This window comes from Snodgrassella sp. CS2, assembly GCF_050310315.1.
GTDB lineage: Bacteria > Pseudomonadota > Gammaproteobacteria > Burkholderiales > Neisseriaceae > Snodgrassella > Snodgrassella alvi_E.
This window is the reverse complement of record NZ_JBNPBA010000005.1, coordinates 104,428-146,858: the sequence shown is the minus strand read 5'-3', so window position 1 is coordinate 146,858 and position 42,431 is coordinate 104,428. Positions and strand designations below refer to the sequence as shown.

Here is a 42,431-nt window from a genome sequence, read left to right as displayed (position 1 = left end):
CGGGGTCGTACTGGTAGGCGGTGTTGCCGTCGGGGGTGTGTTTGCCAATCAGTCGGCCGATGGCGTCGCGTGTGAAGCGGTGGGTGATTTCGGCAGGGCTGCCGGCAGCAAAGTGAACGGCGCTGACGTTATCCAGCTGATCGTAGGTCAGCTTTTGTTTACGTCCGTCTAGATCGGTCTGTTCGGTTAGGCGGTCGCCGGCGTCGTAGGTGAATTGGTAATGCTCGCCGTTTTCGTTGGTTAATGTAGTCAGCCGGCTATAGGTATCATAGTGAAAGCGGATGCTGCGTCCGGCGCTATCGGTGCGTCGGTGCACCAGTCCGCGCGGGTCCCGATGGTAGCGGGTGGTGTGGCCGGCGGGGTCGGTATAGGTCAGTAATTGTCCTGCTGCATTGACGCTGAAGTGTTCTTGGCGGCCATCGGGCAAGGTGGCGCTGATAAGGTCGCCGGCAGCGTTGTATTGGTAGCGGCTGCTGTTGCCGATGGCGTTGGTGATGTCGGTCAGGTTGCCATGGCGGTCATAGCCAAGCTGGGTCAGGGAACCGGAGCAGTCGGTGTGTTGGATAAGCTGGCCGTTCGGGTTCCAGCGCAGGTATTTGTGCCCACCTCTGGCATCGGTGATTCTGGTTATTTGGCCGTGCTGGTCGTATTGGTAGTGGGTACGTTGTTTTAAGGGGTCGATGACGGTCAGCAGGTTGCCGCGTTCATCATAGTAGTAGCGCCAGGTGCTGCCGTCGGGGTCGACGCTGATGGTGGGTAAGGCCCAGTGGGGTAACCACTGGGTCTGGGTGGTGCGTCCCAGTGGGTCGGTTTCGGCGGTTTCGCGTCCTTGTTCGTCATAGCTGTAGTGCCATTGTCCACCCTGGGCGTCGGTGACGCTGATGAGTTGTTGGTTGTCGTTCCATTCAAATGCGGTGGTGTGACCAAGGGGGTCGATGTAGCGGGTGATCTGGTAGACTTCGTTCCAGTAATGCTGGCTGATGCGTCCCAGGCTGTCTTTGACGGTGGTGAGGCGTTGCTCAATATCGTAGTGAAAGTGATAGTCTTCCTGTCGCTGGCCATCTGCTTCGGTCCAGTGATGGGTGACGCGCCAGGCGGTTTCGGCGGCATCGGCAAAGTGAGTCCACTGGTAGTGGCAGTGCAGGCCGGTGGGCAGGCGGTGGTAGATGAGGCGTCGGCCGGTGTCGTAGGCGAAGGTGCGGGTGTGCCGCTGTTCGGCATCGATGACGTGTCGGAGGTCGCCCTGTGCGGTGTACTGGTATTGTGCCAGTACCCGGCTGTGGCCATTGGCCAGTTGTTGTTTGATGGTGGTGACGCGTTGTGGGTGCTGAGGATGCTGATAGTGCAGGGAGAGGCAGGTGCTGCGGTCGTTGTCGGTGATTTCGATGATGCGGCTGTGGCTGTCGCGGTAAAGAAGGAGGCGGTTGTCGTTGCGATCCTGAAGTGCGGTGAGGTGGAGGCGGTGAGGGTTGTTGGGGTCGGGCTCGAAGAGGCGGTAGAGGCCGTCGTCGTCTTCGATAACCCAGCGGTTGTGCCGGCCACGGCGGATGGTAAGGTTTTCGTTGATGCCGCGTATGCCTTCGCCGGGTTGCAGGGGGTCGATTTCGAGACGGCGGCCTTGTTCGTTGATATAGACGGCGGCACAGGAACCATCGGGCTGGGGGGAGATTTCGATTTCGACTTCGAAGCTGACGCTCCATCCGGCGCCGAACATGTTGTGGGTACGGGTGTCGACGCTGCTGTAGAAGCGTTGCCATTGGAGGGGCAGATGGGCAGGGAGGGTGAAGTCGAGCTCTTCGGTGTCGAAGAGGAGTTTGGCGCCGGTGGGGAGGTGGACGGGGTGGCCGCGGGTTACCGCTTGTGCTATTTTGGCAGAGGCTAAGCTGGTGCCTGCATTACCGGCGATGGCCAGGACAAGACATTTGATTTTGGAACAGATTTTGCGGGGACGTCTTAAGGCTGAAACCACACCAATAAGCTGGGCAACCGGATGTTTGCCGCTTCTGATTTCACGCACGACGATGGGTTCGCCGCCGATGCGTACGTTGTTGGATACTTTGACGCCGCCGGCATGGTCGTCGGTGACTTTGGCTTCGCAGGTGCTGCGGTCGTTGCTGCGTACGGCCGGCTGGCTGTTGATGTAGACTTTGCGGGAACCTTCGGCCAGATATTCATCTGTGCCGAACGGATGCGGATGTTTGCGGCAAAGTATTTTGTCGTCATCTCTGGGTTCTGCTCTGGGATCGGGTGAGGCGACTGTTGGCCGAATAAATTCCTGGGCGATTTCTCCGGCTGCGATAAGTATACCTGCTATATCGGCGAAGCTTTCGGGCTGCTGTGGTTCTTCGCTGCTGTCACTTAGTTCAATGCTTTGATCTATGGCACCTGCGGCGCGGGCGGAAGCTTTGCTGTTGGTGCGGGTATTGGGCGATCCGGTTTTGATTTTGCCATCTTCGGAGGGCGGAAAAAGGCTACTGACCCAGTTGGAGAGGTTGGATACGACAGTATCACCACCAGAAATGGCCATGAGTACGCCGACAAGGACACTTAGGAGTAGTCCGCCGGTGGTGATGGTGCCAAAAATGGCAAAACCTACGGCGGCGGTGATGGCTGCGTAGCATGCTATTTCAACAGCCGCACCAACGATGTCTGCGAGCATGGAGGTGTGTAATAGGATGTCCCCTTCGCGGGCGGCCCAATACGCATTGCCCATTCGTTAAACCCCTTGATGAAAATATAGATGTGTATTGCTGTGTTTGTTTTTTGAGTTCGATGCTTTGTTTGTTGTTTACAATAAACTGTAAAATGCACTGTTAAATTAACGTTTAATTACATTTTATCATGTTTGATATTATGTATAAATAAGAATGGTGTTGGTCATGGATAAGATTACTTCTGATAGCCGGCAATTCAGTATTCGCACTTTTGCTAATTTGTTTGGATTAACTCCGGCGACTGTGCGGTATTATGAGAGTTTGGGGTTGATTTCTCCTCAGCGAGGTACGAATAAACGTCGGTATTTTACGCAGAGGGATGTTGAGTGGATGCGGTTTGTGCTGCATTTGAAGAATACGGGTATGAGTATGGCGCAGTTGCAGCAGTATGTGTTTTTGCGCAGTCAAGGAGATGAAACGATTTCAGAGCGCTTGGAATTGTTATTGCAGACACGTGCGGCGTTTATGCAGCAGCAGGCTGAGCTGGAGCAACATGTACGGATTTTAAATGATAAGATTGACTGGTATCAGCAACGTAAGCGAGGTGCTCTGGGGGAGCAGGTAAGCTTTGCAGAATATTTAAGCAATATTGGCCATCATCTTTGAATATTTGTTTGAATGAGGATGACGGGTAAAAAGCTGATTGTTGACAGGATGTATTGGAGTTTTATAGATAAAATTCCAAAATTTTAAATGGTTATAATAATGACTGATATTGTTTACCGTAATGATGTTAAGCCGTCACTGGCTGAAGCTACTGTGCTCTATAGTCACTGTACGTTGGGCGGGCGGCGGCCGATTGGTGATGAGGAGCGTTTTCAGTTGATGCTGGATAATGCTAATCTGATTATTACAGCTTGGGACAAGGATAGGCTGGTGGGGATTGCTCGTTGCTTAACCGATTTTGTTTATGTGACTTATCTGGCTGATCTGGCGGTGGACGAACGATATCAGAAGCAGGGAATCGGTAAGCAATTGATTCGTGAAGTTCAGCAGCATACGCGTGCTGATGCGCAGGTAGTGTTGATTGCAGCGCCACAGGCAGTTGATTACTATGGGCATATTGGGTTTTCTGCTCATCCTTCGGCATGGACGTTGAATAAGCAGTTGAAATAATGTAAATACGTTTCCTGTGCTGTGGTCTGTGGGTGACGGCAGATAGTTTAGCTGGCGGGAATGGTTCTCTGAAATGTTTTATTTTTGATGCTGGCTATCAGTTTTGTTACCGTATGGGTATGCAAAGAGAGTGAAGAGTAGTTTTAGATTAATCTGGATGGTTTGAGTTTATTTTTAGTTTTTTGTCAGGTGCTATTTTTTTGTACTGCTAATTGATGAAATTAGGGTAATTCTGAGGTGTGGCTGTTTATTTGGAGTTGGGTTTGCTGCAATTGGTCTGATTTTCATGATGGCAGGATAGGAATGAGCTGGCCAAGTCTGCGCAGCAGCCGCAGCAGGTAGCGACACCAAGTTGTGCTTGTAAGTCAGTCAGGCTGCTTGCACCGGCAGCGACAGTTTCTTTTATCTGGCGATCAGTGATGGCATTGCACAGACAAACATACATAGTTTTTTCCTTTGAGTGTGACTTCTTTTTGTGGATAAAGATGATAGTGGATTTCATTATTATTATCAAGTAATGTGTGGCAATGAATTATTAATTCTGAATTTATTTGGACAGGTAAAATAAAGCCGACTTTTAGAGTCGGCTTTATTTTGGTTCACTGGAATCATCAGTTGTCGTGCGTATCCAGTGTATCTATTTCGGTATTGCTGTTTTCTTCTGCTTCGGCAATCCGCTCGAGGCTAACCAGTTTTTCGCCTTCATCGAGGTTGATGAGTTTGACGCCGGCAGCAGCACGGCCGGTAGCGCGTATCTGATCTACTTTGGTACGGATGAGTACGCCACCGCTGGTAATGAGCATCAGATCGTCGCTGTCGGCTACGAGGGTGGCGGCAACCATGTCGCCATTTCGTTCGCCGGTATCGATGGCAATTACGCCCTGAGTACCACGGCCAGAGCGGCGGTAGTCGTCTACAATGGTGCGCTTACCATAACCATTGGCAGTGGCGGTGAGTACCAGTTTGTTGCCATCTTCTTCGGCATCGTAGGCCAATAAGCTGATCACCTGATTGTTTTCGGCCAGTTTCATGCCGCGTACACCGCGAGCGCTACGCCCCATTGGGCGGACGTTGTCTTCGCTGAAACGTACGGCTTTACCACCGTTGGAAAACAGCATGATATCGTGTTTGCCGGCAGTTTTAACGGCACCGATAAGGTGGTCGCCTTCGTCGAGTCCGAGGGCAATGATGCCGGCGGTACGCGGACGGGAGAAATCGATAAGCGGGGTTTTTTTAACGATACCCTGTTCGGTACACATGAAAACGTATTCGTTTTCGCTGAATTCACGTACCGGCAGTATGGTGTTGATTTTTTCGCCTTCTTCAAGCTGAATTACGTTGTTAACCGGACGTCCGCGGCTGTTGCGGCCGCCTTCAGGCAGTTTGTACACCTTTATCCAGTGGCATTTGCCTAGGCTGGTAAAGCACAGCAGGTAATCATGGGTATTGGCAACAAACAGGGTTTCGATGAAGTCTTCATCTTTGGTGGCAGTGGCCTGTTTGCCACGGCCGCCGCGTCGTTGTGCCTGATAATCGTCTGCCTGCTGAGTTTTGATGTAGCCGCCGTGGGTGAGGGTAACCACCATGTCGCGCTGCGGTATCAGGTCTTCATCAGCGATGTCGCCACCGAAAGCGTTGATTTCGCTGCGGCGCTCGTCTCCAAACTGTTGCTGAATGGCGGTCAGTTCGTCATGAATGATTTGGTTGATACGTGCTGGCTTGGCCAGAATGTCAAGCAAATCTAGTATGTTATCGAGTACACTTCTGTATTCTTCAACAATTTTATCCTGTTCTAGTCCGGTAAGGCGTTGCAGACGCAAATCCAGAATGGCTTGTGCCTGTGCATCCGACAGGAAGTAATCATTGCCAATTAATCCGGTATTGTTGGGTGCATCCTCTGGTTTCACCAGCTGCACATCGATGTCGCTGCGAGCCAGCATGTCGGCTACGAGGCCGGAACGCCACGGACGTGAGGTTAAGGCTGCTTTGGCTTCAGGTGGTGTGGCAGAAGCTTTAATGAGGGCGATGATTTCGTCAACATTAGATAAAGCAACGGCCTGTCCCTCAAGGATATGTCCACGTTCGCGAGCTTTGCGCAGGGCAAACAGGGTACGACGAGTAACGACTTCGCGACGGTGACGCAGGAATTCGCTCAGTATCTGTTTGAGATTGAGCAGTCGTGGCTGGCCGTCTACGAGCGCTACCATGTTGATGCCGAAACTGTCTTGTAGCTGAGTTAATTTGTACAGCTGGTTAAGAACGACTTCGGCGTTTTCGTTGCGTTTCAGCTCAATTACCACGCGCATGCCGGATTTATCGGATTCATCGCGCAAATCAGAGATGCCTTCAAGCACTTTGTTGTGTACGAGTTCGCCGATTTTTTCAACTAATCTGGCTTTATTGACCTGATAGGGGATTTCATCAATGATGATGGCTTCACGGTCGTCGTGCTTACCAATGGGCTCGATGTGGGTTTTACCGCGCATGATGACGCGGCCACGGCCGGTACGGTAGCCCTCACGTACGCCGGAAAGGCCGTAGATGATGCCGCCGGTAGGAAAATCCGGTGCGGGAATCAGGTCGATCAGTTCGTCAACGCTGAGGTTTTCGTTGGCCAGCAAGGCTTTGGCGCCGCCGATTACTTCGTTGATGTTGTGAGGCGGGATGTTGGTGGCCATGCCAACGGCGATGCCCGATGAACCGTTCACCAATAAGGCTGGAATCCGGGTAGGCAGTACAGCCGGCTCGTTTTCACTGCCGTCGTAGTTTGGAATAAAATCGACGGTTTCCTGATCGATATCAGCCAGTAATTCGTGCGCAATTTTTGCCATGCGGATTTCGGTGTAACGCATGGCAGCGGCACTGTCGCCATCCACAGAACCGAAATTACCTTGTCCATCCACCAGCATGTAACGCATAGAGAAATCTTGTGCCATGCGGACGATGGTGTCGTAAACAGCGGTATCACCGTGCGGGTGGTATTTACCGATAACATCGCCGACGATACGTGCTGATTTTTTGTAGGCACGGTTCCAGTCGTTGTTGAGTTCGTGCATAGCGTAAAGAACGCGGCGGTGAACCGGTTTGAGGCCATCGCGTACATCGGGAAGGGCTCGTCCTACAATTACGCTCATGGCGTAATCGAGATAGGAACGGCGCATTTCTTCTTCTAGAGATACTGCTATGGTTTCTTTGGCAAAAAGTGCATCTGACATAATGGCTTTATTACTATAGAGAGCATTGTTTATTTTACCATAGCGGCTAATGGTTTCTGACTATTTTTCTTTTTGGAGTTGTTTTGCTGTAAAAAACCTTGTTGTTAAAGGGTTTAAAGATATGCCCACAATATTTGTGGATAAATCTGTGGAAAATGAAAGTCTGGCTTGCATAATTGCCTATAAATCAAGACTTGCATGGGCTTGCCTAAAAAATAAGCCTAAAATAAATTTCTTTTAAAATCATATATTTAAAAAAAATGTTTGTAAAAATTAAAGCAGTTCAGATTTTTTACAGACTTTAGCATGACTGGTTTAATTCATGTGGATAAAATCGTTTTGTCAAGCCTGTTTTTATCTTGACAGATGGGAAATTGGCGATTTTCTGCTATGGATCCGGACTTTGGGTAAGGATTTTTTAATGTGTAGTAAGAATCAATCTGCAAATACGCTTTCGGATGATTTGGTTGCTGAGGCGTGGGTATTTGTCCGAGTAATTGATAATTTTGGTGATGTGGGCGTGGGCTGGCGTTTAAGCTGTCTGCTGGCAGAGTATTTCTGTCTACGCGTACGTCTGTGGATTGATGATGTGAAAGCTCTGAATAAGCTGGTACCGGAGCGGGAAGGGTATTTGCCCCATGTAATGGTAGAAGTCTGGCAGGATAAGCAGCTGATGCAGCGACAGCTGGCTGAGGCTATTGATCCGGTATTGGTAATAGAAACTTTTGGTTGTACGTTACCTGACGCAGTGCGGGCACGAATGAGCCGGTGTCAGCCTTTGTGGCTAAACTGGGAATATCTGACGGCTGAAGACTGGGCGTTGGATTTGCATGCTATGCCGTCCTTACAGGCTGACGGACTGAAAAAGTACTTTTGGTTTATGGGTATGGATGCAGCCAGTGGCGGCCTGCTGCGTGAAAAAGATTATCTGACAAAACGTGCTGTATTTAGGCAGCAGCCACAGTTACAGCAGGCATTCCGACAACAGTATGGTTTGCCTGAGCAGCATAAAGGCCAGTTGTGGCTGGTATTTGCCTATGCTTCAGTGTGCTGGCCACAATGGTTGAACATGTGGCAGCAGGGTGGTACGCCGGTGACGTTGTGGCTGGCTGGTGGGCAGGTGGTGGAAAGTTTGCGTGCGGTTTCGATTGTGCCGACAGATGCCTTGCGTGAAGATGGTGCCATATATGAGTTGGATAATGTCACAATGGTGCGTATTCCGTTTGTACCACAGGCGGCGTTTGATCAGCTACTGTGGCTGGCTGATGCGGCAATTGTGCGGGGAGAAGACAGTTTTGTGCGTGCTTTATGGGCCGGTTTACCTTTTTTCTGGCATATTTATCGGCAGAACGAGAATGCGCATGTGCAAAAACTGCATGCTTTCTGGGCAAAGGCTACGACAGGATGGCCAGTAGAGCTGCAAAGGGCGTTTATGGCTTTGTCGGATGATTTAAATGGAGCTGGCAAGCTGGATGAGTTAAGCCGTGTGGTGGCGTGGCAGAATTTGTGTGGCAATTGGCAAAGTTGGGTAAAAGCGGCAGCCGCGTGGTCTGAAATGCTGCATGCGCAGGACAATGCGCTTGAAAAACTAGCCAGATTCTGCCATCTTCCGCTAAAATGATGTACTTATTATTTGCTGAACATTTTTGGAAGTTAGATTAAAGATGAAAACCGCACAAGAATTGCGCCCGGGTAATGTATTTATGGTGGGCAATGATCCAATGGTGGTGCAGAAGTCCGAATACAATAAATCCGGTCGTAATGCTGCCGTGGTGAAAATGAAACTGAAAAATTTGCTGACTGGTGCTGCTACGGAAACGGTTTATAAAGCCGATGAGAAGTTTGATGTAGTGGTACTGGATCGTAAGCAGTGTACTTATAGCTATTTTGCTGACCCGATGTATGTGTTTATGGATGATGAATTCAATCAGTATGAAGTGGAAGCTGAAAACATCGGTGATGCCATCAAGTTTATTGTGGATGGCATGGAAGAAAAATGTGAAGTGACTTTCTATGACGGCCGTGCTATTTCAGTGGAGCTGCCAACTATTATCGTGCGTGAAGTGGAATACACGGAGCCTGCGGTAAAAGGTGATACTTCTGGTAAAGTGATGAAGAATGCCCGTTTGGTAGGTGGAGCTGAGATTCAGGTAGCTGCTTATATTGAAAATGGCGATAAGGTGGAAATCGATTCGCGTACTTTTGAATTCCGCAAACGCGCCTAACTGATTTTCTGGCTGGCAGGCTGTCTGGAGAAATTCAGGCAGCCTGTTTTATTGTTTACTGCGCGGTAACAGGCTGCTTGATGGCTGTGATGGTTTGCTGTCTTTTATTGTTTGTATTGTTTAAGTTTGTAGGTGAAAGATGTTGTTTGAACTGAATCTGCATGGACGTGGTGAATTGTGGGCTGAATGCCGCAGGTTGTTGCGTCTGGCGTTGCCGATTCTTGTGGCACAGGCAGCGCAGGTGGGTGTGGGAGTAGTGGATACGGTGATGGCTGGCCATGCCAGTGCCAATGATCTAGCTGGGGTGGCTCTGGGTTCGAATGTGTTCATTACGCTTTATATTACATTTCTGGGGGTGATGACGGCTTTGCAGCCGATTCTGGCACAGTTGTATGGCGCCGGTAAAACCACAGAAATCGGTGAGCAGGGTCGGCAAGGACTGTGGTTCGGTTTGTTTCTGGGCATATTGGGCATGTTGCTGCTGTGGGTGCTGATTAAGCCGATGCAGCACTGGCTGAATATGGGCACGTATGTGGATGGTGTATTTGGTCAGTTTGTGTTCTTTATTGCCTTGGGTATGCCGGCAGCGATGATTCATCGAGCTTTTTATGCATTTGCCTCTTCTTTAAACCGACCAAAACCGATTATGGTGGTGAGCTTGATTGCGCTGTTGCTGAATATTCCACTGAATTATATTTTTGTTTATGGCAAGTATGGAATGCCGGAGTTGGGAGGGGCAGGCTGTGGTCTGGCTTCGGCTATTTGTTTTTGGTTTAATGCTATTGTGCTGGGCATTTATGTGGTTCGTCAGCGGTATTTTGCACCGTTTGCGCTGTTTGCTCGATTTGAACGTCCGCGCTGGCGTGTACAGGCTTCGCTATTGCGATTGGGTATTCCGATTGGGATGTCGTTTTTCCTTGAAGTGAGCCTGTTTACATTTATCAGCTTGCTGATTGCGCGTTTTGGTGTGACTCAGGTGGCGGCTCAGCAGGTGGTAATCAGTATTACGTCGCTGATTTATATGTTGCCGCAAAGTGTTGGTATTGCGCTGGCGGTGTGTGTGGGACAGGCAGTAGGTGCGCGCAAATGGCAACGCGCCCGTTTTGTTTCTGGTGTGGGTCTGAGTATGGGACTGCTGGGTGCGTGCTTTACCGGTGTGCTGCTGTTATTGTTTCGGCACTTCTGGGTGGGTTTGTACACAGCTGATCAGGAGGTCGTATTGCTGGGCGGCACACTGCTGATTTTTGCGGCCGTTTTTCAGTTATCCGATGCTACGCAGACGATTGCTTCGTACGCGCTGCGCGGCTATAAGCTGACCAAGATTCCGATGCTGATTCATGCATTTAGTTTTTGGGGTTTGGGTCTGGGTTTTGGATGTCTGTTTGGCTTGTATTTCGGTATGGCTTTGTATGGTTTCTGGCTGGCTTTGGTGCTAGCGCTAACCGGTGCGGCGGTGGCTCTGGTATGGTATTTGCACCGGCAGAGTGAGCGATTTGCGCTGATGCAGGCGGAAAAGGAATCATGATGGATGTGACAGAATATGCTGATTTACAGCCGCTGCATACTTTTGCGTTGCCGGTACGTGCACGCTGGTTGGTGTCGCTGACTGATATTGAACAGTTGCCGAAAATCATGGCTTTACCCCAATTTGAACCCGAGCGCGTGCTATGGCTGGGCGGTGGGAGTAATATTCTATTCTGTGCTGATTATCCGGGGCTAGTGGTGCGTGTAGCCAATCGTGGTATTGAACTGGTGGCGGATGATGGAGACCGTGTGGTGGTTGAAGCAGCCGCGGGTGAAAACTGGCATGATTTTGTACAATATACGCTGGCTCAGGGTTGGTGCGGACTGGAGAATCTAAGCCTGATACCCGGTACGGTGGGGGCAGCACCGGTACAGAATATTGGCGCCTATGGTGTTGAGGTGCAGTCGTGTATTGACGCGGTGCAGGTTTACGACTTTAAAACGAATGAGCTGTGCTGGCTTGACTGTGATGAGTGCGGTTTTGCTTATCGCGACAGTATTTTTAAACATGCTGAGGGACGTTATCTGATTGTGGCGGTGCGGTTTGTGCTATCGCATGTGTTTAAAGCGCAGCTGCGTTATGGTGATTTGGCACAGGTGGCGTCAGAACTGGCACAGGGACAAGCTTTGACCGCCAGTATAGTGGCACAGGCTGTGTGCCATATCCGCAAGCAAAAGCTGCCTGACCCGCAGGTGCTTGGGAGTGCCGGCAGTTTCTTTAAAAATCCAGTTGTGCCAGCTACACTGGCTTCTAGCCTTTTGAAACAATATCCGTCCTTACCGCATTACCCGCAGCCGGACGGACAAGTGAAACTGGCAGCTGGCTGGCTGATAGACCAGTGTGGCCTGAAAGGATTTCAGTTGGGTGGTGCTGCGGTACACGAGCGGCAGGCGCTGGTTCTGGTAAATAAAGATCATGCCTCTGCCGCTGATGTGGTAGCGCTGTCTGAATATGTGCAGAATTGTGTGGCACAGCGTTTTCAGGTGCGGCTGGAGCCTGAGCCCATATGGCAGCCTCAGTAACGGCGCTCAGTAGTCTGATAAAAATGCCGTTAGTATGATTTGTGCAGTAAGAGACAGCATAATCTGAAAGAAATGAATATGGTGAAAGAATCACGCCCCAATACTTATAATCGTATTATTGATGCTAGTCTGAAGCTGTTTAATGAGGAGGGTGAACGCAACATCAGTACGAATCATATTGCTTCTTATTTGGGCATCAGCCCGGGCAATTTGTATTATCATTTTCGCAATAAAGATGAAATCATTATGCAGCTCTTTAAGCGCTATAGTGAGGAGTTGCTGTGCTATCTGCAGCAGGTGGAGACGCCGCAGGATACGAATGCCATTAAGAATTATATGTTTGGTGTGTATGATGTAATGTGGCGATACCGTTTTTTATTTAGTGATTTGAATGCAATGCTGTCGCGAAGTGCTGAACTTCTGGGTGAGCACAATAATTTTACCCGTGTAAGGGTGTCGCCGCTGCTGCAAAATTTGTTGCAGCAGCTGACAGATACCGGCTTTATTCAGACCGATGAAATTGCTCGTAAGGAAATGGCTGTAAATATCTGGCTAATTACAAAATATTGGTGTGATTATGACAGTGCGCTGTATGAACGTAAGCTAACTGAGGACTCTAAATACCGCGGTACCCATCAGACGTTGACTTTGCTGCGTCCGTATGTAGCGCCGGCCTATCGGGAAGAATTTAACCGGATGATGGCTGATTTGCGCAATCACATATAAGATAAAATCAACCCCATTCAGAAGAATGGGGTTGATTTTTTTATATTATCCGAACCTTAGTTTTAATGTTTTATTTGCTGTGGCTAGTGAAATTTTTCAGAAGCATGAAACGGTTTCTGTTATTGGGGTTAGGAAGAGGTGATCGGGCGGCTGTCTCCCATTTTGATGCTTTCAAAACAATCGGGTAATAATCCATGCCGAACTCTGGCTGCGGCCAGTAGTTGCGGTGGTTCATCCAAAGGTTCATCGGCCAGCTCGAAAGCGCCCCAGTGCATGCCTATGGCCTGACGGCAACGCAGAATATTAAATATGGCTACAGCTTGTTCGGGATCAATGTGCTGATTATGCATAAACCAGCGTGGTGCATAGGCTCCGATCTGGATAGCTGCCATGTCTGTGGAGGTAAAGTGCTCGGCAATCTGGCGGAACATGATTTCACTGAAACCGGTGTCGCCACTGAAATAAGTATTGCTGCCTTCAGGTGTTTGCATCATCCAGCCACACCATAAAGTGTGATTGCGGTCTAACAGGCTGCGCTGGCTCCAGTGATGTGCCGGTACGGCGTGAAAGCAGATATTATGAATGTTTGTTTGTTCCCACCAGTCTAGTTCTGTTACGTTGTTAATGCCCAATTGCTGTAGTTTTCGTTTTAGTCCTAAGGGGACGACTGCGTTGATATTGGGAAAACGTGCGGCCAGTTTACGAATACTGGCTGTGTCTAGGTGGTCGTAATGGTTGTGAGAAATGGCAATGACATCTATATGGGGTAGCTCGGCAATGCTTGCAGCTGGCTGTGTACGGCGTTTTGGTCCTGCAAAGGATACAGGCGATACCCGTTGCGAGAACACTGGGTCGGTAATAATCATGCATTGATTCAGACGTATGAGCAATGTGGCATGACTAATCCACCATAGGCGATTACCGGAGAGGGTGAAATCTGGTGACTGCGTCCACTCACGGGCAAAATGTGCATAACCTTGCTGAGGTGGCTTGGGCAGATGGTGGATGTGTCTTTCTAAGCTCCAGCGATAGACGTCAAGCTGTTTGATGGTTGTTGGTTCTAAATTACAGAATCCGTAAGGTGTATGATGCGATTTCTTTGGATTGTAGTAGGGGTTTTTTCTTTTAAATAGCATTATTTGCCTTCTTTCTGCCAGTCCAACACTGTTTGTACCATAATGCCCCTATTACAGGTAGAACTTAAATCAGTGCTTGCTCTGCTGGTGCTACAAGCACTGAAATAAATCGCGGCTTTAGGTGGTGAAAGTTATTGAGTGGCCAGTATTCTGTTCATTTCATAAAAATCACCACTCATCTGTGACCATAGTTTTTGGCGTGTTTGATTAAATTGTTCTTCGCGAGCAAGCAGTTTACCTTCGGTATATGCGGTATATTTTTTGGGTACGTTTCCATCAAACCAGTAATAAGTCTGTGATGAAGTTGTTTTTGCACGGTAGTTGCGATTTAGGGCGTACAGACCTCTGGTGTGTACTTCAGCCATCATTTCTGCTTCATTTACAGTTTTGACACTATATTTTTTGAAATAGAAATCTTTATACACATCTTGATTAACCATATTACCGTGTTCATCTGCCACCTGTTTTGATCCTACACGCAGATTTTCATGGAGGTTTTGGGTTTCAATATTTTCTTTATACTGTTGAAACTGGCCGCGGTTCATGCTTACATCAATCACTAAATTGGCGGCACTGGCATTATCGACAAAATTAACATAATTTTTTTGTAATGCGGAACGTATGTTATCAGCGAGATAGTTGTTGCCGCGGACGAAAATGTGTATTTGTCCTTTTTGCGCATACATACTTGCCAGTTTGGTGGAATTTTTATAGGTATTACCATATGGGCTGTATACCTCGCTGGCAGCACGGTATAAGGTAGCAGCTTCGCGATATTCACTCAGACGCTTTGCGCGGCGAATTATGGTTTGTGCCTGCTGGTAATGTTTTTCTGCTTCAATGGTGCGCCATTTTTTTTCATAAATGTCTGCTTGTTTGGCGCTGTCTTTATAATTGCCTAAAGGCAGATATACTTCATGTGCTTTGCGGAAGTTTGCGGCTGCCTGTTTATAATTGCGTTCACGTATATCAGCCTGTGCGTCTGTGTAAAATTCCTGTGCCGCAGTTTTATAATACATATTTTGATTATCTTCAGCACGTTTAAAAATATCTTGATAATTGAAATACTCATAGCCCTGCCGATATAATTTTGCTTTGCGCAGATAATCATCACTGTAGGCAGGTACAATTTCGTTGGCCTGCTGATAAAACTGTTTAGCCAGTGATTCTTTTATTCCATTTATTGTGTACAGGCTGAGATATTTTTCTATATATGGACTATAGCTTTTATCTTCGAGCTCGGTTTTTAGTGTCAGTAGTAGCTGATAATTTTTAATCCGTTTATTATAATCAGATGGTGTAGCTTGCTGGATATTTTTCTGAGCCATGGCAATCAGTTCTGCTACTGTTGTTTGTAAGTACTGAATGTCTTTATCTTTCCATGGTTTATTTTTCTGTTGCAGCTTTTTGCTTTTTGCATTGAAGTTATTAGCCAGAATTTTTACTCCCCCGATATAATCACCGGATTTGAATTTATCTTCCGGTTTTACAGATACTACACAGCTTGCCAATATCAGACACAGAAAAGCCAATAGTATTTTTCTCATTTATTTCTTTCCTCGGCTACGTAAACAAAAAAAAGATACGATATAAAATCAGCATATTAACATTATCAATACTGAAGCGTAAGGAATTATAAGTCTACCGATTATGCAAATTTGAAATGATACTGATATGCTTTTATTCTATTTATCTGGCTATTGCTGTGTAATGAATGGAAAGCTCTAAGCACCCTGACTTTTTTCAACGCTTATTTGGAGAAAAAATATTTTATTAATAGTTCTGAATAGCTTTGGATAATTGAACAGGAATGATGTAAGAAAACCTGAACTGGCTTTTAGCAATTCAGGTTTTCTTTTGACCAGTTAGCCAGATTCGATGCCTTGATTTTCAGAAGTTTTGTTGCTGGCTGTTGTTTCCGTTTAGTTTCGTGGCGTATATGCGTAGACGGTGCTGTTTTGCCAAGCGCCTATATAGTAGCGATTCTGATGATAAGCTAATGCCACAGCTCCTGGTATTGAGTTAACTAAGGTGTTTACAGTTTTTGTTTTAACGTCTACTGTACGCACCATGTCAGCCCCGTTGTCAATCACAGCAACGACGTTTGGAGAAACAGTAACAATGCCTACGCCTGGACGGTTGAATTCTTGACCCAATTCTGTCTGGCTGCCATCTGGTGAGATTAGGGTGAGGCGACCGCTATACTGGGAAACAACTAAGCTGTTATCCGGTAATTGGGTGACGCCCACTGGTGTGGTTAAACCCCGGGCAATGATTTCTTTGCGGCCGCTGTTTAAATCCAGTGATACGATTTCTCCAGTGGAACGGTTGGTAACCAACAATTTGCCAGTGTTGGAAAAAGCAATACCTGTAGGGGTATGGTAGCCATCTGAAATTTTTTCAGCTTTACCGTTGGCATTGATTTTTAAAATGTAATCTCCATCGTAGGATGATACATAGATATTATCTTGTGCATCAATAACAATACCAGCTGGTGCTTCAATATTGGCATAAACGGTCTCACGTTTGCCGTTGGTGTTTATTTTAGTGATTGAGTTACCTGACCAGTTTGTAACGTACATTGCGCCTTTAGTGTCGAAGGCAATTCCTGTGGGGGCATTGAAAGAAGAGCTAATGGTCGTTAATCCTTCAGTGGTGCGTGCGCTGGTTTGCTCGGTTGTTAATCTGGCCATATTATTCCTTCCGTATAAATATAGTGTGCATAATGTAAGAAAAACAAAAGCCATTGCATAGAAAAATTTTTTTTTCAACATGTGTACCCTAGTGTGAGCTGAATGAATAGTGGATGGGCAGTATTTTATTAAAGTGCGTAAAGATTCGGCTGTTATCAGTGTTTTCCATCAGGCAGTTGATCATTGCTTTTCAGTCTGAAGTGCACCATTCTGTTTTTGTCTGACGGTAGAGTCTTTTTTGATTATTTAGTTTTTAATGTCTCCTATGGTTCATGTGAATAAATAATTTAAAGATGCGATTGCTGAATTAAGCGTACTTAAAAATTAGGAAATACAGAAATACGAAATTAGCGATATGAAATAAATATCAGGATTGGAAGCGCATTGTGCCGGAAGAGCATATATAAAAGTTCGACTGGTTAACACAGTATTAGGCATGGCTATGTTGGCAGTTTGTGCAGTTTGCTTGGTTCTAAAGTGCTGTTGTCGCGATAGTTGTGTTACTGCTGCCATGCCTGATAAATCAAGTGTTATTATGCTTATGATGTATATTCGGCTGACTTATGTTTTTTCATGCAAAAATTGATGTATCTCGGTATGCAGTGCAGCGAAGTAAATTATAATCGTTAGCGATAAAATAAATGCGGCGTTTGCTGCTGGTGTTAGTTCAACGAAAGGGATTTTTATGTCGCAATTTTTGCTGGTGCCTACTGGATCACAGGCTGGTTTGACCTGTGTGGGTCTGGGTGTGGCGCAGATATTTTTACAAGCCGGACAGGTGCCGCTGTACTATAAACCAGTAACCGCAAGTACAGCTGCGGATAATACCGGTGCACTGGTGCAGGCGGTATTGCAGCAAACTTTGCCTGAACCACAGTCGCTGAATGCTTTGGATGAGCGGGTATATCAGGGACAAGCAGATGATGCTGTGGAAGAGTTTGTTGCTGCTTTTCATCAGCTGGCTGAGGCAAAACATGATGTGGTGGTGATTGAAGGTGCGGTTCCGGAAGCGGGTCGCACTTATCTGCCGGCACAAAATGTGAAAATTGCGGCAGCGCTGAACGCACGGGTAATTCTTGTGGCAGCGATTGCAAATCGTACTCCTGCTTTGGTTGCAGCGCAGTTGTTGCTGGCTGCGCATGATTATGCGCATGGCCACACAGAAATCAGTGGCTTTATTCTGACTGCTGATGCCGAGCATGCTCCTGCAGCTGGGTTTGCTGCCGAGGTACAGTCTGAACTGACCGCACATGGCTGCAAAATTGATTGTCTGGGTGTGGTAACTGCTCTTCCGGCTGAAATTGATGTGGCTCAGGCTAAGGATGTAGCCAGTGCAGTGGCTGCGCAATTGAATGCTCAGCTACTGAGTGCAGCACAGGCTAAACCATTGACAGAGCATCTTGCGCCGGCAGCATTTCGCTTTCAGATGATGGCGCGTGCCCGTGCGGCCAATAAACGTATTGTGCTGCCGGAGGGCAGTGAACCGCGCACGGTTGCCGCAGCGGCCATTTGTGAAAATAAAGGAATTGCGCGCTGTGTGTTGCTGGCTAAAAAAGAAGAAGTGGAAGCAGTAGCACGGGAAAAAAATATTCAATTACCGGCTTCACTGGAAATCATTGATCCAGACACAATCCGTGAACGCTATGTTGCACCGATGGTAGAACTGAGAAAAAGCAAAGGTCTGACACCTGAACAGGCCACTGAGCAATTGCAGGATACGGTAGTGTTGGGCACGATGATGCTGGCAACCGGTGATGTGGATGGTCTGGTGTCTGGCGCAGTACATACTACGGCCAATACCATTCGTCCGGCTCTGCAATTAATCAAAACAGCTCCGGGTGCCAGTCTGGTATCCAGCGTATTCTTTATGCTGATGCCGGATCAGGTGCTGGTATATGGTGACTGTGCTGTTAATCCGAATCCTACTGCCGAGCAGCTGGCAGATATTGCCATTCAGTCTGCCGATTCTGCTAAAGCATTTGGTATTGAGCCTAAAGTGGCGATGATTTCTTATTCTACCGGTTCATCCGGCAGTGGTGCTGATGTGGAGACGGTGACAGCAGCTACTAAGTTGGCACAGCAAAAACGTCCTGATCTGCATATTGATGGGCCATTGCAATATGATGCGGCCAGTGTGCCTAGTGTGGGCAGACAGAAGGCGCCGGACAGCAAGGTTGCTGGGCAGGCTACTGTGTTTGTATTCCCGGACTTAAATACCGGTAATACTACTTATAAGGCTGTGCAACGCAGTGCGCATGTGCTGAGTGTGGGGCCGATGTTGCAGGGTCTGAATAAACCGGTAAACGATTTGTCGCGTGGTGCACTAATTGAAGATATTGTGTATACCATTGCTTTAACGGCTATTCAGGCAGTACAGATGGGCTAACCCATATTATTCTTCGGCAGATTATTACTGCTGATAGACAGGCAGATGATATGACAATCATCTGCCTGTTTTGTATTTTATGGCAATAAAATTAATTATTTTATTTTTTATAAGCAATTTAAAATTAAATATTGATAATAAATGGGATGATTATTGTCTTTTGATACGATAACTTTACGAACTATTGCCAAATCAGTGTTAATAAATTACAGTCTGTAACTGGACATAACGTCTGATAAAATAGCCAAGAATACAAAGGGATAATCTTAAATTAGAGGTATTATGCAGTAATATACTCGCCTGCAGCTTTTTTGCAGGCGGTTTATTTTTTTAAGGCTTTAAACACTACTGCGATATTGGCTGGCTTTTTAAAGCATAAGCTTTATCTTTCTTTTTTATGTTTTGTTGTTTCCAACTCTGGATTGAGTTGGTCGGGTGAGATAACGATGAAAGTTACCGCATTCACTAAGCTGGTACCGGAATGGATCAGCGTATCTTTTTATGTTTTATTTCTGTAAAATAATTCTCAAATTAAAGTAATGTTTTTACAATAATATTTAACTTGATATTTTGTGTGATTGAAACAGCTTGGCGTTTAACCAGTGCCTGCGATGCTCTTTAATTTATTCTGCTAACGATGGACGAAATAAATCAGATTTGAGTAGGTTTTGGCTATTGGTCTGTGTTGAAGATAGGTTTTGTCAATCTGGACTAGTTGCAGTGATATCAGGATAAGATTATTTTTTTAACGTTAGTTTGATATGCGGTTTGTGCGGTTTGATTTCTTTTGCTGATGGCTGGTTAGAAGCGATAATTTGTTTGCGTTGTGTTTCAGACAGCAAGCCGGACCAATCACCCTCAAGATACCATTGTGCACCGAAATCCTCGCACGGATGCGGAATGCGGATACTACCATTGCCGCATTGTAAATCATCGGCACGACAGTATTTATCACAGCCCCAGCAGATTCGTTCGGGGTGTTTAGGATGCAGAGGGAAAACCTTGGCCATAGTAAAGTCTATTGTTGGGGAATATCTGCGGTTATACCCGCTGAAGCCGGTTTGTTCAAGCGGAGGAGGACTGGGTGCTGTGTAATGTTTTGTCGGGAAAATATTTTTACCAAAACAAAATATGCTTGATTCAGGAACAGATTAAGATTCGGTTTAATATGACAGGTGCGCAATGAAACAATATGATGTTGCCGTTTTGGGCGGTGGGTTGCTGGGACGTCTGACTGCGTGGTTACTGGCAGAGCAGGGCTCTAAAGTGGTGCTGTTCAATGCCGGTAATCGAAATGGAGAAGGCAGCGCTGCATTTGCTGCAGCAGCGATGCTGGCGCCTACAGCTGAAGCTGTGGAAGCCACGCCGCTGGTGGTTCAGTTGGGATATTCCAGTTTGCCAATCTGGCGTAAGTGGGTGGATATATTTCCAACTCCGGTATTCATGCAGCAGAATGGATCATTAATTGTCTGGCATCCACAGGATCGAGAGCTGGCTCAGCAGTTTACACGAGATTTGCAACGGGCTCATCAGGATAGCAGCCGCTGTCAGCATTGGCACAGTCAGCAAATTGATGAACAAGAACCGCAGCTGGCTGGCCGTTTTCAGCAAGGACTGTTTTTACCAACAGAAGGCCAGTTGGATAATCGTCAGACACTGCTGGCACTGGCAGATATGCTTGAGCGCCGGCAGGTAACCTGTTATTGGGAACGCGAAAGTGAGCCGGCTGAATGTGCAAAATTGGCTGAATGGACGCTGGATTGTCGCGGTTTTGGCGGTAAAAAAAGCTGGAACAATCAGGCAAATAGCCGTCTGCGCGGTATTCGGGGAGAAGTGCTGCGTATTCATGCTCCAGATGTGACACTTCACCGGCCAGTACGGGTGCTACATCCGCGTTATCCTATTTATATTGCGCCGAAACAGAATCATTTGTTTGTGATTGGTGCTACCCAGATTGAAAGTGAAGATGATAGTCCGCTAAGTGTGCGTAGCGGATTGGAGCTCATGTCTGCTTTGCATTGCGTTCATCCGGCTTTTGGTGAAGGACGGATTCTGGAAAGTCTGGCGCAGCTACGGCCAACGCTCAATCATGAAAATCCAGAAATACGCTATGATATAGATAATCGATTGGTGGCTGTTAATGGTTTGTTTAGGCATGGATTTATGATTTCACCTACTGTCAGTCTGGCTACTGTGCGGGTTATTCAGGCGTTGATGCAACAGCAGCCACTTCCAGATGCAGACGCGCGCTATCACATAGATGCTGTGCCGGTAAGCCAGAATGGAGAATCAATAGAATGAAATTATGCGTTAATGATGAGGTAATAGAGTTTGATGGCCGCACGCTAGGGGAACTGGTTGTGCATATTAATCCTGAAACACCTTTTGCAGTGGCCGTAAACACTGCTTTTGTTGCCCGTAAGGAATATGGTGGCTATGTCTTGCAGGAGCAGGATAAAGTGGACATTGTGAGTCCGGTAGTGGGCGGTTAGTACGGTAGCAAAATGGTTGTAAGCAAACCCTGTATGCATACAGGGTTTTTTGTTGCTCGTCTTTGCCCGTGCTGGCTAAAGCTGAAGTGGGTAATTTGTTCACTTTTAAATAAAGCAGTAAATTTCAGGCTAAATATTCCATAAAAGTAATCGTATTTTATTTGTCGGTAATATCAATATGCTGAATAATCTTTAATGCCAGTATAATAATTGATTTTGTCATATATACTGTTTTGGAGAACGCAGAAGGGTAAATTTGCTTGATTTTGCCTTTAATCTACATTTACACTTGCGCCCCTGTTTTACATGAATAATACAAATCAATAGTTGTTGTTAACATATCAAAAGGGCGTTAATTATGTCTAATCTGTTTGCTCGTACCGAACCGGCCAGCCGCAGTTTTGGGGTGGCTTTTTTTGCCGGTATTATGGGGGGGCTGATTTCGGCTTTTGTGAAATCTGGTACCGAAGGTATCATGCCACCGCGCACACCAGACCGTGTGCCGCCTCCGATTCAGATGATTCAGGATATGGGCATTGATATTCACAATATGGTTTACACTTATTCCGACCAAGTAGTGAACTGGGGTGGCAGTCTGATACACATCCTGTTTTCTATTGTCTGGGCTGTCATTTACTGCATGGCAGCAGAAATTTTTCCTAAAGTAAAATTATGGCAGGGTATGGCCTTTGGTATTGGGGTAACTATTTTGTTCCACGGTATTATGCTGCCAGTCATGAATTTGTCGCCTGCTCCGTGGAATCTGCCTTTTGATGAGCTCTTTTCTGAGCTGATTGGTACCTTGCTGTGGATGTGGACTATTGAAATTTTTCGCCGCGATTTGCGTAACCGTCTGACTAAAAAACCAGACCCAGAATTTCAGTAGACTAGAGTAATGATGGCCGGATGCTGAATTTCTTGATATTCCGGCTATCAGCAGAGATAGTTTTTTGTTTTTGCCCATGTTTATCCACATAATGAAGTGTCAGTGTGACGCTTGATACTGGATAAGTGTCATGGGCATTTTTATATTTGTGTCTGACCTCTGCTCTGTTGTGCGGTTTATTTCTAAGCTTGATTATTTTATGCGTAATGAATTATGAAAATAAGATAAATACTCAATCGATTGCCTGCTTTTTCATTTTGTACTAACTGATTTTTCCTATTAATTGAAATCAGATGCAAAGATATTGTTCTGGTTATAAAATCTAGTCTTTCTTCTTCTGGACAGTGCTTGGCGGCTGTTTGGACAATATTCGATATTACTGTTTTGCGGAAAGAGAGCTGATGGCTTTACAACTATATAATGAGCAGTTTGAAAGTCGTTTGCTGCTGGGAACCGCTGCTTATCCTAATCCGGAAATACTGCGGGCAGCAGTTAGAAAATCTCAGCCGGCAATGATAACAGTGGCTTTGCGCCGGCAGGGTGCTACTTCGGCAGAGCATGGTCAGGGTCTGTGGGGATTACTACAGGAACTAGATTTGCCTATTTTGCCTAATACAGCCGGCTGCCTGAGTGTGCAAGAGGCAGTAACAACAGCACAGATGGCACGCGAAGTTTTTGCCACAGACTGGATTAAGCTGGAACTGATTGGCGATGACCATACTTTACAGCCGGACGTGTTTCAGTTGGTACAGGCGGCAGATATCCTGATTAAAGATGGGTTTAAGGTACTGCCCTATTGTACGGAAGATCTGATAGCTTGCCGCCGTTTACTTGATGCCGGCTGTCAGGCTTTGATGCCCTGGGCAGCACCGATTGGCACCGGACTGGGACCCGTGCATGAATATGCCCTGCATGTGCTGCGTGAACATTTACCTGATACTCCATTACTTGTGGATGCGGGGCTGGGATTGCCTTCACATGCGGCCGCTGTAATGGAATGGGGTTTTGATGGGGTGCTGCTGAATACTGCCGTTTCACGCAGTGGTGCTCCGGTGTTGATGGCAGAAGCTTTCGCTCAGGCGGTAAAAGCCGGCAGACTGGCTTATGAAGCGACACCGGTTATACCGCGGCATAGTGCACAGGCTTCTACGCCACAACTAGGTCAACCTTTCTGGCATTATCCTGACTATAACGATTAAAAATAAAGTGTGTACGCACGTTATTTTTATTATTCTGTCCTGTTTTGGTGTAGTGGCTGCATTAAAACAGGACAGATTTTTTGTCGTTAATGGTTGTGCTTTGAATCGGTATAGGAAATGCGTTTTTTCAATTGCTGCCGATACAGAGGCAGGAACAGGGTTAGCAGGATAAACCAGACCGGAGTGGCTACCAGTCCGGTAAGCGTATCTTTGTCCTGACTAAACAAATACAGCACAAACGCAAAAAATATCAGACACACATAACACATCGGAATGCCAAACGGCATTTTATAAACGGAGCGCGCATGTGCTTCTGGGAAAAGGCGACGATAGCGTAAATAGGCAATTAGGATTACTGCCCAGACAAAGATGAAGCAGATGCTGGAAACAGTGGTCACAATGGTAAATACTTTCATGACATCACCTTCGGCATAAAGCAGAAAGACGCCGATCAGCAATAGTGCACAAGAATATAACAAACCGTTTTGCGGTACGCCGGAGGCTGACAAACGGGCAAATACCTTCGGACCTACCCCGTTGCGAGATAGGCCGTACAACATGCGGCCAGTGGAGTACATACCGCTGTTGGCTGAAGAAAGCGCGGAAGTCAGTACAACAAAATTAATAATTGTGGCGGCCGCGCTGATGCCAATGAGCGTAAACATGTTAACAAACGGGCTGCGGTCTGGTGCCACCATACTCCATGGTGTGACGGTCATGATGATAGTCAGAGCCAATACGTAGAAAACAATTACACGTACCGGTATTTTATTGATGGCTGCCGGTAGTGTAGTGGTGGGATCGTCAGTTTCGGCTGAAGCAGTACCAACAAGCTCTATACCAACAAAGGCAAATATTGCAATTTGAAAGGCAGCAAAGAAACCAGACCACCCGTGAGGCATCCAGCCTCCGTACGACCACAGATTGCTGATTCTGGCTTGAATACCGTTGGAACTGACAAAACTGGTTATGAGCAGATAGCCGCCACAGCCAATTAAAGCAAGAATGGCCAAAATTTTAATCAGCGCAAACCAAAATTCCAGCTCGCCAAAAAGCTTCACTGATAGCAGATTGAGCGTTAGCAGAATGATGATGCAGATAATACCGGGTAGCCACAGGGGTACCTCCGGCCACCAGAATTGGGTGTAGCCGGTAATAGCGACAATATCGGCCATGCCAATCACCACCCAGCAAAACCAGTAAGACCACCCAACATAATATCCAACAGTAGGGTTGAGAATATCCGTTGTGAAATCAACAAAAGATTTGTATTGCAGGTTATGCAAGAGTAATTCACCCATGGCCCGCATGACAAAAAACAGAAATGTACCGATGATGATATAGGTAAACAGTACGGAAGGGCCGGCCAGACTGATGGTGCGGCCGGAACCCATAAACAAGCCGGTGCCGATTGCTCCGCCGATGGCAATCAATTGTAAATGTCTGTTTTTCAGAGTCCGTTTTAATTCGGGCGGCCGGTTCATGTTTTATCCTCTATAAACTTGAAAACAGGAAGTAAACTCATGGTGTGATTTTGACGGATGAATGTAGAGTAACGGGTTATCTTAAGCGGATGTATTTTCATCACTAACAGGCTGTATCACAGCCGTAGCAGTACGTTATTTGTAGGATACAGCACCCAATGATTGGGTAGCGTAGACAGCCTGATGTCCATTACTGTATCACAGTTTTTTACAGTTGCTGGCAATATATCAATGTAGTGGTTGTATATGGAAAGATGTTGTATTAATGTTGTGGTTTCAAGGTATATTGTATGCGTTTCAGGTTAACTTTAAAAATAATAATTAAACTAATTTTAGGGAGAAATACTCCATGCGCGCGATCCTGACTGGATTGGTGGTAGGCTACGGCTTTATGGTGATGTTTATCAGTACGGCTATAAAGGGTGTCTACCAAATTAATTTTACCGGTCTGGTGCATCATTATGGTGTTGGTATTGAGGCAATGGCTCTGGCTGGCGGTTTCTTTGGTTTGGCGCAAGGGGTGTTTTCAGCAATGGTCGGAAAGCTGTGTGACCGTTGTGGTGCCAGCTATGTACTGTTGTCCGGCATGTTGTCTGCTGCGTGTGCATTTTTGTTGTTTTCTTCTGATAATAGTTTTTTGACTTTTTTGCTCGGTTTTCTGCTGTTCGCCGCATATGCAATGGCGGCTTTGACTTTTGTACCAGTCAGTATTCTGATTGATATGTATGTGATGCCAGAACGGCGTCAGCTAGCCTATGTGCTGGCCACAAATGGTATAGCCGTAGGGCTGATGGTTCTCTCGCCGATTTGGATTTATCTGGAAGGCTATCTTTCATGGCCCATGCTGTGCTCAGTGCTGGCTGCAATATTTGCCTCTCTGGCTGTTATACCAGCATTGCTAAACTGCCTCGGACGGACTCCGGTGAAAATACCAGTAGCGTTACGTGCTGTAACAGCTCCTTTAACCCCGCCAAATGCACAGGCTGTCAAACAAACCACGCTTGCGTCTCTGCCGCGCTACTGGTATTTCGACCGCAGATTCTTACTGGCTGCACTTGCTTTTTCAGGCTGTGGTACGTCAATGATTTTTATAGATGTGCATTATGTGCCCGCCATTCAGGAAATATTGCAGCATCGTACCGCTGCTAATCTGCTGACCGGTTTTTCGCTTAGTCTGCTTGGTTTGTCTGAGGCACTGGGAAGTTTGCTGATTGGCTATATAGTGTCGAAAAAAGTATCGCTGCCATTGCTCTTGGGTATGTTGTTTCTACTGCGCTGTGCCACACTGATGGCGTTGGTATTGTGGCCTGAACCAGTGATGGTGCCGTTGTTCGGTATATTTTTTGGCATTACCTATATGGGTACCGTGATTATTATCTCGCGTCTGGCCGGTACTATTTTTGGATACCGCTATAAAGGATTTATTTTTGGTGCCTTCTTCCTAATTCATCAGCTAAGTGGTTTGCTTACAGCATGGCTGGGCAGTTTGCTGCGGGTTTATTGTGGTAGCTATTTTCCGGTTATCTGTTTTGTTGCGGTATGGCTGGCCTTATCAGCAGGAGCGTCTTTACTTCTATCGATTATGAAAAATAATCCAGATGCCGGTACAGGCTCTGGGAATGATAGTCGGTTTCAAGTTAAATACGAATAATAGTTCCTGTCTGGAATGAGACGGTCTTGATTGTGGCCTTGTTAGCCGTAAAATAGACACAACAGATTTAAATAGTAAGAGTGTAGACAATGAGTGAAAATAAAGTGGTTCATTACCTGAAAGATTATCAGGCTCCCGATTTTGCAGTGGCAGAAATTGATTTGACCTTTACGATAGAGGAAGCTTATACCCTTGTGCGCAATCGCATGATGATTGTTCCGCATGAGGTAGGTAGACCATGTGTGCTGGATGGCAGTGCTGAATTATTGCAAATTGTGCTGAATGGAAAATGTCTTTCTCCGCATGAATATGCGATAGCCGATGAAAAACTGACAATACATATGGTACCGGATACTCAGTTTGAGCTTGAAATTACCACTAGATTGTATCCGGCGCAGAATAAAACGCTGATGGGGTTGTATGAATCTGGCGATAATCTGTATACCCAGAATGAGCCGGAGGGTTTCCGTAAGATTACTTATTATTTTGACCGGCCGGATGTGATGAGTCAGTTTACCACTACCATTATCGGTGATAAGCGGCGCTATCCGGTAATGTTGTCTAACGGTAATCTGATTGACAGTGGTGAATTGGATAACGACCGGCACTGGGTTTGCTGGCGTGATCCGTTTGCTAAACCCAGCTATCTCTTTGCTCTGGTGGCCGGACAATTGGCGGTGTTGGAAGGTAATTTTACCACTCGCAGCGGGAAAGAAGTGGCGCTGAAATTTTATACCCGTCCGGAAGATCGGGAAAAAGCAGGTTTTGCGCTTGAATCTTTGAAACACGCCATGCAATGGGACGAGGACCGCTTTAATCTGGAATATGATTTAAATATATTTATGGTCGTGGCTGTGAGCGATTTCAATATGGGTGCCATGGAAAACAAAGGCCTGAATATATTTAATACTAAATATGTGCTGGCTAGCAGTGATACGGCTACCGATGCTGATTTTGAAGCCATTGAAGGGGTAATCGGTCATGAATACTTTCATAACTGGACCGGTAATCGTGTCACCTGTCGCGACTGGTTCCAGCTCTCTCTGAAAGAAGGGCTGACTGTTTTCCGCGATCAGGAATTCTCTGCTGACCGCGCTAGCAGAGCGGTGCGTCGTATTCACAATGTTAGGGTATTGCGCAGTATGCAGTTTGCTGAGGATGCCGGCCCAATGGCGCATCCGGTACGGCCGGCTTCGTATGAGGAAATGAACAATTTTTATACGCTCACAGTATATGAAAAAGGCGCTGAAGTAGTACGCATGTATCATACTTTGCTGGGCGAAGAAGGTTTTCAGAAAGGTATGCAGCTTTATTTTCAGCGGCATGACGGTCAGGCCGTGACTTGTGATGATTTTCGTGCGGCGATGGCGGATGCCAATGGTGTGAATTTAGACCAGTTTGCATTATGGTACAGTCAAGCTGGCACACCGCAGATTAAAGCGCATGGCGACTATGATGCACACAATCAAACTTTCAGCCTGCATCTGCAGCAATTCATTCCGCCTACTCCGGATATGGCCGATAAACAGCCGATGGTGATTCCGGTAAAAATCGGCTTGCTAGACAAAAATGGCGCATCTGTCGCTTTTAAAATGGCCGGTACCGCAGATAAAACTGAGGAAACGGTTCTGGTATTCAATCAAACAGAACAAACGTTTGTATTCCATGATGTAGCGAAGGAAGTCGTACCTTCATTGCTGCGCGGATTCAGTGCACCGGTACGACTAGACTATCCTTACAGCGATGCCGATTTGATGTTGCTGCTGGCACATGACAGCGATTCTTTTGCGCGCTGGGAAGCGGCACAAACTTTGTATCGTCGTGCATTTGCTTCCAATCTGGATGCACTGGCTTCTGGCCAGCCGCTTCCACAACATGCCGAACTGGCACAAGCGCTAACTTCAGCTTTGAATGCTGATATTGACCCAGCGTATAAAGCGGTTTTGCTGCAGGTACCGACAGAAGCAGAACTATGGGAAGATGTGTCTTCAATTAACCCTGAGCAATATGTATGTGCGCGTCAGGCTTTGTTGCAGAGTCTGTCCAGCAGTATGCAGGATACGCTGACACACTGGCGTGAATGGGCGGATGAACAGGAGCGTACCAGCCGGCATCAGGCACCGCAGGAGTATCATCCTGATCTGGCTGGTGTTCGTAGTTTGCGTAATACATTACTGCAATGGGGTGTATTGGCCACTGCAGATTTGCTACACAACATAGTAAACGAATTCAGCCAGCGTGCTACCAATATGACTCATGAATATGGAATGCTTGCGGCCATAAATCATTTGTCTGATGATAAACGCAATGACTTGCTGAATCAGTTTGGCCGGCGGCATGCGCAAGACGATCTGGTAATGGATAAGTATTTTATTCTTATCGGTAGTAGTCAGCGTCCAGACACATTGCAGCAGGTTGAAAAGGCTTTGCAGCATCCGGCTTTCAGTTTGGAAAATCCGAATAAAGTGCGCTCATTATTAGGCAGTTTCAGTCGTAATATCCCTCATTTCCATGCTGCTGACGGTAGCGGCTACCGTTTCTTGGCGGATTATATTCTGCGTATTGATGAATTTAATCCGCAAGTGGCTTCACGGCTGGTGCAGGCATTTAATCTGTATGACCGGCTAGAGACTCAGCGCAAAACGTTGATGGCTGAACAATTGCAGCGCATTCAGAAACATGAGGGTTTATCTAAAGACAGCCGTGAGATTGTAGATAAAATTTTGCATAGCTGAAATTTGTAAATTTATTTTGCTGCTGTATATTTATTCAGAGCACTACTGCTGAACAGTAGTGCTCTTTATTATTGGGCTATAAACAACTGAACCATAAATGACGCTGGATTTGAGTGTAAGGCATCAGCTTTCCAGTAGCTGTTTGCCCAGATAGTCGTTGTCTCTGGCCATGCCAGGCAGGACAAAGTAAAAGCCTCCACCAAAAGGTTTGATATACCGCTCGAGGGGTTCTCCGTTCAGGCGGTTTTGGGTATCGATAAAGCCTTTTTTCAGGTCGTTCTGATAGGCTACGAAAATCAGTCCCATGTCTAGTTGGCCGCTGGGTAAAACGCCAAGGGAATAGCTGAAGCTGCGTCGGCGCAGTTTGGCTACGTGCCGCTCGGGAATACGTGGTTCGGCACGACGCATATGTGAATCAAATAAGATACGGTCGCCATGCGGGTCTCGTTTCATTTGCGGATCATCCATCTCATGCTTCATGCCGATAGGGGCACCGCTGGATTTGTAGCGGCCAAAATCGTTTTCCTGATCTTCTAGCGGTGTTCTATCCCAAAATTCCAGATTGAAGCGAATCAGGCGGATGGCCTGATAACTACCACCCAGACACCATGCTGGTTCGTGATTATTAGCAGTGACCCATACCAGCTCGTCCATCAGTTTGCTGTCGGTAATGGCTGCATTGCCGGTGCCGTCTTTAAAGCCAAACAGATTGATGGCGGTGCTGTGATGGTCAATATCCCTTGCCGGTAAAAATCCGTCCATTTTCCAAAGTGGTACCATGTATCGATTACAGTGATGGATGATGTCGCGCAGAGCATAGATGACACTTTCACGGCTGTTGGCGCAGAACTGGATTGATAAATCACCGCCACACCAAGATTTCTCCAGCCGGTCGTTGGGGAATCGTGGCATGGGAATCAGTTTTCTTGGTTTCTGCTGAGCCAGACCGAAGCGTTGATCGAATAGGCTGGCGCCAACGGCAACAGTGATAGTGAGGGAATCGGGTGCGATATTGTGTCCAAGCAGACCGGACTCGGGCGGAGGAAGCTGGTCTGTTTTGTCTGCTCTTAAGCTCTGAGGACGAGTAAGAAAGGCAATGCGCTGAGAAATAAGCTGGAGTAATTGTTGTAGCTGAGTTTTGTCTCGTGCGGTAACGTTAAAAGCGACAAAAATAGCCTCTTTGGTATCTGGTGTAATCACACCGGCCTGATGTCTGCCCCAATAGTCTACGGCTTGATTGTAATCGTGGCTACAGGTTCCAGCAGCGCTAGCTGTGTTGCTGATACCTAATCCTGTCATTCCTAAGCTGCCGGCCAGCAACATTTTCATGCCATGGCGACGGGCAGGACTAGCCGGATTGTCTTTTGCTGTGGTAGCTGTTTCAGATTGGTGAGTTAAGGTATTTTTGTTCATAACTGATATCAATGAGGATATTTGTAGTAAACCTTTACGCCCAGCTGCGCACGTAATTGTGCCAGCCTGCTGCTTTGGAGACTGAGCAGAGAATAGAGGCGGTCGTGGTCTGTTTGGCTCAGCTGACTGAAGCTCTGAAACTGATTATTGGGTAATTGATAGTGCTGTAGGACGGCAAAAATCTGCTGATATCCACTATCAAGTGACATGCGTTGTTGTGTTGAAATAAAGGGAGTCAGATATTGAACGATTTGTGCTGAGCCAGTTACATTGGCCTGAATATCGGCCAGATCGCTGTGACTGTATTGATTTTCTTTACCGGCCAGCTTGGTTTGCAAAATCATTTCTAGAAAATCGGCTGAGGACTGGACAATTTTGGCGATATCCAGTTCATCGGCAGCTACGCGTTTTTGTAGGTCGATGATTTCGTATTGCAGATTGGCAGCTTCAGCCTGTGCCTGTTGCACGTCTTTAAGCACAAATAAATCATATTCCAGACGATGAAAACCGCTAAAAGCAGGGTCGTTAATGCCTTGCAGATAATAGTCGGCACGCGAGTTGATGTTTTCATCGGCATTGCCAAATAATCTAACAATAATTCGGATCTGTTCGTAACTTTGGTGTGCGCGGACATAATCCAGCTGAGCCTGTGCCAATTGTTTGTTACGGCAGGCTGCGACGATGGCGTCAAGGTATTGCTGGGTAGTTTTCAGCTGTGTAACGACCTGTTGCTGATAAGCCTGAATGGCTGCATGATATTTTTGCGGGGTGGGAATGTCGCCTTTGGCTGCGACAGCATTGCTATCGTCGATAATGGGGGCTAATAATCCATGTGCCTGAGAAAGAGACGGCAGTAACAAGGCACACAGATAAAGAGTGTGAAACAGACGCCGTGTCATTTGGTTTTTTTCCTTAAGAACAAAAGAGCCATTATTAGCCAGAATAAACCAAAGGTGATCACGCTGATCCACATAGGCTGCGAACGATATGCAAACAGTGATGATGCAAAGCTACCGAAAAGGCCGCTATCGTCAATGACATGAGAGGTATCCCAAGCCGGATTGATGAGAAAATCAGGGATGGATACGTCGTGTTCGAGTAACATATTGGTCCCGTCTTCAACAGCTTTCAATAATAGTGAAATGGAGAGAAATAACAGCACAACACCGGTGATGGTAAAGAATTTTTTCCATTGGATGAAACGGCTGGTGAGGATAAATACATAAAAGGTAAATGCGGATACAATGATGCCGATTAGTACGGCCATGAAGAAGCCGGTGTAATTGTGGCTATTGAGCTGCATAATCTGACCGGATAGAAAAACGACTATTTCACTGCCTTCACGGGCAATAGCGATGGCAATGATGAAGAGTGCTCCCCACCATGAGTTGCGTGCTACCTGCTGTGCCATTTCTTGTTCGAGTGTGGATTTCATACTTTTGGCATGGCGGTTCATCCAGTACACCATTTGTACAATTAGTATGCTGGCTATTGCGGACATGGCCATCATAAACAGGGTCTGATGGTCATCGCTGAGCTCTTTGAAGACGCCATTAATAATTAAAGCGAGTATGACTGATATCAGTACACCAAGCCCTATGCCGCCAAACAGATAGCGCATGCCGTTACTTCTGTCGGGGTTGCGGTTAATCCATGAATAAATAATGCCGACTACGAGCAGTGCTTCGAAACATTCGCGCCAGACAACAAAGATGACTTGTCCCATTATATATCCTGTTGTTATTTTACGATTAGCTGCCCTTTGGGCTTATTCAGATGAAAGTCGTCGAAAAAGATATAGGTGCCGGGTTTTTTAGGCGATATGACTACTACTGAAGAGGCGCCGGGTGCCAGTACTTTTTCTTTAACTAGCTGGGTGCTTTCAAATTCCACCGGTCCTTTGCCAATGTTGGTGACCTTGATGCGGATTATTTTATTGGCCGGTGCATTGAGGGTGAGAGGCATCATGTCGCCATCTTTCATTTTTAATTCCAGTGTGACTTTGTCTTCAGCGCTGGCTAAACAGGAAAGCATGAGGCAGACTGAACTGAGCACAATAAGAAAAATTTTTTTCATGATGTTTGCGCTTGTGGCTATGGTGTGCTGATGAAAAGCAGGAAAGGATTATTCTGCCGGTTAGGATCAGAATAACCCCGTCTGTACAACTTAATTCATTAATAGCTGCCTTTGCGGCCTACACCGGTGTAATCAAAATCCCAGCTAACTTCAAATGGTTTGAACCATGGTGCTACGCCGGTTTCTTTATCAATATGACGTGCCATTTGATTGGCAGTAGGGGGGGAGATGCGGTAGGTAACACGGTATTTACCATGACCATCCAGTTTGATGTTGTCGCCATAATGTGGACCGTCATTGGCCACCATAGACATAAATTTACCTGAATGTTCGAATTTGCCTTTGTTCAGCTTGGTGACGGCATACTCTACATTTAGGTTGGGAATCCAGTCTCCTTCAGCAAAGCCATTGGGGTTGCCTTCTGTGGCATGAATGTCGGCTTCCATGTGGACATCGGATTTGCTGGCCGGCAGATGCATATTGCTGTGATCCATTCCATCAGTATCCATGGTGATGGGGGGTAGGTAGACACCGGAAATTTCCATTCCATTTTTGATAATGGGTTTACCCATCGGATATTCTTGAGCAAAGGCAGCCATGGACACTAGGGCTGCGCTGGCAATCGCAATTTTTTGTAACAGCATGTCTGGTTTTCCTATTTATAGTCATGCTGAATCGGTATGAAACAGCATGACTAGATTAAATTGATAAGTATTATCAATATACTCTTTTTACGAATGTTAGAAAACCATTAAATTGTGTTTTTTTGCGCTGGTTTAGTGTTATTTATTGCTATGCTGAAATGTCTGATTTTTGATGGTTTTTTATTAGACTGGGCTGGTTTCTGTATATTGCTGAATAACTCTCTATATGATGATTTGATTGATAAATGAATGATTTGTGCTGAATCATTTATCTGTCGGAGCTTTCAGCAGTCTCTGTTTAACCGGCGTTGGTGTGAAATTGTGATTTTGTGGTGAAATGGTATAAATAATTATTGTTGCAGTGTACACAAGCTATTGATATATAAGTTAAGTAATGTTAAATTATCGCTTCGGCCGGATAGGGTGCCGGTGAAGGATTTGCCGGTAGCGTCTATAGATCATATTTGTGGTTTAACTTTCGGAGATATGTTCTGGCTGAAATCTGTGCAGTCTGATGTGGCTGCCTATGGTGTGGTCACCATAGGCAGGATGTGACTAGGATTTTTGTAATACTTGCCAGATTTGTTGCGCGATGGGTTCGATGCCGTTCCACAGCAAAGGATTCCAATTGCGCTGTTTGCAAAATGAAAACACCATGGTTTCGGCACTGAGGATACTTTTACAGGGCCTGAAAACCAGCAATCCGCTGTCCTGCCAGTCTGAATCGGCTCTGACGATATAGGGCGACAGGATATAGGCGGTATATTCGGCTGCTTCATCTGGTTCATTGAGCCATGGACTGCCGATTGGTGTGGTTTGTTGTAGATAGTAAAGGGCATAGGGATGCTGCAATTGTATGTTGTCGTGCAGTGCAGTGGACAGTGTGTTCTTGTCTGGTGCAAGAAGTTTCATTGTCTGTCTCCCTGTGCATGTTTTATGTCAAATACATTATTTGTATTTGTCATGTAATATATCTGTGTGTTTTGACGATATCTGATTGTGTGGTGTGTTTGCGCAAACAGGTGATGTGGCAGATTGTGATGGGGGAGATTCGCTTTGTAGATGTTCATATTATTGCCTTTCTCTTTGGTCCAGAAGCCGCAAATGTGCTGTCAAACACAGATGGCGGCAGACAAATGGCAGGGTTGACAGACCGACAAAGAGAACCGGCAGGCGCGAAGCCTCCCTGCCACTGTCCACCATGAATGAGGAGGAGGCAATGGATATTTACAGACAAAAAAGCTACTCCGTGGGTGAGTAGCAGGATGTCTGCCTCTTTGATCAGCCTGTCAAAGCTGGTTGCGCTATTGAACGCAACGTCTTTATCTTGCCGTTAAAGCTTGGTACTGTCAAATATTGCCGTGTACCAGATGTTCCGGTTGTTTGCTGTGTGTTTTCAATCGGGGTAAAAGAGGAGTTTTTACCGTTTTTCTTTTGTCTCCTTGGTAACCATAATGATCCCCTTTAAGGTTTTTTGATTTGCCGGCATGTTGGGCTGAATACCGTTCTTTAAACGGTATGTACAAAGAGTAAACTGACTGATTTACTGTTATATGATGAGTATACCCCTTAATTTTTTTTCTGAAGGTGCCTAAACAAGCTTTGATAGTTGCGGGCTATAAATTCGACGGAAATGCGACATTACTGATGAGTATTGTTGTATTTGAGGAGTGTTGCTGTGCAGACAGACTGTATGAAATTAGTTGTGCAATTTATGACAATATTTTATTTAAAGTGTTGTTTATTGGTTGCAAAAGGGTATTCGTAAATCTAAATAAAAGTTGTAGATTAGGGTTGTGATTTATACGGGGACACGATATTTAACTATTATTGATTATTTATATGAAAAAAGGGTAATCATCTAGAGTAGCAGGTTGGTTAGTTTAATTACCTGATTAAGTTACCCATGATTTATGTTGAAATGATAGTAATGTCTGAATTGGTTGCTGAGTAAAGTCAGTGCTTTTTCAGACTTTTTTTGTTTGATCATTCTTTATGATGTCTGCTTGAAATGTAAGCTTGTCGGCTACTTTAAAGTTTATATGGATGGTGCTGAGGTTATCAATATAATTTATGAGTTTTGGTATAGTAGATATCTATCTTTTTGTCATGATTAGAACCAATTCGGTTATTTAGGTTTTGTGTTGCTGTCAATATGATGATATTACTTGTTGGACTCCAGGTTTGATGAGATGGAAATAACTGAAGGCTTTTTTACTTGTAGATAATTGGGTTTTATCAAAATGTTGAGTGAATAACAGTGAAGTGTATGTTATTTATTGATTAGAATTTTTTGTATAAAAAATCGGGCATACATTAGTATGCCCGAGACTTATGCTGATAATTCAGCTGTTACCATTTATAGCCAACACCAGCGTTGAAACCAGTTTCATGGCCGGTGGTGGATACGCCTGCACCCCATGAGAATTTACCGGTGTTATTGGTGGCTTTGTAGTTGATGCCGACAGCAGTATAGCCATGGTATGAACCCATACCTACGCCTACGGTCTGTTCACCTGCATTAAGCTGTGGCAGATATGCGCCAGACAAGGCCATGGCCAGTGCGGTACCAGAGTAAGCGCGACGTTCAACATGCTGAACACGATCGTTGACATAGCTCAGATTACGGTTGATGTTTTCCATCTGGGAATTGACACCTTTAAGCTGAGCAACGTTGACTGCATCGGTGTCTGCTGTACCGGCAGCAACGCCAGTAATCTGGCGGTAAACGCCTTTAGATGCATCTCCCACGGACACTGCTGCTTCGGTGCTGGTGGTAGCCATAATGGCTCTAGCCTGCTGTCCGGTAGCCGTTACGGGTATATAACCGCTAATGCCGCCGGCTGTGCTGGCTACTGAGTTGGCTCCCAGTGCGATACCGCCCGCCTGTGTGACACTGGCATGGTTGCCGATGGCCACGCCGCCAGCTGTGCCAGCTGATGCTTGTGCCCCAATGGCTATGGCGTCATTACCACTAGCTGTGGCTGCGCCGCCGATGGCAACTGAGTTGGTGCCACTGGCTGAAGCGACGCTCAGGGTGGAGTTAACTTTGGCGTATTTGCTGCCTCCGTTGTACAGATTGGTTAAGGCATCACCGACATTATTGGCAGTTATTGTGCTGCCATCTGCGGCTGTGGTGCTGTAGCTTGGCGCATTGAAGCCGCCGTTACCGGCACGTGTAACCGGACTGTAGCTGGCATTGCCTCCCAAGCTGGCAGCCACGGCAGTCAGTGCATCTGCTGTTGAAGTAGACAATTTTTCGGTGTCTGCAATCGCTTTGTTGGCTTTATTGGCAGCTTCCGCGATGGCTGCATTATTGCCGCTGCCGCCCTGATTGGTTAGCTTCTGGTCAAATGCTGTCGAAAGGGACTGAATATCGTCCTTAAAGTCATTTCGCATCTTCCACAACTGGCTGCCATTAACGGCGTCTTTGGAGTCCTTATTCTCATCACCAACTGCTACATTGGTAATTTTCTGACCGCTAGACGAGCCACGACCTGCATCGTATACGGTACCATTCCATTGTAATGCGTTTTTCTGCAATGTTTCCAGTGCAGTGGATAATCCAGCCGGTACGTTGCCTGTAGCAATAGTTAGCTGATCCTGAAGGCTGGAGAGGCTAGTTGATGTGCTTGTAGACAGGGAGTATAACTGCCGTCCATTTACTGCCTGATTTGAGTCGGCAGATATGGTGCCATCTGCAACGTTGCTGATGGTTTTTTCATTTCCGGCTCGGGTCAATGAATAGAGGCTATTGATCTCGTCATCGTACATTACGGCGTGTTTTTTTACATATTCCAGTTCAGATTTGGTATTAGAGAGATCTGAACTTACAGATGCAATTTGTTTGGATGCTGTGGCCATATTTTCCTGAGTGGTGGAAATTAAGCCCTGAACGGTCTGCATTTTTTTGTTGACTTCATCCAGATTCAATTTGTTCTGACTGGCAATATTTTCCACAGAGGAAGATACTGAACTCAGAATAGAGGTTGACAGGCTGAATAGCTGTCCGCCGTTGACGGCATCTGTTGAGTTTTGGTTAACATCACCTGAAGCCACTTGGAGAATTTTCTGTGCAGTACCGGAGCCATGGCTGGCATCGTAACCTGAACCATTCCACATTAAGGCGTCTTTTTGCAAAGTACTGAGGCTGTTGGATGTGGTGCTCAATCCTGTAGCCAGACTTGAGATGCTATTGCTGATATTGGTGAGGTCAGTGCTGTTTCCAGATGCAATGCTGGACAGGCTTTCACTGAAAGAAGATGAAAGCGAGAATAGCTGGCTACCGTTGACAGCATCAGTAGAATCTTTGCCGACTCCTCCGGCTGCTACATTGGTAATCCTTTGGGCACTGTCTGAACCATGGCTGGCATCGTAAGCATTACCTTTCCATTGCAAGGCATCTTTCTGCAATGAATTGATGTTGTTTGCTGCGGTAGACAGACTATCGGCCAGTGTCGAGGTGGATTTGAATACATTATCAATGCGTAAATTGGTTGTACTCAGACCGGTGGAGAAGGTATTAGATAAGGTATTAGACAGATTATCCATTCCACTGATGGTAGCTGTGGAAAGAGAATATAACTGTCCGGCATTTACAGCATTGGTGGAATTTTCGCTTATATCACCAGCTGCTACGTTAACAATCCTTTGTGCATTGCCAGTGCCGTGGCTGGCATCATAAGCAGCACCATTCCACTGTAAAGCATCTCTTTGTAATATGCTAATGTTATTGGCAGCACTACTAACACTTGAACTTAGTTTGGAGAGGTTGTTGTTAGTGGTGTTTAGATCATTACTGTTTCCAGCTGCCATGCTGGTCAGACTATCATTGAATGATGATGACAGTGAATACAGCTGGCTGCCGTTTATGGCATCAGTAGAATTACCATTGACGTCACCCGTTGCCACTTTGGTAATCTTTTGTGGAGAGTCTGTGCCGTGGCTGGCATCATAAGCGTTGCCATTCCACTGCAGAGCATTTTTCTGCAGGGTACTGATGTTGCTCACGGCAGTAGATAAATTTCCGGCAATGGTTGAAGTGGACTGCGATATCATATCAATGCGGGTTTTAGCATAGCCAAGGCCGGTAGAAAGGCTGTTACTAAAACTATAAGCAAGATTATCTATATCGGTATTGGTAGACGTAGACAAAGAGTAAAGCTGTCCACCGTTTACTGCATCGGTTGAATCTTGGTTGATGTCGCCGGCAGCCACATTAATGATTCTTTGAGCAGTACCGGAGTTATGGCCAGCATCAAAGGCGGTACCATTCCACAGTAACGCATTTTTTTGCAGGGTACTGATGCTGTTTACGGCAGAAGACAGATTGCCGGCAATGGTTGTTGTAGACTGAGATACTGTGTCTATACGGTTACTAGCTGTATTCAGGCTGGTGGTAAGAGTATTCACTGCATTATTCACTTGTCCCAGACCGCTAGAAGTAGAACTGGAAAGAGAATGCAGCTGGGCACCATTAACGGCATCAGAGGATGTATCGGTCACATCACCAGCAGCTACGTTTGTGATCTTCTGTGGATTACCAGAACCATGGCTAGCATCGAAGGCGGAACCATTCCACTGTAAGGCATCTTTTTGCAAGTTGCCGATACTATTGGCGGCAGAAGAAAGACTTCTAGCAATAGTTGAAGTGGACTGAGATATAGTGTCAATTCGTCCTTGAGTGGCAATTAAAGATGTACTTAGCTGATCGATTGTATTGTTGATATTTCCAATATTACCGCCTGTTATGTTATTGATGCTGTTGCTAACCGTAGTGGAAAGAGAATATAGCTGTCCGCCATTGACTGCATCAGTAGAACCCAGACTTACATCACCGCTAGCGACTTTGGTAATTTTCTGTGCAACCGATGAACCATGGCTGGCATCATAAGCAGCACCGTTCCATTGCAGAGCATCTTTTTGCAAAATAGTAATGCTGTTGTTGGCAGTAGACAGATTACCGACAATAGCTGTGGTGGACTGGGAAATATTATCAATGCGAGAGTTTGCTGTACTCAGATTGCCAGAAAGGGTGCTGGAAAGAGAAAACAATTGTCCGCCATTTACGGCATCGGTTGATTCTCTAGTCTCTTTACCTGCTGCAACCATGGTGATTTTTTGTGCATTGCCAGTACCGTGACTGGCATCATAAGCATCATTATTCCATTGCAGCGCATTTTTCTGTATGTCAGTGATATTGTTTATGACACTGGATAGATTAGTCTGAATCTGGCTGGTGGAATTGGAAAGAGCATTAATCTGTAAGTTGGTGTTATTTAGTGCTCCGGTAAGATTATTTACCGAAGTGGACACCGTACTTAGGGAGCTATTGGTGCTATACAACTGACTACCATTCACAGCATCGGTAGAATTCTGATTGATATCACCTAGGGCAAGATTAGTGATTTTCTGCGGACCATCCATACCACGGCTGGCCGTGAAATTGCCATCTTTCCACTGTAATGCATTTTCCTGCAGGGTGCTGATGCTGGTATTAACAGTACTTAGATTGTTGGACAACATAGTAGTTGTACCACTAAGTGTGTCGATACGATTAATCGCACCATTTAGTTTTCCGGTCAAATTGCCGACGGAGGTGATGATTGAGCTTACGCTGAGGTTGGTATTGTAGAGTTGTCCACCGGTTACTGCATCGCTAGAATCTCTATCAATTTTTCCAATAGCCAGATTGGTGATTTTTGTGTATTTAGCATCATAATTTTCACCGTTGATAAGTAAAGCATTTTGCTGCAGGCTATTAATTTTGTCCGTAGCAGTGGATAAACTGCCGGAAATTCTGGAAGTAGAATCTGCGATACTATTGATTCGTATAGCATTATTGTTCAAGCTGTTGGTTAAATCAGCCATCGAGTTTGTGATAGTAGTTATTTTTGTATTGGTTTCATAAAGCTGACTACCATTAATAGCTTGCGTTGAAGTAGGTGACACATCTCCATTATCAACGTTTATCAGTCTCTGTGGTTTACCATCTCGCAGCAGATCGTAAGCACCGTAATCAGTATTCCATTGAATAGAATTGTTTTTGAGTGTACTGAGATTATTATTAGTAGTGCTTAGGCCTTTGTTTAAGGCATCGATATTATCTGCCAGACCATCGATTTTGCTCGTGGTATTCCGGACAGTGCTGATTGTAGTAGACAAAGAGCTGATACCTGTTGAAGCCGAGCTAGACAATTGGAATATCTGGCCAGCATTGACAGCGTCGGTAGAATTGGGGGCCAGAATACCAGTTGCAATATTGGTAATTCGTTGTGGTGATCCGCTATCGTGACTGGCGTCATAGGCTATACCATTCCATTTTAGTGCAGAAGACTGCAATGTATTCAGACTGGCACCAAATGTGGCAATGGAATTATTTGCCTTTTCCAAGGTTGCATTGGTTGTATATAACTGCGAAGCATTGACAGCATCAGTAGAATTTGCGCCCAAAGTACCATTACTCACATTGGTAATCTTCTGTGGTGTACCAGAATCATGGCTTGCATCATAGGCCGCCCCATTCCACTTCAATGCAGAAGTCTGCAATGTGCTTAGACTGCTTGAAATGTTGATTATGTTATTGTAATTGTTAAAATTGGATGTAGAAACCGAAGACAAAATAGAGTTAGTGGTGTAAAGCTGGCCAGCATTAACTGCTTCATAGGAATTAGCTGCTAGCTGTCCGGGAGCTACATTAGTAATCCTTTGTGGAGCTCCTGAATTATGACTTGCATCATATGCAGAGATTAAGTCGTTCCACTGTAGGGCATTATTTTGTAATTTGTTTGCAGAAGCAGTAACTATATTTAATGAGTCGCTAACTGTAGATAGACTTAAGTTAGTGGTATATAACTGGTTTCCGGTAACTGCATCTGAAGAATCTACATTCAGGGCTCCGTTTGCTAAATTGGTGATTTTGTATCTAGCACCTTGGACGCCGTGGCTGGCGTCATATCCAACCGTTCCATCCTGATAGCGCTTCCACTGCAAGGCATCTGTCTGCAAATTATTAACAGTTGTAGATACATTATTTGCAGATGATGATAATGAAGTAAGGATGGAGTTGGTTGTAGACAGCTGACTGCCGGTTACTGCGTCTGTAGAACCAGCTAATAATGAACCGGCTGCAACATTGGTGATTTTTTGCGGTGCACCGGAACCATGGCTGGCATCATACGCACTACCATTCCATTGCAGGGCATCTTTTTGTAAAGCAGAAACATTGGTATTTAATGTGTTGATGTTGTTATTGACGTTACTAAGGTCACCTGCTTTGCTTAAGGTAGTAGAGAAAGAATTCAGTGTGGTAGAAGTTAAAGTAGAAATACTGTAAAGCTGTCCGGCATTAACTGCATCAGTAGAATTGGCTGCCAGGTCGGAAGCAGCAATATTCGTAATTTTTTGAGCGGTGCCCGAACCGTGACTCGCATCATAAGAAGAGCCATTCCATTGCAAAGCATCTTTTTGTAGGTTTGTAATTTTATTGTTTAGTGTACTAATGCTTGTGTTAGCTGAACTTAAATTAGTACCTAAAGATATGACGCTGTTGCTTAAAATGCCAATGTTGGAATTAACATTGCTTAAATCTCCGGCTCGCTCTAATACTGAGGAAAGGGTACTTATGCCCGTCGAGGTTGATGTAGATAGAGTATAAAATTGTGTTCCATTGATCGCATCTGTAGAATTAAAGGCTACAGAACCAGCGGCAACATTAGTAATTTTCTGAGCTGAAGTTGTGCCATGACTGGCATCATAAGCATTGCCGTTCCACTGTAGGGCATCTTGCTTCAGACCGGAAATATTGTTGGTTATGGAGCTGATATTGGTATTGATATTAGTCAGGTCACCGACTTTACCCAAGGTTGTAGACAGCGAATTCAGCGTTGTGGAAGTAGATGATGAAATACTGTAAAGCTGACCAGCGTTGACTGCTTCAGTAGAATTGGCTACTAGTTCGGCTGCAGCGACATTGGTAATTTTCTGAGCGATGTTTGTACCATGACTGGCATCATAGGCAGAACCATTCCACTGTAAAGCATCTTTTTGTAAACCACTAACATTCGTATTCAGGGTGCTAATGCTGGTATTAGC

31 protein-coding genes are annotated in these 42,431 nt (G+C 45.8%); 16 read left to right on the top strand and 15 right to left on the bottom strand.

Features of this window, described 5'->3' with window-relative positions:
- Nucleotides 1-2,713 (bottom strand): DUF6531 domain-containing protein (locus ACQP6D_RS08645; protein WP_427857962.1); only part of this gene is annotated, 2,713 nt, incomplete at its 3' end.
- A gap of 166 nt (nucleotides 2,714-2,879) precedes the next feature.
- Between ACQP6D_RS08645 and ACQP6D_RS08640 the strand changes: the two genes are divergently transcribed.
- Together ACQP6D_RS08640 and ACQP6D_RS08635 are read left to right on the top strand one after the other, a co-directional pair.
- A complete protein-coding gene (locus ACQP6D_RS08640; protein ID WP_427857961.1) occupies nucleotides 2,880-3,320 on the top strand; it encodes a MerR family transcriptional regulator in 441 nt (146 codons plus the stop codon).
- A gap of 99 nt (nucleotides 3,321-3,419) precedes the next feature.
- Nucleotides 3,420-3,830 (top strand): GNAT family N-acetyltransferase, encoded by a 411-nt coding sequence (locus ACQP6D_RS08635; protein WP_427857960.1) that lies wholly within the window; start codon nucleotides 3,420-3,422, stop codon nucleotides 3,828-3,830.
- A 247-nt stretch (nucleotides 3,831-4,077) separates the two neighbouring features.
- On the opposite strand, the gene ACQP6D_RS08630 is transcribed toward ACQP6D_RS08635, so the two are convergent.
- Complete coding sequence (locus ACQP6D_RS08630; protein ID WP_100140779.1) at nucleotides 4,078-4,275, bottom strand: (2Fe-2S)-binding protein; 198 nt, start codon at nucleotides 4,273-4,275, stop codon at nucleotides 4,078-4,080.
- A gap of 166 nt (nucleotides 4,276-4,441) precedes the next feature.
- A complete protein-coding gene (gene gyrA, locus ACQP6D_RS08625; RefSeq protein ID WP_370387603.1) occupies nucleotides 4,442-7,045 on the bottom strand; it encodes a DNA gyrase subunit A in 2,604 nt (867 codons plus the stop codon).
- Nucleotides 7,046-7,466: 421 nt separating this feature from the next.
- On the opposite strand from gyrA, the gene earP reads away from it, so the two are divergent.
- From earP to ACQP6D_RS08600, 5 genes are all read left to right on the top strand, one after another.
- Nucleotides 7,467-8,666 carry an elongation factor P maturation arginine rhamnosyltransferase EarP gene (earP, locus tag ACQP6D_RS08620; RefSeq protein WP_427857959.1) on the top strand — a complete coding sequence of 400 codons (1,200 nt, stop codon included), beginning with the start codon at nucleotides 7,467-7,469 and terminating at the stop codon, nucleotides 8,664-8,666.
- A 43-nt stretch (nucleotides 8,667-8,709) separates the two neighbouring features.
- On the top strand, nucleotides 8,710-9,270 hold the full coding sequence (gene efp, locus ACQP6D_RS08615; RefSeq protein ID WP_025331610.1) for an elongation factor P: 561 nt from the start codon (nucleotides 8,710-8,712) through the stop codon (nucleotides 9,268-9,270).
- Nucleotides 9,271-9,409: 139 nt separating this feature from the next.
- Nucleotides 9,410-10,795, top strand: coding sequence for an MATE family efflux transporter (locus tag ACQP6D_RS08610; protein ID WP_267391532.1), 1,386 nt, complete (start codon nucleotides 9,410-9,412; stop codon nucleotides 10,793-10,795).
- The gene (gene murB, locus ACQP6D_RS08605; RefSeq protein ID WP_427857958.1) at nucleotides 10,792-11,817 is read left to right on the top strand and encodes a UDP-N-acetylmuramate dehydrogenase; all 1,026 of its coding nucleotides are present in this window, start codon (nucleotides 10,792-10,794) and stop codon (nucleotides 11,815-11,817) included. Before ACQP6D_RS08610 ends, murB begins: the two co-directional genes overlap by 4 nt.
- Before the next feature lie 72 nt (nucleotides 11,818-11,889).
- On the top strand, nucleotides 11,890-12,543 hold the full coding sequence (locus ACQP6D_RS08600) for a TetR/AcrR family transcriptional regulator (RefSeq protein ID WP_100140773.1): 654 nt from the start codon (nucleotides 11,890-11,892) through the stop codon (nucleotides 12,541-12,543).
- A 128-nt stretch (nucleotides 12,544-12,671) separates the two neighbouring features.
- Here the strand turns inward: ACQP6D_RS08600 and ACQP6D_RS08595 are convergent, their stop codons facing one another.
- The 3 genes from ACQP6D_RS08595 to ACQP6D_RS08585 all read right to left on the bottom strand — a co-directional run bounded on the left by ACQP6D_RS08595 (nucleotide 12,672) and on the right by ACQP6D_RS08585 (nucleotide 16,372).
- Nucleotides 12,672-13,679, bottom strand: coding sequence for an MBL fold metallo-hydrolase (locus ACQP6D_RS08595; RefSeq protein ID WP_427857957.1), 1,008 nt, complete (start codon nucleotides 13,677-13,679; stop codon nucleotides 12,672-12,674).
- A gap of 131 nt (nucleotides 13,680-13,810) precedes the next feature.
- The gene (locus ACQP6D_RS08590; RefSeq protein WP_427857956.1) at nucleotides 13,811-15,226 is read right to left on the bottom strand and encodes a hypothetical protein; all 1,416 of its coding nucleotides are present in this window, start codon (nucleotides 15,224-15,226) and stop codon (nucleotides 13,811-13,813) included.
- Nucleotides 15,227-15,601: 375 nt separating this feature from the next.
- Complete coding sequence (locus ACQP6D_RS08585) at nucleotides 15,602-16,372, bottom strand: serine/threonine protein kinase (protein ID WP_367419103.1); 771 nt, start codon at nucleotides 16,370-16,372, stop codon at nucleotides 15,602-15,604.
- A gap of 685 nt (nucleotides 16,373-17,057) precedes the next feature.
- Here ACQP6D_RS08585 and pta point away from each other — a divergent pair.
- Nucleotides 17,058-18,758 (top strand): phosphate acetyltransferase, encoded by a 1,701-nt coding sequence (gene pta / locus ACQP6D_RS08580; protein WP_427857955.1) that lies wholly within the window; start codon nucleotides 17,058-17,060, stop codon nucleotides 18,756-18,758.
- Nucleotides 18,759-19,495: 737 nt separating this feature from the next.
- On the opposite strand, the gene ACQP6D_RS08575 is transcribed toward pta, so the two are convergent.
- Nucleotides 19,496-19,768, bottom strand: a complete 273-nt coding sequence (locus tag ACQP6D_RS08575; RefSeq protein WP_369611745.1) for a DUF3079 domain-containing protein — start codon at nucleotides 19,766-19,768, stop codon at nucleotides 19,496-19,498.
- Between the two features lie 172 nt (nucleotides 19,769-19,940).
- Between ACQP6D_RS08575 and ACQP6D_RS08570 the strand changes: the two genes are divergently transcribed.
- From ACQP6D_RS08570 to ACQP6D_RS08555, 4 genes are all read left to right on the top strand, one after another.
- Nucleotides 19,941-21,059 (top strand): FAD-dependent oxidoreductase, encoded by a 1,119-nt coding sequence (locus ACQP6D_RS08570; protein WP_370388376.1) that lies wholly within the window; start codon nucleotides 19,941-19,943, stop codon nucleotides 21,057-21,059.
- Nucleotides 21,056-21,250 carry a sulfur carrier protein ThiS gene (gene thiS / locus ACQP6D_RS08565; RefSeq protein ID WP_100140766.1) on the top strand — a complete coding sequence of 65 codons (195 nt, stop codon included), beginning with the start codon at nucleotides 21,056-21,058 and terminating at the stop codon, nucleotides 21,248-21,250. Before ACQP6D_RS08570 ends, thiS begins: the two co-directional genes overlap by 4 nt.
- 358 nt (nucleotides 21,251-21,608) lie before the next feature.
- Nucleotides 21,609-22,136: a YagU family protein gene (locus ACQP6D_RS08560; protein WP_180295836.1), complete on the top strand. Its 528-nt coding sequence runs from the start codon at nucleotides 21,609-21,611 to the stop codon at nucleotides 22,134-22,136.
- 401 nt (nucleotides 22,137-22,537) lie between these two features.
- Nucleotides 22,538-23,335, top strand: coding sequence for a thiazole synthase (locus ACQP6D_RS08555; protein WP_427857954.1), 798 nt, complete (start codon nucleotides 22,538-22,540; stop codon nucleotides 23,333-23,335).
- A gap of 86 nt (nucleotides 23,336-23,421) precedes the next feature.
- Here the strand turns inward: ACQP6D_RS08555 and ACQP6D_RS08550 are convergent, their stop codons facing one another.
- Complete coding sequence (locus ACQP6D_RS08550; RefSeq protein ID WP_371687949.1) at nucleotides 23,422-24,819, bottom strand: amino acid permease; 1,398 nt, start codon at nucleotides 24,817-24,819, stop codon at nucleotides 23,422-23,424.
- Between the two features lie 349 nt (nucleotides 24,820-25,168).
- Here ACQP6D_RS08550 and ACQP6D_RS08545 point away from each other — a divergent pair, with 349 nt between their 5' ends.
- Both ACQP6D_RS08545 and pepN read left to right on the top strand, forming a co-directional pair.
- The gene (locus ACQP6D_RS08545; protein WP_370389461.1) at nucleotides 25,169-26,470 is read left to right on the top strand and encodes an MFS transporter; all 1,302 of its coding nucleotides are present in this window, start codon (nucleotides 25,169-25,171) and stop codon (nucleotides 26,468-26,470) included.
- Between the two features lie 89 nt (nucleotides 26,471-26,559).
- Nucleotides 26,560-29,205, top strand: coding sequence for an aminopeptidase N (gene pepN, locus ACQP6D_RS08540; protein WP_427857953.1), 2,646 nt, complete (start codon nucleotides 26,560-26,562; stop codon nucleotides 29,203-29,205).
- 123 nt (nucleotides 29,206-29,328) lie between these two features.
- Here the strand turns inward: pepN and efeB are convergent, their stop codons facing one another.
- The 5 genes from efeB to ACQP6D_RS08515 all read right to left on the bottom strand — a co-directional run bounded on the left by efeB (nucleotide 29,329) and on the right by ACQP6D_RS08515 (nucleotide 33,338).
- A complete protein-coding gene (gene efeB, locus ACQP6D_RS08535; RefSeq protein WP_427857951.1) occupies nucleotides 29,329-30,618 on the bottom strand; it encodes an iron uptake transporter deferrochelatase/peroxidase subunit in 1,290 nt (429 codons plus the stop codon).
- Between the two features lie 8 nt (nucleotides 30,619-30,626).
- Entirely contained in the window at nucleotides 30,627-31,517 is an 891-nt protein-coding gene (locus ACQP6D_RS08530) for an EfeM/EfeO family lipoprotein (protein WP_267408909.1), read from the bottom strand.
- Entirely contained in the window at nucleotides 31,514-32,344 is an 831-nt protein-coding gene (locus ACQP6D_RS08525) for an FTR1 family iron permease (protein WP_267408908.1), read from the bottom strand. The genes ACQP6D_RS08530 and ACQP6D_RS08525 overlap by 4 nt, the downstream gene beginning before the upstream one ends.
- Nucleotides 32,345-32,358: 14 nt before the next feature.
- The gene (locus ACQP6D_RS08520; RefSeq protein WP_100140757.1) at nucleotides 32,359-32,694 is read right to left on the bottom strand and encodes a cupredoxin domain-containing protein; all 336 of its coding nucleotides are present in this window, start codon (nucleotides 32,692-32,694) and stop codon (nucleotides 32,359-32,361) included.
- A 98-nt stretch (nucleotides 32,695-32,792) separates the two neighbouring features.
- Nucleotides 32,793-33,338, bottom strand: a complete 546-nt coding sequence (locus ACQP6D_RS08515; protein WP_100140756.1) for an iron transporter — start codon at nucleotides 33,336-33,338, stop codon at nucleotides 32,793-32,795.
- A 429-nt stretch (nucleotides 33,339-33,767) separates the two neighbouring features.
- Between ACQP6D_RS08515 and ACQP6D_RS08510 the strand changes: the two genes are divergently transcribed.
- The gene (locus tag ACQP6D_RS08510; protein ID WP_267391549.1) at nucleotides 33,768-33,893 is read left to right on the top strand and encodes a hypothetical protein; all 126 of its coding nucleotides are present in this window, start codon (nucleotides 33,768-33,770) and stop codon (nucleotides 33,891-33,893) included.
- On the opposite strand, the gene ACQP6D_RS08505 is transcribed toward ACQP6D_RS08510, so the two are convergent.
- Nucleotides 33,894-34,250, bottom strand: a complete 357-nt coding sequence (locus tag ACQP6D_RS08505) for a hypothetical protein (RefSeq protein WP_100140754.1) — start codon at nucleotides 34,248-34,250, stop codon at nucleotides 33,894-33,896.
- A 71-nt stretch (nucleotides 34,251-34,321) separates the two neighbouring features.
- On the opposite strand from ACQP6D_RS08505, the gene ACQP6D_RS08500 reads away from it, so the two are divergent.
- Complete coding sequence (locus tag ACQP6D_RS08500) at nucleotides 34,322-34,543, top strand: hypothetical protein (protein WP_143558393.1); 222 nt, start codon at nucleotides 34,322-34,324, stop codon at nucleotides 34,541-34,543.
- A 1,147-nt stretch (nucleotides 34,544-35,690) separates the two neighbouring features.
- Here ACQP6D_RS08500 and ACQP6D_RS08495 read toward each other — a convergent pair.
- A partial coding sequence (locus tag ACQP6D_RS08495) for a YadA-like family protein (protein ID WP_427857950.1) occupies nucleotides 35,691-42,431 on the bottom strand: 6,741 nt, incomplete at its 5' end.

Coding starts and splice junctions, on each gene's coding strand:
- ACQP6D_RS08640 (WP_427857961.1), top strand. CDS start 2,880: ATGGATAAGATTACTTCTGATAGCCGGCAATTCAGTATTCGCACTTTT.
- ACQP6D_RS08635 (WP_427857960.1), top strand. CDS start 3,420: ATGACTGATATTGTTTACCGTAATGATGTTAAGCCGTCACTGGCTGAA.
- ACQP6D_RS08630 (WP_100140779.1), bottom strand. CDS start 4,275: ATGTATGTTTGTCTGTGCAATGCCATCACTGATCGCCAGATAAAAGAA.
- gyrA (WP_370387603.1), bottom strand. CDS start 7,045: ATGTCAGATGCACTTTTTGCCAAAGAAACCATAGCAGTATCTCTAGAA.
- earP (WP_427857959.1), top strand. CDS start 7,467: ATGTGTAGTAAGAATCAATCTGCAAATACGCTTTCGGATGATTTGGTT.
- efp (WP_025331610.1), top strand. CDS start 8,710: ATGAAAACCGCACAAGAATTGCGCCCGGGTAATGTATTTATGGTGGGC.
- ACQP6D_RS08610 (WP_267391532.1), top strand. CDS start 9,410: ATGTTGTTTGAACTGAATCTGCATGGACGTGGTGAATTGTGGGCTGAA.
- murB (WP_427857958.1), top strand. CDS start 10,792: ATGATGGATGTGACAGAATATGCTGATTTACAGCCGCTGCATACTTTT.
- ACQP6D_RS08600 (WP_100140773.1), top strand. CDS start 11,890: ATGAATATGGTGAAAGAATCACGCCCCAATACTTATAATCGTATTATT.
- ACQP6D_RS08595 (WP_427857957.1), bottom strand. CDS start 13,679: ATGCTATTTAAAAGAAAAAACCCCTACTACAATCCAAAGAAATCGCAT.
- ACQP6D_RS08590 (WP_427857956.1), bottom strand. CDS start 15,226: ATGAGAAAAATACTATTGGCTTTTCTGTGTCTGATATTGGCAAGCTGT.
- ACQP6D_RS08585 (WP_367419103.1), bottom strand. CDS start 16,372: ATGGCCAGATTAACAACCGAGCAAACCAGCGCACGCACCACTGAAGGA.
- pta (WP_427857955.1), top strand. CDS start 17,058: ATGTCGCAATTTTTGCTGGTGCCTACTGGATCACAGGCTGGTTTGACC.
- ACQP6D_RS08575 (WP_369611745.1), bottom strand. CDS start 19,768: ATGGCCAAGGTTTTCCCTCTGCATCCTAAACACCCCGAACGAATCTGC.
- ACQP6D_RS08570 (WP_370388376.1), top strand. CDS start 19,941: ATGAAACAATATGATGTTGCCGTTTTGGGCGGTGGGTTGCTGGGACGT.
- thiS (WP_100140766.1), top strand. CDS start 21,056: ATGAAATTATGCGTTAATGATGAGGTAATAGAGTTTGATGGCCGCACG.
- ACQP6D_RS08560 (WP_180295836.1), top strand. CDS start 21,609: ATGTCTAATCTGTTTGCTCGTACCGAACCGGCCAGCCGCAGTTTTGGG.
- ACQP6D_RS08555 (WP_427857954.1), top strand. CDS start 22,538: ATGGCTTTACAACTATATAATGAGCAGTTTGAAAGTCGTTTGCTGCTG.
- ACQP6D_RS08550 (WP_371687949.1), bottom strand. CDS start 24,819: ATGAACCGGCCGCCCGAATTAAAACGGACTCTGAAAAACAGACATTTA.
- ACQP6D_RS08545 (WP_370389461.1), top strand. CDS start 25,169: ATGCGCGCGATCCTGACTGGATTGGTGGTAGGCTACGGCTTTATGGTG.
- pepN (WP_427857953.1), top strand. CDS start 26,560: ATGAGTGAAAATAAAGTGGTTCATTACCTGAAAGATTATCAGGCTCCC.
- efeB (WP_427857951.1), bottom strand. CDS start 30,618: ATGAACAAAAATACCTTAACTCACCAATCTGAAACAGCTACCACAGCA.
- ACQP6D_RS08530 (WP_267408909.1), bottom strand. CDS start 31,517: ATGACACGGCGTCTGTTTCACACTCTTTATCTGTGTGCCTTGTTACTG.
- ACQP6D_RS08525 (WP_267408908.1), bottom strand. CDS start 32,344: ATGGGACAAGTCATCTTTGTTGTCTGGCGCGAATGTTTCGAAGCACTG.
- ACQP6D_RS08520 (WP_100140757.1), bottom strand. CDS start 32,694: ATGAAAAAAATTTTTCTTATTGTGCTCAGTTCAGTCTGCCTCATGCTT.
- ACQP6D_RS08515 (WP_100140756.1), bottom strand. CDS start 33,338: ATGCTGTTACAAAAAATTGCGATTGCCAGCGCAGCCCTAGTGTCCATG.
- ACQP6D_RS08505 (WP_100140754.1), bottom strand. CDS start 34,250: ATGAAACTTCTTGCACCAGACAAGAACACACTGTCCACTGCACTGCAC.